At 60.9% G+C, this 57,199-nt stretch carries 52 protein-coding genes and 1 pseudogene (2 of these 53 running past the window's edge); 15 read left to right on the top strand and 38 right to left on the bottom strand.

What is annotated here, in order from left to right; genetic code table 11:
- The 3 genes in view from plsB to AC19YY_RS17815 are tightly spaced (at most 51 nt apart) and all read left to right on the top strand, a layout consistent with a single transcriptional unit that may run on beyond the window.
- Positions 1-1,628 carry the 3' portion of a glycerol-3-phosphate 1-O-acyltransferase PlsB gene (plsB, locus tag AC19YY_RS17825; RefSeq protein WP_169955723.1) on the top strand. Its footprint begins 877 nt before the window's first position, so only the last 1,628 of its 2,505 coding nucleotides appear in the window; its start codon lies beyond the left edge, outside the window; its stop codon occupies positions 1,626-1,628.
- Between the two features lie 51 nt (positions 1,629-1,679).
- Entirely contained in the window at positions 1,680-2,081 is a 402-nt protein-coding gene (locus AC19YY_RS17820) for a YbaY family lipoprotein (protein WP_169955722.1), read from the top strand.
- 25 nt (positions 2,082-2,106) lie between these two features.
- Positions 2,107-2,793, top strand: a complete 687-nt coding sequence (locus AC19YY_RS17815) for a DUF4197 domain-containing protein (RefSeq protein ID WP_169955721.1) — start codon at positions 2,107-2,109, stop codon at positions 2,791-2,793.
- 71 nt (positions 2,794-2,864) lie between these two features.
- Here the strand turns inward: AC19YY_RS17815 and AC19YY_RS17810 are convergent, their stop codons facing one another.
- The 3 genes from AC19YY_RS17810 to AC19YY_RS17800 all read right to left on the bottom strand — a co-directional run bounded on the left by AC19YY_RS17810 (position 2,865) and on the right by AC19YY_RS17800 (position 7,361).
- Positions 2,865-3,047, bottom strand: coding sequence for a hypothetical protein (locus AC19YY_RS17810; protein ID WP_169955720.1), 183 nt, complete (start codon positions 3,045-3,047; stop codon positions 2,865-2,867).
- A gap of 138 nt (positions 3,048-3,185) precedes the next feature.
- The gene (locus AC19YY_RS17805) at positions 3,186-6,251 is read right to left on the bottom strand and encodes an efflux RND transporter permease subunit (RefSeq protein ID WP_172314538.1); all 3,066 of its coding nucleotides are present in this window, start codon (positions 6,249-6,251) and stop codon (positions 3,186-3,188) included.
- 6 nt (positions 6,252-6,257) lie between these two features.
- On the bottom strand, positions 6,258-7,361 hold the full coding sequence (locus tag AC19YY_RS17800; RefSeq protein WP_170042934.1) for an efflux RND transporter periplasmic adaptor subunit: 1,104 nt from the start codon (positions 7,359-7,361) through the stop codon (positions 6,258-6,260).
- A gap of 92 nt (positions 7,362-7,453) precedes the next feature.
- Here AC19YY_RS17800 and AC19YY_RS17795 point away from each other — a divergent pair, with 92 nt between their 5' ends.
- Positions 7,454-8,089: a TetR/AcrR family transcriptional regulator gene (locus tag AC19YY_RS17795; protein ID WP_169955717.1), complete on the top strand. Its 636-nt coding sequence runs from the start codon at positions 7,454-7,456 to the stop codon at positions 8,087-8,089.
- Between the two features lie 94 nt (positions 8,090-8,183).
- Here AC19YY_RS17795 and AC19YY_RS17790 read toward each other — a convergent pair whose 3' ends face one another.
- Positions 8,184-8,966: a class I SAM-dependent methyltransferase gene (locus AC19YY_RS17790; protein ID WP_500604606.1), complete on the bottom strand. Its 783-nt coding sequence runs from the start codon at positions 8,964-8,966 to the stop codon at positions 8,184-8,186.
- Between the two features lie 95 nt (positions 8,967-9,061).
- On the opposite strand from AC19YY_RS17790, the gene AC19YY_RS17785 reads away from it, so the two are divergent.
- Positions 9,062-9,682, top strand: coding sequence for an energy transducer TonB (locus tag AC19YY_RS17785; protein ID WP_500604605.1), 621 nt, complete (start codon positions 9,062-9,064; stop codon positions 9,680-9,682).
- A gap of 3 nt (positions 9,683-9,685) precedes the next feature.
- Here AC19YY_RS17785 and AC19YY_RS17780 read toward each other — a convergent pair whose 3' ends face one another.
- The 7 genes from AC19YY_RS17780 to ppc form a co-directional block, all read right to left on the bottom strand.
- Positions 9,686-10,384 (bottom strand): extensin-like domain-containing protein, encoded by a 699-nt coding sequence (locus AC19YY_RS17780; protein WP_500604604.1) that lies wholly within the window; start codon positions 10,382-10,384, stop codon positions 9,686-9,688.
- Positions 10,385-10,387: 3 nt separating this feature from the next.
- Entirely contained in the window at positions 10,388-11,215 is an 828-nt protein-coding gene (locus tag AC19YY_RS17775) for an isocitrate lyase/PEP mutase family protein (protein ID WP_500604603.1), read from the bottom strand.
- 25 nt (positions 11,216-11,240) lie between these two features.
- Positions 11,241-12,101, bottom strand: a complete 861-nt coding sequence (locus AC19YY_RS17770; RefSeq protein ID WP_169955712.1) for a DUF72 domain-containing protein — start codon at positions 12,099-12,101, stop codon at positions 11,241-11,243.
- Positions 12,101-12,421, bottom strand: coding sequence for a hypothetical protein (locus AC19YY_RS17765; RefSeq protein ID WP_170042939.1), 321 nt, complete (start codon positions 12,419-12,421; stop codon positions 12,101-12,103). The genes AC19YY_RS17770 and AC19YY_RS17765 overlap by 1 nt, the downstream gene beginning before the upstream one ends.
- 279 nt (positions 12,422-12,700) lie before the next feature.
- On the bottom strand, positions 12,701-13,384 hold the full coding sequence (gene tsaB / locus AC19YY_RS17760) for a tRNA (adenosine(37)-N6)-threonylcarbamoyltransferase complex dimerization subunit type 1 TsaB (protein WP_169955710.1): 684 nt from the start codon (positions 13,382-13,384) through the stop codon (positions 12,701-12,703).
- A gap of 90 nt (positions 13,385-13,474) precedes the next feature.
- Complete coding sequence (gene adk, locus AC19YY_RS17755) at positions 13,475-14,122, bottom strand: adenylate kinase (protein ID WP_500604602.1); 648 nt, start codon at positions 14,120-14,122, stop codon at positions 13,475-13,477.
- Between the two features lie 293 nt (positions 14,123-14,415).
- Positions 14,416-17,061: a phosphoenolpyruvate carboxylase gene (gene ppc, locus AC19YY_RS17750; protein WP_170042941.1), complete on the bottom strand. Its 2,646-nt coding sequence runs from the start codon at positions 17,059-17,061 to the stop codon at positions 14,416-14,418.
- 184 nt (positions 17,062-17,245) lie between these two features.
- On the opposite strand from ppc, the gene AC19YY_RS17745 reads away from it, so the two are divergent.
- From AC19YY_RS17745 to AC19YY_RS17735, 3 genes are all read left to right on the top strand, one after another.
- On the top strand, positions 17,246-17,599 hold the full coding sequence (locus AC19YY_RS17745; protein WP_500604601.1) for a hypothetical protein: 354 nt from the start codon (positions 17,246-17,248) through the stop codon (positions 17,597-17,599).
- Between the two features lie 37 nt (positions 17,600-17,636).
- Positions 17,637-17,981, top strand: a complete 345-nt coding sequence (locus tag AC19YY_RS17740) for a hypothetical protein (RefSeq protein ID WP_500604600.1) — start codon at positions 17,637-17,639, stop codon at positions 17,979-17,981.
- Positions 17,982-18,083: 102 nt separating this feature from the next.
- Positions 18,084-18,824: a hypothetical protein gene (locus AC19YY_RS17735; RefSeq protein ID WP_500604599.1), complete on the top strand. Its 741-nt coding sequence runs from the start codon at positions 18,084-18,086 to the stop codon at positions 18,822-18,824.
- A gap of 98 nt (positions 18,825-18,922) precedes the next feature.
- Here the strand turns inward: AC19YY_RS17735 and AC19YY_RS17730 are convergent, their stop codons facing one another.
- Positions 18,923-20,677, bottom strand: a complete 1,755-nt coding sequence (locus AC19YY_RS17730) for a hypothetical protein (RefSeq protein ID WP_500604598.1) — start codon at positions 20,675-20,677, stop codon at positions 18,923-18,925.
- 191 nt (positions 20,678-20,868) lie between these two features.
- Here AC19YY_RS17730 and AC19YY_RS17725 point away from each other — a divergent pair.
- The 3 genes and pseudogenes from AC19YY_RS17725 to lptF form a co-directional block, all read left to right on the top strand.
- A pseudogene (locus AC19YY_RS17725) lies at positions 20,869-20,967 on the top strand (pilin assembly protein); the annotation flags it as partial.
- 293 nt (positions 20,968-21,260) lie between these two features.
- A complete protein-coding gene (locus AC19YY_RS17720; protein WP_029300159.1) occupies positions 21,261-21,686 on the top strand; it encodes a DUF4398 domain-containing protein in 426 nt (141 codons plus the stop codon).
- 54 nt (positions 21,687-21,740) lie between these two features.
- Entirely contained in the window at positions 21,741-22,523 is a 783-nt protein-coding gene (gene lptF, locus AC19YY_RS17715) for a lipotoxin F family OmpA-related lipoprotein LptF (RefSeq protein WP_169955707.1), read from the top strand.
- Positions 22,524-22,609: 86 nt separating this feature from the next.
- Here lptF and AC19YY_RS17710 read toward each other — a convergent pair whose 3' ends face one another.
- The 16 genes from AC19YY_RS17710 to AC19YY_RS17635 form a co-directional block, all read right to left on the bottom strand.
- Complete coding sequence (locus AC19YY_RS17710) at positions 22,610-22,921, bottom strand: hypothetical protein (RefSeq protein WP_170058319.1); 312 nt, start codon at positions 22,919-22,921, stop codon at positions 22,610-22,612.
- 99 nt (positions 22,922-23,020) lie between these two features.
- Entirely contained in the window at positions 23,021-23,347 is a 327-nt protein-coding gene (locus AC19YY_RS17705; RefSeq protein WP_032858203.1) for a PA3694 family proteiin, read from the bottom strand.
- Entirely contained in the window at positions 23,344-24,258 is a 915-nt protein-coding gene (locus tag AC19YY_RS17700) for an alpha/beta hydrolase (protein WP_500604597.1), read from the bottom strand. Before AC19YY_RS17700 ends, AC19YY_RS17705 begins: the two co-directional genes overlap by 4 nt.
- A 143-nt stretch (positions 24,259-24,401) precedes the next feature.
- Positions 24,402-25,679 (bottom strand): flavohemoglobin expression-modulating QEGLA motif protein, encoded by a 1,278-nt coding sequence (locus AC19YY_RS17695; protein WP_169955704.1) that lies wholly within the window; start codon positions 25,677-25,679, stop codon positions 24,402-24,404.
- A 21-nt stretch (positions 25,680-25,700) separates the two neighbouring features.
- Positions 25,701-26,249, bottom strand: coding sequence for a hypothetical protein (locus tag AC19YY_RS17690; protein ID WP_170042943.1), 549 nt, complete (start codon positions 26,247-26,249; stop codon positions 25,701-25,703).
- 43 nt (positions 26,250-26,292) lie between these two features.
- On the bottom strand, positions 26,293-27,009 hold the full coding sequence (locus AC19YY_RS17685; RefSeq protein ID WP_029300174.1) for a TetR/AcrR family transcriptional regulator: 717 nt from the start codon (positions 27,007-27,009) through the stop codon (positions 26,293-26,295).
- A gap of 108 nt (positions 27,010-27,117) precedes the next feature.
- Positions 27,118-28,617 (bottom strand): lysine--tRNA ligase, encoded by a 1,500-nt coding sequence (gene lysS, locus AC19YY_RS17680; RefSeq protein WP_170042944.1) that lies wholly within the window; start codon positions 28,615-28,617, stop codon positions 27,118-27,120.
- A 110-nt stretch (positions 28,618-28,727) separates the two neighbouring features.
- A protein-coding gene (gene prfB, locus AC19YY_RS17675; protein ID WP_104911704.1) for a peptide chain release factor 2 occupies positions 28,728-29,823 on the bottom strand; the annotation gives its coding sequence in 2 pieces (ribosomal slippage) (positions 28,728-29,750 and positions 29,752-29,823; 1,095 coding nt in all).
- A gap of 235 nt (positions 29,824-30,058) precedes the next feature.
- Complete coding sequence (locus AC19YY_RS17670) at positions 30,059-31,060, bottom strand: diguanylate cyclase (RefSeq protein WP_169865341.1); 1,002 nt, start codon at positions 31,058-31,060, stop codon at positions 30,059-30,061.
- 51 nt (positions 31,061-31,111) lie between these two features.
- Positions 31,112-32,122 (bottom strand): chemotaxis response regulator protein-glutamate methylesterase, encoded by a 1,011-nt coding sequence (locus tag AC19YY_RS17665; protein WP_169955701.1) that lies wholly within the window; start codon positions 32,120-32,122, stop codon positions 31,112-31,114.
- On the bottom strand, positions 32,119-34,416 hold the full coding sequence (locus AC19YY_RS17660; protein WP_170058317.1) for a hybrid sensor histidine kinase/response regulator: 2,298 nt from the start codon (positions 34,414-34,416) through the stop codon (positions 32,119-32,121). Before AC19YY_RS17660 ends, AC19YY_RS17665 begins: the two co-directional genes overlap by 4 nt.
- Entirely contained in the window at positions 34,413-35,111 is a 699-nt protein-coding gene (locus tag AC19YY_RS17655; protein WP_169955699.1) for a chemotaxis protein CheW, read from the bottom strand. The genes AC19YY_RS17660 and AC19YY_RS17655 overlap by 4 nt, the downstream gene beginning before the upstream one ends.
- A complete protein-coding gene (locus AC19YY_RS17650) occupies positions 35,108-36,373 on the bottom strand; it encodes a CheR family methyltransferase (protein WP_170058316.1) in 1,266 nt (421 codons plus the stop codon). Before AC19YY_RS17650 ends, AC19YY_RS17655 begins: the two co-directional genes overlap by 4 nt.
- Entirely contained in the window at positions 36,373-36,894 is a 522-nt protein-coding gene (locus AC19YY_RS17645) for a chemotaxis protein CheW (protein WP_169955697.1), read from the bottom strand. Before AC19YY_RS17645 ends, AC19YY_RS17650 begins: the two co-directional genes overlap by 1 nt.
- Positions 36,894-38,516: a methyl-accepting chemotaxis protein gene (locus AC19YY_RS17640; protein ID WP_500604596.1), complete on the bottom strand. Its 1,623-nt coding sequence runs from the start codon at positions 38,514-38,516 to the stop codon at positions 36,894-36,896. Before AC19YY_RS17640 ends, AC19YY_RS17645 begins: the two co-directional genes overlap by 1 nt.
- A 147-nt stretch (positions 38,517-38,663) precedes the next feature.
- Positions 38,664-39,374, bottom strand: a complete 711-nt coding sequence (locus AC19YY_RS17635) for a tellurite resistance TerB family protein (protein ID WP_169955695.1) — start codon at positions 39,372-39,374, stop codon at positions 38,664-38,666.
- 1,115 nt (positions 39,375-40,489) lie between these two features.
- On the opposite strand from AC19YY_RS17635, the gene AC19YY_RS17630 reads away from it, so the two are divergent.
- A complete protein-coding gene (locus tag AC19YY_RS17630; protein ID WP_169955694.1) occupies positions 40,490-42,115 on the top strand; it encodes a glucan biosynthesis protein D in 1,626 nt (541 codons plus the stop codon).
- A gap of 45 nt (positions 42,116-42,160) precedes the next feature.
- Here the strand turns inward: AC19YY_RS17630 and AC19YY_RS17625 are convergent, their stop codons facing one another.
- The 5 genes from AC19YY_RS17625 to AC19YY_RS17605 form a co-directional block, all read right to left on the bottom strand.
- Positions 42,161-42,346, bottom strand: coding sequence for a hypothetical protein (locus tag AC19YY_RS17625; protein ID WP_170058315.1), 186 nt, complete (start codon positions 42,344-42,346; stop codon positions 42,161-42,163).
- Positions 42,347-42,592: 246 nt separating this feature from the next.
- Positions 42,593-43,126, bottom strand: coding sequence for a GNAT family N-acetyltransferase (locus tag AC19YY_RS17620; RefSeq protein ID WP_500604595.1), 534 nt, complete (start codon positions 43,124-43,126; stop codon positions 42,593-42,595).
- 105 nt (positions 43,127-43,231) lie between these two features.
- Positions 43,232-44,338, bottom strand: coding sequence for an NADH:flavin oxidoreductase/NADH oxidase (locus AC19YY_RS17615; protein WP_169955691.1), 1,107 nt, complete (start codon positions 44,336-44,338; stop codon positions 43,232-43,234).
- 170 nt (positions 44,339-44,508) lie between these two features.
- Positions 44,509-46,218, bottom strand: coding sequence for a single-stranded-DNA-specific exonuclease RecJ (gene recJ / locus AC19YY_RS17610; protein ID WP_169955690.1), 1,710 nt, complete (start codon positions 46,216-46,218; stop codon positions 44,509-44,511).
- Between the two features lie 172 nt (positions 46,219-46,390).
- Positions 46,391-46,933, bottom strand: a complete 543-nt coding sequence (locus tag AC19YY_RS17605) for a YaeQ family protein (RefSeq protein WP_057438005.1) — start codon at positions 46,931-46,933, stop codon at positions 46,391-46,393.
- Between the two features lie 147 nt (positions 46,934-47,080).
- Here AC19YY_RS17605 and AC19YY_RS17600 point away from each other — a divergent pair, with 147 nt between their 5' ends.
- Together AC19YY_RS17600 and AC19YY_RS17595 are read left to right on the top strand one after the other, a co-directional pair.
- Positions 47,081-48,280: a CaiB/BaiF CoA transferase family protein gene (locus AC19YY_RS17600; protein ID WP_169955689.1), complete on the top strand. Its 1,200-nt coding sequence runs from the start codon at positions 47,081-47,083 to the stop codon at positions 48,278-48,280.
- Between the two features lie 25 nt (positions 48,281-48,305).
- Positions 48,306-49,190 (top strand): TIGR02285 family protein, encoded by an 885-nt coding sequence (locus tag AC19YY_RS17595; protein WP_432755122.1) that lies wholly within the window; start codon positions 48,306-48,308, stop codon positions 49,188-49,190.
- Positions 49,191-49,360: 170 nt separating this feature from the next.
- Here AC19YY_RS17595 and AC19YY_RS17590 read toward each other — a convergent pair whose 3' ends face one another.
- Positions 49,361-49,645: a DUF3509 domain-containing protein gene (locus tag AC19YY_RS17590; protein ID WP_169955687.1), complete on the bottom strand. Its 285-nt coding sequence runs from the start codon at positions 49,643-49,645 to the stop codon at positions 49,361-49,363.
- A 193-nt stretch (positions 49,646-49,838) separates the two neighbouring features.
- Between AC19YY_RS17590 and AC19YY_RS17585 the strand changes: the two genes are divergently transcribed.
- Entirely contained in the window at positions 49,839-50,501 is a 663-nt protein-coding gene (locus AC19YY_RS17585) for a response regulator (protein WP_169955686.1), read from the top strand.
- 27 nt (positions 50,502-50,528) lie between these two features.
- Here AC19YY_RS17585 and AC19YY_RS17580 read toward each other — a convergent pair whose 3' ends face one another.
- From AC19YY_RS17580 to AC19YY_RS17565, 4 genes are all read right to left on the bottom strand, one after another.
- A complete protein-coding gene (locus AC19YY_RS17580; protein ID WP_169955685.1) occupies positions 50,529-51,758 on the bottom strand; it encodes an EAL domain-containing response regulator in 1,230 nt (409 codons plus the stop codon).
- 72 nt (positions 51,759-51,830) lie between these two features.
- Positions 51,831-55,373 carry a transporter substrate-binding domain-containing protein gene (locus AC19YY_RS17575; RefSeq protein ID WP_172314945.1) on the bottom strand — a complete coding sequence of 1,181 codons (3,543 nt, stop codon included), beginning with the start codon at positions 55,371-55,373 and terminating at the stop codon, positions 51,831-51,833.
- A 291-nt stretch (positions 55,374-55,664) separates the two neighbouring features.
- Positions 55,665-57,074 carry a threonine synthase gene (gene thrC / locus AC19YY_RS17570; protein ID WP_170058311.1) on the bottom strand — a complete coding sequence of 470 codons (1,410 nt, stop codon included), beginning with the start codon at positions 57,072-57,074 and terminating at the stop codon, positions 55,665-55,667.
- 66 nt (positions 57,075-57,140) lie between these two features.
- Positions 57,141-57,199 carry the 3' end of a homoserine dehydrogenase gene (locus AC19YY_RS17565; protein ID WP_029296281.1) on the bottom strand. 1,246 nt of this gene lie beyond the right edge of the window, so 59 of the gene's 1,305 nt are visible here — the last part of the coding sequence; its start codon lies off the right edge, out of view; it ends in the stop codon at positions 57,141-57,143.

The following is a 57,199-nucleotide window of genomic DNA, read 5'->3' as shown; positions in this document are numbered from 1 at the left end:
AAGGTGTGCAAAAGGTCGCCCAGGGCTACGAAGTGATCTACGTGCCTTGCCACCGCAGCCACATCGACTACCTGCTGCTGTCCTACCTCCTATTCAAGAACGGCCTGACCCCGCCGCACATCGCCGCCGGGATCAACCTCAATATGCCGGTGATCGGCAGCCTGCTGCGCCGGGGCGGGGCGTTTTTCATGCGTCGCACGTTCAAGGGCAACCCGCTGTACACCTCGGTGTTCAACGAATACCTGCACACCCTGTTTACCAAAGGCTTCCCGGTGGAGTACTTCGTCGAGGGCGGGCGCTCACGGACCGGGCGCATGTTGCAGCCCAAGACCGGGATGCTGGCGATTACCCTGCGCAGTTTCCTGCGTTCCTCGCGCATGCCAATCGTGTTTGTGCCGGTGTATATCGGCTACGAGCGGGTGCTGGAAGGTCGCACCTACCTGGGCGAATTGCGCGGGGCGACGAAAAAGAAAGAGTCGATCTTCGATATCTTCAAGGTCATTGGCGCGCTCAAGCAGCGCTTTGGCCAGGTGGCGGTCAACTTCGGCGAGCCGATCAAGCTGGCGGAGTTCCTCGACCACGAGCAACCGGACTGGCGTACCCAGGAGCTGGCGCCCAACTACAAGCCCGCCTGGCTCAACGAGACCACCAACCGCCTCGGCGAGCGCGTGGCCCAGCACCTCAACGAGGCCGCCGCGATCAACCCGGTGAACCTGGTGGCGTTGGCGCTACTGTCCACCAGCCGCCTGGCCCTGGACGACCAGGCCATGGCGCGGGTGCTGGACCTGTACCTGGCGCTGCTGCGCCGGGTGCCCTACTCGCCCCATACCACGTTGCCCGAGGGTGACGGCCAGGCCTTGATCAAGCACGTCAAGGACATGCACCTGCTGTCCGAACAGAGTGATGCCCTGGGCAAAATCCTCTATCTGGACGAGCAAAACGCGGTCCTGATGACCTATTACCGCAACAACGTGCTGCATATCTTCGCCCTGCCGGCGTTGTTGGCCAGCTTCTTCCAGAGCAGTTCGCGCATGAGCCGCGAACAGATCCTGCGCTATACCCGCGCGCTGTATCCGTACCTGCAATCGGAGTTGTTTATCCGCTGGTCCCTGGACGAGCTCGACGCGGTGGTCGACCAGTGGCTCGAAGCCTTGGTAGAACAAGGCCTGCTGCGCTTTGAAAACAACATCTACCTGCGCCCGGCGCCCAGCTCGCGCAACTTTGTGCTGCTGACCCTGCTGTCCAAGAGCATTGCCCAGACCCTGCAACGCTTCTACATGGCCATTTCCCTGCTGCTTAACAGCGGCCAGAACAGCATCAGCGCCGAAGAGCTGGAAGACCTGTGCACGGTCATGGCCCAGCGCCTGTCGATCCTGCATGGCCTGAATGCCCCGGAGTTCTTCGACAAGAGCCTTTTCCGACATTTTATTCAGACGTTGCTCGAGCAAGATGTGCTGCGCCGCGATGAAGCCGGCAAGTTGAGTTACCACGACCTGCTCGGCGAATTGGCCGAAGGCGCCGCCAAACGGGTGTTGCCCGCAGAGATTCGCCTGTCGATCCGCCAGGTGGCGCTGCACCGCAACGACGAAGCGCCCGCGCCGGACGTCGAGCCGGACGAAACCCGCTAGATTTACCAGGGCGCCAGGGTGTTTCTGGCGCCGTCGACAAGGAGCTGTACCATGAAAAAGATCATTCTCCTGGGCCTGACCGCCCTGCTGGGAGCCTGTCACTCGATGAATCCTGCGCCCAAAGCCAGCCTTGATGGCGAAGTGTTCTACCTGCAGCGCATCGCCCTGCCACCGGCCGCCACCTTGAGCGTCAGCCTTCTGGACGTGTCCCTGGCCGATGCGCCCGCCGTGACCCTGGCCGAGCAGAAAGGCCCGGTCAACGGCCAGGTGCCGCTGCCTTTCCACCTGAGCTACGACCCGGCCCAGGTCAAGCCTGGCCACAGCTATTCGGTCAGCGCTCGCATCGAGCTGGATGGCAAGCTAATGTTTATTACCACCGAGCGTCATTCGGTGCAGTTGAACGGCCAGGATCCCCAGCCGCTTCGCCTGCGCGTTGATGCCGTTGCCCACTGATCCAGTCGATTAAAAGGAAGCGCCCATGCTCCGTAACTCTCTTCGCCTCAGCGCCCTGTGCGCCGGCCTGCTGCTCGGTGCCAACGCCATGGCTCTGTCCCTCGGTGACCTGTCCCAGGGCGACGCCACGGGTGGCCTGAAGGACGCCCTGACCCAAGGCGCACAGATTGCCGTCAAGCAACTGGGGGCTCCCGGTGGTTTCAGCAACAACCCCGAGGTCAAGATCGGTTTGCCGGGCAAGCTTGAAAAAGCCGCCGGCGCCCTGAAAATGCTCGGCATGGGCGATCAGATCACCCAGCTTGAAGCCAGCATGAACAAGGCTGCCGAATCCGCCGTGACCCAGGCCCAGCCGATTCTGGTGAACGCCGTGAAAAACATGAGCGTGAGCGACGCCAAGGGCATCCTCAGCGGCGGCCAGGATTCGGCGACCCAGTATCTGGACAAAAGCAGCCGCGAGCAGATCCGCGCCAAGTTCCTGCCGATCGTCAAGCAATCCACGGACAAGGTCGGCGTAGCCCAGCAGTACAACGCGCTGGCCAAAAAAGCGCCCATGGGCTTGCTGGGTGGCAAGAGTGACAGCGTCGAAAACTACGTGACTGAACAAGCGCTGGACGGCCTGTTCAAGATGATTGCCCAACAGGAAGAAAGCATCCGCCAGAACCCGGCAGCCGCCGCGACCAGCCTGGCGAAGAAAGTGTTCGGCGCGCTGTAGATCCATCGCCGGCAACAAATACAAACGCCCCGAAAAATCGGGGCGTTTGTGTTACTGCACCAGGGGCGTCATCAGCCGTAGGTGATTTTACCTTCGAACTTGACGTTACTCGCGCAAGGCCGCGGCAGCGTCGGCTGCCATGGCGTAGGCTTGCAGGGGGGCTTGCACTTGTTGCGCTTTTTGCCCATTTTGAACGCCATCATCGGCATCACGCCGATACCAATACCTATACCACCCATCGCAAACAAGCCCATAGGTCATTCCTCACGTCTAATTAAACCTCTTCCTGTAGCAACTTCGTTGTCAGAAAAAGGCACCTGCAACCCAGGTAACCCCTGAGTGGCAGGCACGCAAGAAACAGTTCCTGAACCGTGTAGCCGCTTTACGCAGGTTTATGCCGACTTAGGCTGGACCCGGAACCACGCCGCATACAACGCCGGCAAAAACAGCAAGGTCAGGGCCGTGGCCACGATCAAGCCGCCCATGATCGCCACCGCCATTGGCCCGAAGAACACGCTGCGCGACAGCGGGATCATCGCCAGCACTGCCGCCAGCGCCGTCAGCACAATCGGGCGGAAGCGCCGTACGGTGGCTTCGATAATCGCCTGCCACGGCTCCAGGCCCGCCTTGATGTCCTGCTCGATCTGATCCACCAGGATCACCGAGTTACGCATGATCATCCCCGACAACGCGATGGTCCCAAGCATGGCCACAAAGCCAAACGGCTGGCGGAACACCAGCAGGAACAGCGTCACGCCAATCAGCCCCAGGGGCGCGGTAAGAAACACCATGGCCGTGCGCGAGAAGCTGCGCAGTTGCAGCATCAGCAAGGTCAGCACCACCACGATGAACAGCGGCACGCCGGCCTTCACCGAGTTCTGGCCACGGGCGGAGTCTTCGACGGTACCTCCCACGTCCAACAGGTAACCGTCCGGCAGTTCGGCCCGCACCTGGGCCAGGGTCGGCAGGATCTGCTGGACCAGGGTCGCCGGTTGCTCCTTGCCGTAGATATCGGCGCGTACGGTCACCGTGGGCAGGCGGTTGCGATGCCAGATAATGCCTTCCTCGAAGCCATACTCCAGGGTGGCGATCTGCGACAGCGCCACGCTGGTGCCGTTGTCGGTCGGCACCGCCAGGCTCGGCAGCAGCGACAACTCGGTGCGCTCATGCACGGTGCCGCGCAGGAGGATTTCGATCAACTCGTTGTCCTCCCGGTACTGGCTGACGCTGGAACCGGTCAGGGAGCTCTGGAGAAATTTCGACAGGTTGGCCGTGCTCACCCCCAAGGCGCGGGCGCGGTCCTGGTCGACATTGAGGTAGACGATCTTGCTCGGTTCTTCCCAGTCCAGATGCACATTCACCACGTGGGGGTTTTCCCGCACCTTGGCCGCGACCTTGCGCGCCAGGGCCCGCACTTCTTCGATGTGCTCGCCAGTCACGCGAAACTGCACCGGGTAGCCAACCGGCGGGCCGTTCTCCAGGCGGGTGACCCGCGAACGCAGGTCGGGGAATTGCTCGTTGAGGGTTTCGATCAACCAGGTGCGCAGGGTTTCGCGCTCCTCGATGGTCTTGGCCAGCACCACGAACTGGGCAAAGCTGGCCGCCGGCAACTGCTGGTCCAACGGCAAGTAGAAGCGCGGTGAACCGGTGCCGACATAGGCCACGTAGTTTTCGATCCCCGCATGCGCCTTGAGCAAGCCTTCGAGACGCTTGACCTGATCGGCGGTGTTGCTCAGCGAGGCGCCTTCCGCCAGTTTCAGGTCGACCATCAGCTCCAGGCGCCCGGACGCCGGGAAGAACTGTTGCGGGACAAAGCGGAACAGCGCCACCGAGCCGATAAACAGCAGCACGGTCAGTACAATCACGGTTTTGCGCCGGCGCACGCACCATTCCACCCAGCGCCTTACGCGCTGATAGAACGGCGTGCCGTAAGGATCCGGGCCATCAGTGCCGTGCTTGGCCGCATGAATCTTCGCCAGGTCCGGCAGGAGTTTTTCCCCCAGGTATGGCACAAACACCACGGCGGCAACCCACGAGGCCAGCAGCGCGATGGTCACCACCTGGAAGATCGAGCGGGTGTACTCACCGGTACTCGATTGCGCGGTGGCAATCGGCAAGAAGCCGGCTGCGGTGATCAACGTACCGGTAAGCATCGGAAACGCCGTACTGGTCCAGGCGAAACTGGCGGCCTTGAGACGGTCGTAGCCCTGCTCCATTTTGATCGCCATCATTTCCACGGCGATGATCGCGTCGTCCACCAGCAGGCCCAAAGCCAATACCAAGGCACCCAGGGAGATCTTGTGCAGGCCGATCCCCAGGTAATACATGCAGGCAAAGGTCATGGCCAACACCAGCGGAATCGCGAGGGCCACCACCATGCCGGTACGCACGCCGAGGGAGAAGAAACTCACCAGCAATACAATCGCCAATGCTTCGGCCAGCACCTGGACGAATTCGCCCACGCTGGTCTTCACCGCAGCGGGCTGGTCCGACACCTTGCGCAGCTCCATGCCTGCCGGGAGGTTCTTCTGCAAGCGTGCGAATTCGCCCTCAAGGGCCTTGCCCAGTACCAGGATGTCCCCGCCATCGCGCATGGCCACGGCCAGGCCGATCGCATCGTCACCCATGTAGCGCATACGCGGCGCGGGCGGGTCGTTGAAGCCACGGTGGATCTCGGCCACGTCACCAATGCGGAAGGTGCGGCCGCCCACGCGGATCGGGAAATCGCGGATTTCCTCCACCGCCTTGAAGTTACCCGACACCCGCAGTTGCACGCGCTCGCTCGGGGTTTCAAAAAAGCCGGCGGTGGACACCGCGTTCTGCTCCTGCAACGCCTGTTGCACCGCCGCCAGGGGCAGGCCGAGGGTGGCGAGCTTGAGGTTGGACAGCTCGATCCAGATCTTCTCGTCCTGCAACCCCAGCAGCTCGACCTTGCCCACATCCGGCACCCGCTGCAGCTGGATCTGGATGCGGTCGGCGTAGTCCTTGAGCACGGCGTAGTCAAAACCCTCGCCGGTCAGGGCGTAGATATTGCCAAAGGTGGTGCCGAATTCATCGTTGAAGAACGGGCCCTGGATATCCGGGGGCAGGGTCTGGCGGATATCGCTGATCTTCTTGCGCACCTGGTACCACAGGTCGGGAATCTGCGCCGAGTGCATCGAGTCCCGCGCCATAAACGTGACCTGGGATTCGCCCGGGCGGGAGAACGAGACGATGCGCTCGTACTCGCCGGTTTCCATCAATTTCTTTTCAATACGCTCGGTGACCTGGCGCGAGACTTCCTGGGCCGTGGCGCCTGGCCAGTTAGTCTTGATCACCATGGCTTTGAAGGTGAACGGCGGGTCTTCACTTTGCCCCAGCTTGGTGTAGGACAACGTACCGACAACGGCCAGCAGCAGCATCAGGAACAGTACGATCTGGCGATTACGCAACGCCCATTCGGAAAGATTGAAACCCATCGGGGACTACTCCTTGTTGGCCGCCAGATTCACCACCCGGTTGGAGCGATCCACCGGGCGTACTTGCTGGCCCTCATGGAGCACATGCACACCGGCGGCAATCACCCAGTCGGAGGGGGTCAGGCCTTCGAGCACCGGCACGCTTTTTTCGCCGAAGGCGCCGATGCGCACCGCTGTGCGCTTGAGGGTGTTATCCGGCTTGACCAACCAGACGTAGGACGCACCGTTCTCTGCGCTGAGGGCAGACAGCGGCACCGACAACGGAACCACGCCGTCAGCCTGGATGAAAACCCGCGCACTCTGCCCCAGCTCGGCCGGGACTTTGCCGGCGTTGAAGGCGACGCGGGCGGCGAAGGTGCGTGACTTGGGATCGGCTGCCGGCGACAGCTCGCGAATACGCCCCTCGAAACGCTGGTCGGGCTGGCTCCACAGTTCCACGGAGACCGGCTGGCCGACCTTGAAGCGGCCGAAGCTTTGCTCCGGGAAGCTGATCAACACTTCACGCTCGCCATCGGTAGCCAGGGTGAACACGGTCTGCCCCGCAGACACCACTTGCCCGACTTCCACCGCACGCTTGGCCACCACCCCGTCCTGGGGCGCGCGCAACACGGCATAGCCAGCCTGGTTGTTGGCCACGTCGAATTCTGCCTTGATCTGCTGCAAGCGGGCGACGCCTGCGCGGTAGAGGTTTTCGGAATTATCGTACTGGGAGCGGCTGACCATCTGACGGTCCATCAGGGTCTTGTAGCGATCACGCTCGGCCCGCACCAGGCTCAGGTTGGCCTCGGCCGCCGTGACTTGGGCACGGGTAGCCTGCAGTTGCAGGCGCACATCCTGGGGATCGAGCTCCGCCAGCGGCTGGTTGGCCTTGACGCGCTCGCCCTCCTCCACCAGGCGGCGGCTGACTTTGCCGCCGATGCGAAAGGCCAGGTCCGGTTCATACCGGGCACGCACCTCGCCTGGATAACTGTCCATTGCCAACGCAGAGGGTTGTGGCTGCACCACCATGGCCGGGCGGACGGTGGTTTGGGCCGCTTCTTCATGGCCGCAGGCAGCCAGTAAAAGAGCAAGGCTGGCAGGCAACGCGAGGTGCAGGAAGATGCTGCGCATGCTGAAGGACCTTTCGCAAATGGTGCTTGGAATAATTATACTGGCCGGTATGTTATTAATACCAAACTCACCAGTCCAGTATTAAAGTGAAAATGTCCGACAATCCTGTAAACACCAATAGCCCTGGGCGCCCCAAGGACATGGCAAAACGCCAGGCAATCCTCGACGCGGCGAAAATCCTGTTTTTGAGCAATGGTTATGCGAGTACCAGCATGGATGCCGTCGCCCTTGAGGCTGGCGTGTCGAAACTGACGGTCTACAGCCACTTCACCGACAAAGAAACGCTATTCACCGCCGCCGTCGAGGCCAAGTGCGAAGCGCAACTGCCGGTCATGTATTTCGAGCTGCCCGACGGTGTGCCGGTGGAGAAGGTGCTGCTCAACATCGCCCGGGGCTTTCACCTGCTGATCAACAGTGAGGAGTCGGTGAACCTGCACCGCTTGATGATGACGTCGGGCAATCAGGATCCGAAGCTGTCGCAGATTTTCTTCGAAGCCGGCCCCATGCGGATGCTGCAGGGGATGGAGCGCTTGCTGGGCAAGATCAACCAGAGCGGTGCGCTGAGCATCGACAAGCCGTTTACCGCAGCCGAACACTTCTTTTGCCTGCTCAAGGGCACGGCGAACTTCTGCTTGCTGTATGGCTGCGGCGACCGCTTGAGCGAAGCGGCCGCCGAAGAGCATGTGCAGGAAGTGGTGGGGTTGTTTATGCGGGCGTATCGACCTTGAACAGTCGTTGATCGATCTGACGCCATCGCCGGCAAGCCGGCTCCTACAGGTGATTGCGTTTATTGTAGGAGCCGGCTTGCCGGCGACGGGGCCCTCAGGCCTTGAGCGCTTTTTTAGGGTAAATATCGTACCGGCTGGATTTGCCGTCCAGCGCGTGGCTCGGCTTGGGCCCGTCAATGCACGGCGCCTTGCGCGGGCGCTTGACCACCACCCGGTGGCTGGCCAGGGCCAAGGCCGCCGCGAGCAACGCCGGGGCATCCGGATCGTCACCCACCAGCGGGCGGAACAGGCGCATTTCCTTCTTCACCAGGGCGCTTTTCTCACGATGAGGAAACATCGGGTCCAGGTAGATCACCTGCGGCGGCTCACCTTCCCAGTTACGCATCAGCTCGATGGAGTTGCCCTTGAGCAGGGTCATCCGCCCAACGATGGGCGCCACTTCAAAATCATCGGCCCCACGCGCCAGACCATCTTCGAGCAAGGCACCAATCAACGGTTGCCGCTCGATCAGGCTCATCTCACAGCCCAGGCTGGCCAGCACGAACGCATCCTTGCCCAGGCCCGCCGTGGCATCCAGCACCCGGGGGCGCACACCTTGAGACACGCCTACGGCCTTGGCGATCATCTGCCCGCTGCCACCACCGTAAAGCCGGCGATGGGCCGCGCCGCCCTCGACAAAATCCACCCGCACCGGCCCAGGCGCATCGGCGCCCAGCTGTTGCAGTTGCAGGCCGTGCTCACCCACTTGCAGGGCAAAATCGGCATCCGCCAGCTGCAACGGCAGGCCGAGCTGCTCGGCCCAGTACTGGGCACGGGCCTGGAAACCTTCGGCCAAGGCCTCGACCCGAATGCGGCTGGCCGCGGGTTGTTCGCTCATCGTTTACTACGCTCAAAAATATTAAGGATCGGCAAAAAGCGGCCGATAAAAAAGGATCAGGCATTTTGCCAGACCCTGAGCGTCGACCGAGAGAAATGTCAGACATTCATTCCCTATTCACCGGTGTCCTGCCGACCCACAACCACTTCGGCCTGCGCAATACCCAAGCGCTGGCCGGCGTCAGTCATGTGTGGCAGGACTTCTTCGCCCGGGCGTTGGCCGAGCAACTTGGCCAGGAGCCAGGTGCGCAGCTGGCCGCAGATCCGGTGCCGGTGGATACCTCGATCGAACCCAGCGCCGGCAGCGACCTGCTGACCCAAATCGTTACCCAACGTCATTGCGACGTCCAGGGCACCGAGGTCGCCCCGCCTGAACCGCTGTTTCTGCCGATTGCCGAATTCGAGCTGGACCTGCTGCCACCCGCGGCCGTGCCGTTCCCGGATGATGAAATCGTCGCCCAGCAACGCCAGCAGAACTTCGAGAGCGGCTGGGTACGCCCGATCGTCCTGACCGCTGGCCAGCCACTGCCCGAGCCAGGCTCGGCGCCACAACCCAAGCCGCTGTTCCTGCCGATTGCCGAGTTCGAACTGGACCTGCTGCCAGCGGCGGCCGAACCGTATCCGAATGAAGAACTGGTGCAGCAGCAAAAGGCCCTGGACTTCGATTGCGGCTGGGCCCGCCCACTGATCCTCAACAACCTGCGCCTGGCGGCCTGACACTTAGCGGCACACCCACCAACGCCCCATGTCCAGATGGAAATGGTTGCGATGGGCAGCGTTGTAGTCCGGGCTCAAGACCACGTTGAAATCGTTGCACGCACGGTCGCGCACCTGACGCAAAAAGCGCGCGTTGGCGCCCTCTCCAGGCCAATCCTTCAGCACATTGATACTGCGCCCATCCGCCAGGCGAAACCCGGCGATATCCAGGGCATTGGCCGAGGCGTGCTGGCTGAGCCGCCCTTCGGCACGCCCATACATATTGCGGCAGGCAAAACTGCCCAGGTGATCGACCCGCGTCACCGCCTGGCCAAACACCGCCTGGGCAGCCGGCTGCAAGCTGTGGCGCTCGAACAGGGCAAACGCCACCGCCAAGGGGCAACTGGCGAGAAAGCTGCTACTCAAACCCACCTGCGCGCCCTGCACCCGCAGGGTATTGCGCAGTGGGCAAGCCGCATCAGCGGGACTGTCCGCCTGATGGCTGACCCGCAGCCCGGAGGTTTTCAGCACCTGGTCGCACAGTGCCGGATCATCCTGCAACCGTCCGAGTTTGAACCGCGTCAGCAGGTTGGGCACAGCGCGCACATCCAAGGGCGCCCAGGGGTTCCATTCGGCGGGCAACGGCACCCAGCCGCGCCAGATGCCTACGAGTAGGCCGCCCGCGAGTAGCAGCAACACCCCCAACACTTTGAAAAAACCCACGACTCAACCTTTGAACAACTGATTTGCCTGGCTGAACGGCATCGAGCGCTCGGTAAAGGTGAAGGTTCCCAGTTCCTGAACCTCCCGCGCGGCCCTGAAGAACTCCCCGTAGGCCGCCAGGGCCATGGCCGAGCCAACGCTGATGCGCTTGACGCCCATCTCGCTCAGTTGCGCCACCGAGAGCTTGAGACCACCGGACATCAGCACATTCACCGGTTTTGGCGCCACCGCCCGCACCACCGCCAATACTTCCTCAGCACTGCGCAGGCCCGGTGCATACAACACGTCGGCGCCCGCTTCGGCGTAGGCCTGCAAACGGCGAATAGTGTCGGGAAAATCCAGGCGACCATGCAGGAAGTTTTCCGCACGGGCCGTCAGCATGAAGGGGAATGGCAAGCTGCGCGCCGCAGCGACGGCAGCCTCGATGCGCTCAACAGACAGATCAAAGGGGTAGATCGGGTCAACCGCAATCCCCGTAGCGTCTTCGATAGAACCGCCGACGATGCCGGTAGCGGCGGCCCGCAACAGGCTCTGGGCACAACCTTGAGGCGTATCGCTGAAGCCGTTTTCCAGGTCCGCAGCCACCGGCAGCGCGGTGGCCTGAACGATCATCCCGGCGTTGCCCAAAGTGTCCTCCAGCGACAGCGCACCTTCGGCATCCGGACGCCCCAGACTGAAGGCAAAACCCGCGCTGGTAGTGGCCAGGGCTTCAAAGCCGAGGCTGGCGAGCATCTTGGCAGAACCGGCGTCCCACGGGTTGGGCATCACGAATGCACGGTCACGCTCGTGCAGGGCTCGAAAGGATTCGGCGCGAAGGGTTTGGGCATCCATGACTGACTCCAGGCATAAAAGAACCCTAGAGTAACCCCAGTTGCTCCACAGCGGGCTCCCGATGCAACTGCGCCAACGCCGGCAACCCAGGCAATCGCACCATCAATTGCTGATGAAAACGCATGGCCAATTGGGCCGCCAGGCGGTTGTCCGAGGTGTGCAGGAACACATAGGGCGTGCGGCCCTCCTCGATCCAGCCAGCGACCTTTTCAACCCACGGCACCAGGAACGGATCGTTGGCTTCCAGGTCCGGGTGGCCGATAAAACGCACCTGGGGAAACTGGGTCAACGCCGCAGGCCGGGGCGGTACCTTGGGCTTTTTCGATTGGGCGTGGAGTACCGCCGCCGAGGTGGACGTGCAACTGAACAGCGCCCGAGGATCCAGGCAGATCCGCTCGACACCACGGTCACGCAGCAGGCGGTTGAGGCTGCGCTCGGCATCGCCTTTGGCGAAGAACTCACGGTGACGCACCTCCACCGCCAATGGCCGCTCCAGGCCGTCGATAAACCCTGCCAGTTCCCCCAGCCGTTGCGGGGTGAAGCTGGCCGGTAGTTGCAGCCACAGTGGCGAAACCCGCTCGCCCAGCGGGCTCATCAAACCGAGGAAGCTTTCGGCGGCGGGCAACTGTTCGCGCAGGTCAGCGCTGTGGCTGATATCACCGGGAAACTTGGCGGTAAAGCGAAAGTGCGCGGGCATGATCTCGGCCCAGCGCTGCACAGTCGCGACGGAGGGCCGCGCATAGAACGTGGTGTTGCCTTCGCAGGCATTGAACACCTGGCAATACAGCCCGAGAAAATCCGTGGTGCGGGCGTCTTGCGGATACAGGTACTCGCGCCAGGCGTTTTCACTCCAGGACGGGCAACCGAGGAAATAAGGCAGCAACATCAGATGTGGATATCGAGACCCAGCACTTCCATATCCCATTCGACAAAGCCTGCTGTGGTCAGGTAGCTGGCCAGGGCCGTGGCGACGTTCTTGCTCATGGAGCGCGGGAAGACCATGTCTTGCTGGCGGGCCGGAACGCCGCCGATACGCGCACCGCTGGCACCTTGGGCACGGGCGGAAACCGCTGCGCTCTGGGAGGTTTCGGGCTGGATTTCAATAAAATCGGGGGATTCTTCGACGGACTCGTCTACCTTCACGCTCGCCTTGCGTGGCTTGCGCTTGAGGGGGTAGGACTGGGAGGAAAAGCCGTCTATACGCATGCATGCAGATCCGTGATCAATGATGGCAATTTAGCGGCACTTTCCTTGGCGCGCAAATGCTCTGGTGATAACTAGAACACATAAACGGGCAAAGGTTTAAAACCGCGGGCAAATTCTGACGATTGGCGCCAATTGCCTGCGATCAACGGTGGAAGCTGTCGAGCCCCAGCGAGGCTGCGATGGCGGCGACACTGCCACTATTCATGGCACCTGACACACCGCTATCGCAGCCTCGCTGGGGCTCGACAGCTCCCACATTAGAGGCTAACCGCAATAAGCCTAGAGCCCGCGTTCGGCCTTGGTCTGCGCCACTTTATCGCGCAGGTACACCGGGGCGGCCTGGTCGGCGGGAATCGCCTCGCCGCGTTCCCAGGCAAAACGCGCCAGGGCCAGCAGGTCTTCGGCATGGGGCAGCATCGTGGCATCCTGGCCCATCGTGGGCACGGCGATCCGCTGGCCATACCCCCAACCGGTACCGGCACCAAACCAGTCGCCACTGGCATCGGCCGGCAACGCGGCGGCCTCGGGCGGCTGCACGGCTTCAACGCCGACCAGGCGCATTTCGCCTGCGGTCTCGCGGTAGCAACCCCAGTAGACCTCATCCATCCGCGCATCGATGGCTGCCGCGACCTGGGCCGCGCCGTGCTCACGCAGCGCGCGCTGGGCCAGCACGGCCAGGTTGGACACCGGCAATACTGGCCGTTCCAGGGCAAACGCCAGGCCCTGCACCACCCCGATGGCGATGCGCACGCCGGTGAACGCGCCCGGGCCACGACCAAAGGCGATGGCGTCCACCGCCGACAAGGTGGTGCCGGCATCGAGCAATAACTGCTTGATCATCGGCAGCAGCTTTTGCGCATGCAGGCGCGGGATCACCTCATAGTGGCTCGTGACCTTGCCGTTATGCAGCAGGGCAACGGAGCAAGCTTCAGTCGCGGTGTCCAGGGCCAGCAGGGTGCTCATCGGTGTGGGTGTCCAAATCGAAAAAAAGTGCGCCAGTATAAACAACAACGGCCCGCAAGCGGGCCGTTGAACATCACGCCGATCGTCAGATCAGTTCAGCGCTTCCAGCACCTTGGCGGTGATGGTTTCCACCGAGCCAACGCCCGGGATGTGGCTGTATTTCGGTTTGCCCTGGGCAGCCGACAGCTTCTGGTAGAAGTCCACCAGCGGCTTGGTCTGGGAGTGGTAGACCGACAGGCGATGACGCACGGTTTCTTCGGTATCGTCCTTGCGCTGCACCAGGTCGTCACCGGTTACATCATCCTTGCCAGCCACTTTTGGCGGGTTGTAGACGATGTGGTAGACGCGGCCCGAGGCTTCGTGAACACGGCGACCGGCGATACGCTGGACGATCTCTTCGTCTTCAACGGCGATTTCGACCACGGCATCCAACTCGACGCCGGCCTTCACCAGGGCTTCGGCCTGGGGAATGGTGCGTGGGAAACCGTCGAACAGGAAACCGTTCTTGCAGTCTTCCTGGCTGATGCGTTCCTTGACCAGGTTGATGATCAGGTCGTCGGAGACCAGGCCACCGCTGTCCATCACGCTCTTGGCGATCAGGCCCAGCTCGGTACCGGCCTTGACGGCGGCGCGCAGCATGTCGCCAGTGGAGATTTGTGGAATGCCGAACTTTTCAGTGATGAACTTTGCCTGAGTACCTTTACCGGCCCCGGGAGCTCCCAGCAGAATGACGCGCATCGATGTGCTCCTCAATTTTTTATAGAGATGACGCTCGGATTCGCCGCGTGGGGCCAATCTCGTAGAATATGCTCGTAAAAATACGAATCCAGGCCGCCCAAACGGCCAAAGGCTGATCAAGATACACAGCGAGCCCTAACCACACAAGCCGCCAAAAGTCGGAAGAACCCGCACCACACAAGCCTTTTGGTCGCGGTATCCCTTGGTGCAACCCAAACCCAAAACCGCCGGCAGAGCCCTTTCGGGTCAACCGGCGGTTTTGCGTGCAAGCCCTTGAGAACACGCGACAAATGTCAGCCGGTATTACGCAGCCCGGCGGCAATACCGGCCACGGACACCAGCAGCGCCTGTTCCAGAGGGCTGTCCTGTGTCGCTTCCTGCTGGCGGGACCGCGCCAACAACTCGGCCTGCAGCAGGTGCAATGGGTCAAGGTAGGTGTTGCGCAGGCGGATGAACTCCAGGGTGTCGGGACTGTGGGCCAGCAGTTGCGACTGCCCGGTCAGGCCAAGCACCACGGCACACGCCTGCGACAATAGGTCGCGTAAATGCGCACCCAATGGCAGCAGGTCCGGCTGCACCAGACGCTCGTCATACAGGCGGGCGATATCGGCGTCGGCCTTGGCCAGGACCATTTCCAGCATGTCGATGCGCGTACGGAAGAACGGCCATTGCTCACGCATCTGCCCCAGCAACTCGCCTTCGCCCCGCTCCAGGGCCTTGCTCAATGCCGCTTCCCAGCCCAGCCAGGCCGGCAACATCAGGCGCGTCTGGGTCCAGCCGAAAATCCACGGGATCGCACGCAGGCTTTCGATGCCCCCAGCACGGCGTTTGGCCGGGCGACTGCCCAGGGGCAAGCGGCCCAGTTCCTGCTCGGGCGTGGACTGGCGGAAGTACTCGACGAACTGCGGATTTTCCCGCACTACCGCGCGATAGGCGCTGACGCCATCGGCGGCCAATTCGTCCATCAAATGCCGCCAGGCCGGCTCCGGGGGCGGCGGTGGCAATAAGGTCGCCTCCAGCACTGCGGCCAGATACAGATTGAGGTTCTGCTCGGCGATATCCGGCAAGCCGAACTTGAAGCGAATCATCTCGCCCTGCTCGGTGGTGCGAAAACGCCCGGCTACCGAGCCCGGTGGCTGCGACAGGATCGCCGCGTGGGCCGGGCCACCGCCACGGCCAACGGTGCCGCCACGACCATGGAACAACAACAGTTCCACCTGCTGCTCGCGGCAGATATCCACCAGCCGTTCCTGGGCCCGGTACTGCGCCCAGGCCGCAGCGGTAGTGCCGGCGTCCTTGGCCGAGTCCGAATAGCCGATCATCACTTCCTGCGGGCCTTGCAGGCGCGCGCGATAGCCCGGTAGCAGCAACAGGCGCTCGATCACCGGGCCGGCGTTGTCCAGGTCGGCCAGGGTCTCGAACAGCGGCACCACACGCATCGGCCGCTGCACCCCGGACTCCTTGAGCAGCAGCTGCACCGCCAGCACATCGGATGCCGCACCCGCCATGGAGATGACGTAGGAACCGAGGGATGCAGCTGGCGCGGCGGCAATTTCCTTACAGGTATTGAGCACTTCGGCGGTGTCGGCCGACGGCTTGAAATAGCCTGGCAACAATGGGCGACGGTTGACCAACTCCTTCATCAGGAAGGTGATGCGCGCGTCTTCGTCCCAATCCTCATAGCGGCCCAGGCCCAGGTAGTCGGTGATCTCGGTCATCGCCGCCGAGTGACGGCTGGAGTCCTGGCGCACATCCAGGCGCACCAGGAACAGGCCGAACGTTACCGCACGGCGTAGGCAATCGAGCAGCGGGCCGTCGGCAATCACGCCCATGCCGCAGGCGTGCAGGGACTGGTAGCACAGCTCCAACGGCTCCAGCAGGTCGCGATTGTTTTGCAGCACATCAGCCGGCGCCGGGAGGCTGGCGGTCAACGCCGCGTGCGCCCAATTGCGGGTGGCGCGCAGGCGTTCGCGCAGTTGCTTGAGCAAGGCCCGATAAGGTTCGACGCTATCGCCGACCTTGGCCTGCAACTCGGGGCTGGCCTGCTGCATCGACAGCTCGGATGCCAGGTGATCGATATCACGCAGATACAGGTCTGCAGCCATCCAGCGCGCCAGCAGCAATACTTCGCGGGTCACGGGCGCCGTCACGTTGGGGTTGCCATCACGGTCACCGCCCATCCATGAGGCAAAGCGGATCGGTGCCGCCTCCAGGGGCAGGCGCAGGCCGGTCGCGGCGTGCAAGGCGTGATCGGCCTTGCGCAGGTAGTTGGGGATGGCGTGCCACAGCGAATGCTCGATCACCGCAAAGCCCCACTTGGCCTCGTCCACCGGGGTGGGCCGGGTGCGGCGGATTTCTTCGGTGTGCCAGGCTTCGGCGATCAGCCGTTGCAAGCGCTGGCGAATCTGCTCGCGCTCGGCGCTGGTCAAGTCACGGTGATCCTGCAACGCCAGTTGGGCGGCGATGGCGTCATATTTCTGGATCAGGGTGCGGCGCGCAACTTCGGTGGGGTGGGCGGTGAGCACCAGTTCGATCTCCAGGCGCGCCAACTGCCGGGCCAGGGATTCGCTGCTATGGCCCTCACTCTGCAGGCGCGCCAGCAGCTCGGGCAGTACCCGCGACTCGAACGGGGCGGGCTGGGATTCATCGCGCCGGTGAATCAGTTGGTACTGCTCGGCGATATTGGCCAGGTTGAGGAACTGGTTGAACGCACGTGCCACCGGCAACAGCTCGTCTTCCTGCAACTGGTTGAGGCTGGCGCTGAGCTCTTCGCCAGCTGCCGCCTCGGTTGCCCCGCCCCGGCGATCGGCCTTGGCGCCCTTGCGGATCTGCTCGATCTTGGCGAGGAACTCATCACCGTACTGTTCTCGAATCGTGTTGCCCAACAGTTCACCCAGCAGGTGAACATCTTCACGCAAACGTGCATCGATATCGCTCATCAGCCAATCTCCAGCCAGGAATTCGGGACGCTTTGATCTTTAAGAGTGCCGATCAAGCCTTGCTCTTACAAGGAACTTTAAACCTTGGCGGTTGCAGCTAGTCTCAAGGATACGTCGTCGCGTTATCCACGCCGCGACCGGTCACTCATCACCGCCCGCTACCCTGGGCATCACTGAGGTTGCCATGAAAATCCGAGAACTGGCCCAGCAATGGGAAGAAACCGCCAAGGGTCGCCTGACCAAGACCGAATATGCCATCCACCTGGATGTCGAGGCCGCCGCACGGCTGGCGGCCATCCGCGAGATGTACCCCAAGCGCAGCACCGAGGAATTGCTCGGCGAGTTGATCGGCGCCGCCCTGGAAGAGCTGGAAGCCAGCTTTCCCTATATCCGGGGCCAGCATGTGGTTGCCACTGATGAAGAGGGTGACCCGTTGTGTGAGGAAAGCGAGCACGCAATAGAGAAAATCGTGAAACGGGGCCAAATCCACGAACTTCGTATCTTCCAGCCATACGTAGCTACCGCAGCTTTCAGTTGAGCAATTTCGCCATTCCCTCTTTATATAGAAGGTCGTCATGAAAACGTTTGAGCAGATGTTAAGCACTTGGGAAGCTAAGGCTCACGAAGACAACGAGCAGGTCGAGTACACCCTCTCCATCCACCAGCGTGATCTTGTGAAAATCAAAGCATTGGCTGAGGCTTACGAGCTGTCAGAAGCTGTCGTCACCGAAGGCCTACTATCGGCGGCTATACAGGAAGCGGAACGGGCAATCCCTTACGTCAAGGGAACCCAAGTGATCCGCGTCGAGGAAGGTGAAGAGGTATATGCAGACGCTGGGAGAACACCTGCATATGTAGACGCTGAGAACAGACTCGCCTTGGCGATATTCAATAAAAAATCAGAAGACAGTAAAATCTGAAATAGAATTTTCCATCTTAAGATTTTTATCCCGCCAACCTCATCTGCCATATGACTGACAAGGGACCTACTTGGAAGTTAACCTCATAGCAAAGGACAAAAAATGGACATTGAAAACCTTTTATCACCGATATCTTACGAAGAAAGGATCGTGGTCTTTTTTGACGTACTGGGTTGGAAAAGCCACGTTCGCAATGCGGGAGATGATCCACAAAAAATTGGACATTTAGCGTTAATTCCAAAAATACTAAAAAGCGAACAGATTATAGAAGCAGCGGAAGCAAGTAGCTCAGCCGGTATAAGAATCACATCTTTTTCGGATTGCTGCGTACTGAGCATTCCATATTGTGAAGAATCATTACCCAATATCATTTACGGGTTATCAAATACATTTGTGGGCTGTGCTTTGACGGGCTTTCTCTTGCGAGCAGGCGTAACAATTGGCAAACTGCACCACGAGAACGATATAGTTTTTGGCCCAGCAATGAACAGGGCATATGAATTAGAATCCAAAGGTATTTACCCACGGATCATTATCGATCCGAACATACCTTCCCTTATGAATTTAGACCTACATCCAAACATGCTTTCGACAGATGAAATCGGGAGTTTCGTCAACCCCTACGAATGGTCATTTATAAAATCAGTCAACTGCCAAAACCCTCTGCCAGCTGAACGATTCTTGGGCGTAGAAACCAATACAGCAAAAACCCTTTTCACATGCTTACATGAGGCACTATTAAAAATATTAGACTCCGCAAGTGAAGATAAACATCGAGAGAGAGCGAACTGGCCTTACAGCAAGGTAAGGCAGCAATTCAAACAAATACTTTCACTGCAGTAATTCGGAACACTCAGACGCCGAGACGGCGTCTGCTTTTTCTGACCTCAGATCAACCAATGCCTTATTAACCGATAAAAACAGACCTAAATAATCATACTTTAACGATCTTTGTCGGACTCACGGCTTGCCAGTTCTTTATACACATTATCATAATTGCGAAATTTATTCATTCGAACTCGATTCAAAGGTGTCAACTCCGATAACTTCAACAAAGCAGTATAGGTCTTCATAAAAATGATTCTAAAATCATCCATAATATCTTTTTCTGGCGAACTAACTTCACCACACTTCAATAAAGCTCTAGCATGTCGCGTCAAATCTTTGCTATTTAAACTACTAAAATACTCATAAAAATCGTCATCCTTTTTTTGAGCTATACCTCTTCTAAGATCACCATCTGGAAAGCCTGAACCCTTTACCACTGCAAGAACGAGTTCACTCAAGTCGCCCGTGACAGCGAGACTGTCAAAATATTGATTGAGTTTTAAAGAAAGGTAGGCGTTACGCGGCCACTGAAAAATATCATCCTTTTCTCGCACACCTTTTGCCGAGAAGAACTCGGAAAAATACTTATCAACGACCGTATTAATGAAACGCTCCTTTCCCAAGTCACAGTATATTGACGCAACAGAATCAAGATCATTCACAGTGAAGTGCTGCAGAGCTTCGGAAATAGCAAACTCAAAGGCAGTGTATACTTCCGACTCGTTATCAGAAAATGATGCATGAAATAGCTCCCAAGCCTTTCCAAGAAGAGCAATATCGTCGTCATGCTTTATCTTTTTCTCTGCCCCTTCTACTAGTTCCCTCAATGTTTCGTCGTCAGCATATCCCTTGCAGACAAGGTCAATTATCAAAGCATCGAACTCATCACACTTCCCAAAGCCGTACTCGTCCAAATATGTGCTTTTCTCACGAATGATATTTTTCCTCTCCAACTCTTCCGCCGACGCACCTGCATTATCCGGCATGTACGAGAGCAAACTTCCTTGGTAGCTTAGGATAAAATCAATATCTACTTTACACTTACCTCCACCATAGACCGCCATCACTGCGAGGGGAAGTGTGTTATGAGCCTGATCAACTACTTTAGAGTGAGCCTCTTTCAATACCTCATCAAGAACCGAAGCAAATAATTCAATCTTTTTCAGAAGGCGAATATTGTTAATTTTCAGCTTCACAATATTTTCAACAACAGATTCACGCATCTTTCCTGCCGAACCGAATATAAGCTTAACTGACTCTTGCTCCGAAGGAGAATATTTCACCTCATAATCAAAAACTTTCTCACTGTAAGAAAAAAACTCATCATCCGGCTTTAGAGAGCTATCATTGAGAATTAGAATGACAGAGCAATCTTTTTTTTCAACCAAGTTTGAAATCAAACCCAAAACATCACGAGCTGATAGGGAATTTCCACGTCGTTCAAAATCATCAATACATATCAACGTATTTGAAATCATCGAATACTGAATTGAATCAACTATACCGCCAACACTACCAACGAATGGAATTTTAGCTTCTTTACCTTGACGTAAAACCTTCTTTAACCAGCTAGCACTATCACTGAAATCCAACCGCTGCAAATTATCTAAAACCGAGTTTTCAGATCCAACCTTAGAGCTTGGAACTGTATTCTCGAAAATTGAGCGTTTCAGATCTGTTAATGAGTTTATTCCAAACAACGAAACGTAAGAATAGTGAGTACGAAGGAACGTAGATCCTTTCTCTTTTAAGATCGTGTCCCAAAGATGAGTTTTCCCGGTCCCCCAGTCACCTTTCAATACGACGGCCGACCCGCTCCCCTTCACAGCAAAGTCATGAAGTGCTTTCTTAACCTGAGCTACGGACATCCCAATCTCCAATAAAAAACCCCACATCAAGAGAGCATCATAGTGCCACTACGACGATGAGGTATTAAAAAAAGAGAACTCTAACGGATGGGCTCAAACCGAAAATGTACGTAAGGTACTTCAGCCTGCCATCTCGATAGAAAAAACACATCAAATAGGCGTGAACAATAATTCACTTTTATCAAAATCGACCAATATCTGAAGATGTCGGCCCCACACCGCGCTTCCTGTCGTTGTCACGGCGCTACCTGCACGATATGTCAGCCACGCCTGACGATCAGAAACACTGATAAACATCCGCTGAAAAAAACCATTCCCCAGCGTACCGGGCCTTTCATAGGCCCGGCATACCGCTATGGATGGCAAAAGTTCCGATTTTTAAACACTGACCACTCAGTCAGATTTGTTCAGATGTTTTTTCGGGCAAATCGCCATCTTTGGCTGAACTATTCAAAAAAGCCTCGGGTCACAGCCAGTAAGCCATCACTTGGAACAGGCGTTTGAAAAGGCACACTGAGCTTCACCGCCAAAACGCAGACGCTGAACACCGTAGATGGATTTGATGTTTTTCTGGAGTTATCCAATGGAGTTGAAGACGATGAAGACCAGCACTGCCAAATCCTCGTTTAACCACCTGCGCGGGCTCAAATTGGCCGCGTTGGCAATCGGCACCAGCTTCGTCCTCGCGGGCTGCGCCGGCAACCCGCCGACCGAGCAGTACGCGGTGACCCAATCGGCCGTGAACAGCGCTGTAAGCGCTGGCGGTACCGAATACGCTGCCGTGGAAATGAAAGCTGCCCAGGACAAGCTCAAGCAAGCCGAGCTGGCCATGCACGACAAGAAGTACGACGAAGCCCGTCGTCTGGCCGAACAGGCTGAGTGGGACGCTCGTGTTGCAGAGCGCAAGGCCCAGGCTGCCAAGGCCGACCTGGCGCTGAAGGATTCCCAGAAGGCTGTTCAGGAGCTGCGTAACGAAGGCATGCGTCCTGCTGTGATCCAGCAGAAGTAAGCAGCGCCCTTGTTTGCATCGCACCCGAAATCGAATTGAAAGGACGACACCACTATGCGTAAACAATTGATGATCCCTGCCCTGCTGGCGATGAGCGTTGCATTGGCGGCTTGCTCCACCCCGCCTAACGCGAACCTGGAAAACGCACGGACCAACTTCTCGGCCCTGCAAGCCAACCCACAAGCGACCAAAATCGCCGCCCTGGAAACCAAGGACGCCAGCGAATGGCTGGACAAGGCCGACAAGGCGTACCGCGACAAGGAAGACGAGAAGAAGGTCGACCAACTGGCCTACCTGACCAACCAGCGCGTTGAAGTGGCCAAGGACACCATCGCCCTGCGCGAATCCGAAGCCAAGCTGAAAAACGCCGGCGACGAACGTGCCCGCGCCCTGCTCGAAGCCCGCGACGCGCAGATCAAGCAGCTGCAAAACAGCTTGAACGCCAAGCAGACTGAACGCGGGACCCTGGTGACCTTTGGTGATGTGCTGTTCGCCACCAACAAGGCCGACCTGAAATCCAGCGGCCTGGTGAACATCAACAAACTGGCGCAATTCCTCCAGGAAAACCCAGATCGTAAAGTCATTATCGAAGGCTACACCGACAGCACCGGCAGCGATGCCTACAACCAGACCTTGTCCGAGCGACGTGCTACTTCGGTGCAGGTTGCACTGATCAAGATGGGCGTTAACCCAAGCCGCATCGTGACTGCTGGCTACGGCAAGGCATACCCGGTTGCCGATAACGCCAGCGTTTCGGGCCGCGCCATGAACCGTCGCGTTGAAGTGACCATCTCCAACGACAACCAGCCGGTCAAGCCACGTTCTTCGGTTCAGTAACCGACTGACGTACACCGCTAAAAAAGCCCTGCCTGGATTCCAGGCAGGGCTTTTTTTGTAGAAGAACTGCGGCAGATGGCTTTGGATCAGCCGAAGTTGACTGAGTTGGTGTTCTCTTGGGGCATCTGCATGCCTTGCTGGCCGTCGCGATCCATCTGCTTGCGCAGAGGATCTTGCTCATCCTCGCCACCACCACTTGCGCCACTGCCCTGGGAGCCGCCTGCACCGCCCGCGCCGCCCAACAGTTGCGCCAGGAGTTTCTTCAGCGCTTCCGGGTCTGCACCACCCTGCTGCTGGCCCCCTTCGACGCCCTTGCCGACCATATTGCCGGAATCGCCCATGCCGGCGCCGCCGAAGTTACCGAACCCGCTACCACCACCTACTCCACCAATACTCATAGCGATACTCCACATAATTAAGGGGGTTGCTCGTCAGCGCTGCTGACAACCCAATCAGTGGCTTCACACAAAATATGGTTCCAAAAACTACCAGCGTGCTTACTCCTGCAATTGCGGGGTTTCCTGGCCCATGCAACGCACCGCCTGCTTCTTGTTATTCACCAGTACACCGGTCAACCCTTTCTGCTCGGTATCAAACAGCACCAGCACACCGTCGACGCACTGCGCCACCTGGGGAGCCGGGGTCAGGGAGACTTTATAGTCCTCGCCGGGCACCGTCTTGAGCATGGTGAAATCACTGAGCAGCAACGCGTCCTCGGGCTTGGCGAAGTGCAGGTAGCCGTAGTACCACAGGCAGCCAACGGTGCCGATGATGGTGCCGATACCGGTGAGGATCAGGGGGATCATGTTGCGTTCTTCGCTCATTGCGGGCTCTCTGATGATTCAACTTTAGGAGTGGCGGCCGCCGGGTAATTGGGGATTTCCCCCAGGCGGCGCAGGCCATTGAAATGCTGCGGGTCGTCAAGATAACGCAGCATCACGGTTTGCCAGGTCTTGTCGGCAAAAGTCTGCACATGCCCACCGCGGGTCAATTGCAGCACCCTTGGCGGCGGCGCAGCTTGATACAGACGGATGCCGTTGGAAAGCGGCACGATCGGATCATCCAGACTGTGGAACAGCAGTTTCGGCACGCCGGTCAGCTGCGGCATGCCGTGGATCGCGCTGTCGGCGTCCGGCACCAGCCACGACAACGGCACCTGAAACGGCCATGTTAGCCAGGAAGTGCTCAGGGCGAATTGCCCTACATCACGATAACTGGCGGGCACGCCATCCAACACCAGCGCCTTGAGCCGGGGCTGGCGCTCGGGATGTGCCGCCAGGTAATGCACCGCCAATGCCCCGCCCAGGCTCTGGCCGAGCACCACCAGCGGCTGGCCCTGGGTCTCGGGGGCCTGGTCAATCCACTGAAAAGCCGCATCCAGGTCCTGGTAGATGGCCGGCAGCGAAGGTTTGCCTTCGGACACGCCATAGCCGCGATAGTCCAGCATCAGCACTTGATAACCCTGGGCCGGCAGCCACCAACTGCCCCCCAGGTGCCCGGACAGGTTGCCCCCGTTGCCGTGCAAATGCAGCACCGTGCCCTTGAGCGGCACACCGGCCTTGGCCGGCAGCCACCAGGCGCGCAGCTTGAGGCCATCGGCGGTGGTCAGGGTGACGTCACGGTATTCCAGGCGCGCCTGTTGCGGGGTAAATGGCAGGCCGGGCTCGGGGTAGAACAGCAGCGAGCTGCAGCCGTTGAGGGTCAGGAGCAGGCATAGAATGCCGAGCAGTCTCATCCGTTGAAACCTCGTAAATGGGTGGGGACACAACCCTGATAATCAATGAAGACAAACTGTGGGAGCTGGCTGTCAGTTACTCCACCGGTGGCTGACAGACCGCGATCGCAGGCAAGCCAGCTCCTACAGTTGATGGGATTTGGTCAGAGGATATTGGAGTAGTCCGCCTCGATCCGGTCCAGGCTCAGGTGATTGAGGAAGTTGGAGAAGCACATCCACGCCGACAACGCGTTCATATCGCGAAACTGCTCCGGCAAGTACTTGGGCGGCACCACCAGGCCTTCGTCCACCAGTTGGCGCAAGGTGCGCATGTCTTCCAGGGTGGTCTTGCCGCAGAACAACAGCGGCACCTGCTCCAGCTTGCCCTTGCGCACGGCCAGCTGGATGTAGTTGTAGACCATGATAAAGCCCTTGAGGTAGGACAGATCCTTGGTAAACGGCAGGCCCGTCGGCGTCGAGCCGCGAAACACCCGGCTGGCGTTGCCGTAGCTCTCGGCCATTTCAAAGCCCTGCTCGCGGAAGAACTCGAACACCTGCAGGAAATCGGCGCCCTCTTCCACCATATGGATCGCGCGGGTGCGGTTGGTCAGTTTGCGCAGGCGGCTGGGGTAGGAGGCGAAGGTGATGATCTCCATCAGGATCGCCAGGCCCTCCTGGGTCACGGTCGACGACGGTGGGCCCTTGGACAGGAAGGTGCAGATCGGCTGGTTCTGGCCGTTGAGGGTGGTGCCCACATGGACCAGCCCTTCGTGGACTTCCAGGGCCCGCACATCGCGCTCGTTGAACATCGCATCGGTGCGGATCTTGATGTAGTCGGCACCCGCCGCCGCGTCGGCGACGATGCCATCGGACTCAAATACGCGGATGGTTTCCTCGGCCTCGCCAAACACCTTGTTCAGGCGGCTTTGCAGCAGGCTGACGGCGTCCTTGGCAGTCAGGGTCTTGGCTTCGTCCTTGAGATCGCCACGGCCGTCGATATTGTTCAGGTAATCGGAGAGCATCAGGCCCAGGTCGGCCAGGGTCGGGTCGCCGGCATGGAATGCATCGGAGGCCGCGCCGTAGAGTTCCTGGGAAATCAGGCCGAAATCCTCGGTGCCACGGGCTTCGAGCATGCGCACCACCATGCGGTATTCCTTGCACATACGCCGCATGATCTGCCCGACCGGGTTGAACTGGCCCAATTGGCGAGTGATATCACGCTCAATGTTCTGGAACTCCAGCTTCACCTTGCTGGAATCGAACGACAGTGGCCGGTTCAGGTAATAGTCGCGGTCCACGGCCGGCATGTGCTTGCCCTTGCCCTGGAGGAAGCCCTTGCGAATGTTGTCGTCCCACTTCACGGCGTCGAGGACGCGAATCGGTGTTTGCGCCAGCACAATGCGATCGGACAAGGTGCGTATCGTCTGCTGGTAATCGTCCACCCGGTGCTTCCTCTTTAAACGTTATTTGCCCACATGTTTATAGCGTACGGCTTCGACAAACACATCGGCGTTGGCCGGATCATCCAGGTAAGCCAAGACTTGGCTCATGGGGCTGTCGATCAATGTCCCGTCCCCTTCGACGGTCTCGACACTGCTGCCACTCAGGGTTTTGTGCGTGATGGCCTGGTTGATCGCCTCGGGATCGAGGTTGTAGACCACCAGTTCGCGGGCCTCATTCAATTCAAACCCGGCGAGGATAAAGTGCCCGCCCAGCTTGTTTGGCAGCGGCGCCGACAGGTACCAGCGGTTGCCGTGGCGGGACACACTGAACAAATACTCGTCGCGCTTGATCGGCTGGGTCTGCGAGGTGCTCACTGCCTTGTAGCGATGCTGGCCCACCCGGCTGATCTGCAGGTCGAGCGGTTCGCCCCAGGCGTTCCTGCTGGCCCACTTGCCCAGCAGCGCGTCAGGTGCGGCCTCGCTGGCCGGCAGGGGCTCCTTGAAGGTCACCAGGCAGCCGCTCAGGAGCAGCGACACCATCGCGGTCACTAACACACGCCAGGTTTTCATCCATCACTCCACAGCTGTTTTGGGCAGCCTGGCCTCCACATGACTAGACCGAGGCCAGTACCAGGTGCATGTAACGCTTGAGAATCTCGAGCATTTCTTCGCCAGTCAGGGCCTCGGGCTCGAACAGCAGGCCCTGATATTCCATCCGACTGATAATCGCCGTCAACACTTTGGCATCCTGTTGCGGCTCGCGGGAGCCCAGCACCTGGAAAAACTGGCAAGTGCCCTGCAACAAAATCTGCTGGTGAGAACGTACCAGTTCGCCCAGGCGCGGGTTCAACAAGGCTTCCTGGCGAAAGGCCTGTTCGGCCATCAGGTACTCACGCCGGTTGAGCAGTTGGCGCAGGACGTAATCGGCAGTCAGCCGCGCAATATCATCGGCCAGTTGCGAGCGCGACTCGGCACTGCCATCACCGTAGGCCACCATCTCGCGCAGCAAACCTTCGTTACGCACCCACAACTTGCCCATGAACGCCGCACTGCGCTCCACATACTGGGCAAAGGTGTCGGTGAGCAGGTCGTCGATATCCTTGAAATAGTAGGTGGTGGCCGACAGCGGCACACCGGCCTCCGCCGCCACCGCCCGATGGCGCACCGCCCGCACGCCATCGCGCACGACAATGCGCATGGCCGCGTCGAGAATATCCTGGCGACGCTGTTCGCTGCCCTGGCGACTGGCCTTGCGGCCCTGGTACTGAACACTTTCAGCCACGGCGGCAGCGATGCCAGCGGCGCCTTCTTGAGCCATTACGCGCTTCACGAAAGATCGTCCTCTCACTCAACAAAAGTCTGGCGCCGTACGCTTGACGTTAGTACAGGCCACACAAAAAAGCCGCCTTATAAAAGGCGGCTTCGGGATTCGCTAAGGTTACGCTTGCGGCCGCATGTGCGGGAACAAGATGACATCGCGGATCGACGGTGAGTTGGTCAACAACATCACTAGGCGGTCGATACCGATACCTTCACCGGCCGTTGGCGGCATGCCGTACTCCAGCGCCCGCACAAAGTCGGCGTCGTAGTGCATGGCTTCGTCGTCACCGGCGTCCTTGTCGGCCACCTGGGCCATGAAACGCTCGGCCTGGTCTTCCGCGTCGTTAAGCTCGGAGTAGGCGTTGGCGATTTCGCGACCACCGATAAACAGCTCGAAACGGTCGGTGACGTTCGGGTTGTCGTCGTTGCGACGGGCCAGCGGCGACACTTCGAACGGGTACTGGGTAATGAAGTGCGGCTGTTCCAGCTTGTGCTCCACCAGTTCTTCGAAAATCATCACCTGCAGCTTGCCCAGGCCTTCGAAGCCCAGGACCTTGGCCCCGGCTTTCTTGGCAATGGCGCGAGCCTTGTCGATGTCGTTCAGGTCGTCAGCGGTCAGCTCGGGGTTGTACTTGAGGATCGAATCGAACACCGACAGGCGCACGAACGGCTCGCCGAAGTGGAACACCTTGTCGCCGTACGGCACGTCGGTAGTCCCGAGAACCAGTTGCGCCAGCTCGCGGAACAGTTCTTCGGTCAGGTCCATGTTGTCTTCGTAGTCGGCGTAGGCCTGGTAGAACTCCAACATGGTGAATTCTGGGTTGTGACGGGTCGAGACACCTTCGTTACGGAAGTTGCGGTTGATCTCGAACACCTTTTCAAAACCACCGACCACCAGGCGCTTGAGGTACAGCTCTGGCGCGATACGCAGGAACATTTCCATGTCCAGGGCATTGTGGTGGGTTTCGAACGGCTTGGCTGCCGCGCCGCCCGGAATGGTCTGCAGCATCGGCGTCTCGACTTCGAGGAAGTCACGGGCCATCAGGAAGCTGCGGATGTGGGCGATCACTTGCGAGCGCACGCGGAACGTCTGGCGCACTTCTTCGTTGACGATCAGGTCGACGTAGCGCTGGCGATAGCGCTGCTCGGTGTCGGTCAGGCCGTGGTGCTTGTCTGGCAGCGGGCGCAGCGACTTGGTCAGCAGGCGCACGTTGGTCATTTCGACGTACAGGTCGCCCTTGCCGGAACGGGCCAGGGTGCCTTCGGCGGCAATGATGTCGCCCATGTCCCAGGTTTTCACCGAGGCCAGGGTTTCTTCCGAGAGGGTCTTGCGGTTGACGTAGACCTGGATGCGCCCGGTCATGTCCTGGATCACCATGAACGAGCCACGGTTGAGCATGATGCGACCTGCCACCTTGACCGGGATCGCAGCTTCTGCCAGCTCTTCCTTGGTCTTGTCCGCGTATTGCTTCTGCAAGGCATCGCAGTAGTTTTCGCGGCGGAAGTCGTTGGGGAAGGCGTTACCCTTGGCACGCTCGGCAGCAAGCTTTTCCTTGCGCAGGGCGATCAAGGAGTTTTCTTCCTGTTGCAGGGCCTGATCGAGTTGTTGGTCGCTCATGTCTTTAAATATTCCATCTGGTTCGTTGTCCCCAGCCTGCGGCTGGGGATCGCGGGCAAGCCCGCTCCCACAGGGATCGAGGAGTGTCAGCCAATCCCGCGTTGCATGTATTACAGGCCTGATTTCAGGCTGGCTTCCAGGTATTCGTCGATATCGCCGTCGAGTACCTTGTCGCAGTCGCTGCGTTCGATGTTAGTGCGCAGATCCTTGATCCGCGACGCATCAAGCACATACGAACGGATCTGGTGGCCCCAGCCGATATCCGACTTGGTGTCTTCCAGTGCCTGGGAAGCGGCGTTGCGCTTCTGCATTTCCTGCTCGTACAACTTGGCCCGCAGCATTTTCATGGCGGTGTCCTTGTTCGCGTGCTGGGAACGTTCGTTCTGGCAACTGACCACGGTGTTGGTCGGTACGTGGGTGATACGTACGGCCGAGTCGGTGGTGTTTACGTGCTGGCCACCGGCACCGGAGGAGCGGTAGGTGTCGATGCGCAGGTCGGCCGGGTTGATCTCGATTTCCACCTTGTCGTCGATCTCGGGGGAGACGAAAACCGCAGAGAACGAAGTGTGGCGACGGTTGCCGGAGTCGAACGGGCTCTTGCGCACCAGGCGGTGTACGCCGATCTCGGTACGCAACCAGCCAAAGGCGTATTCACCCTTGATATGCACGGTCGCGCCCTTGATACCGGCAACTTCACCGGCGGACAGTTCCATGATGGTTGCTTCGAAACCGCGTTTGTCAGCCCAGCGCAGGTACATGCGCAGCAGGATGTTGGCCCAGTCCTGGGCTTCGGTGCCGCCGGAACCGGCCTGGATATCCAGGTAGGCGTTGTTCGGGTCCATCTCGTGGCTGAACATGCGGCGGAATTCGAGTTTGGCGAGGTTGTCCTCGAGACGGGCCAGCTCGGCGACGACATCGCCCACTGCGCCTTCGTCGTTTTCTTCGACGGCCATGTCCAGCAGGTCGCGGCAGTCGCCCAGACCGGTGTTCAATTCGTCGAGGGTGTCGACGATCTGCGCCAGCGCAGCGCGCTCGCGGCCCAGTTCCTGGGCGTATTCAGGTTTGTTCCAGACAGCCGGATCTTCAAGCTCGCGATTGACTTCGGTCAGACGCTCATGCTTTTGATCGTAGTCAAAGATACCCCCGAATAGTTTCGGAGCGCTCGGACAGGTCCTTGATGGTGTTCAGGATCGGGTTGATTTCCATGGCGGGCAGCACTCGTTGGCGAACTTTTGAAAGCCGGCGAGTATAACGGCAAAAGGCTGGAAACGGCAGTCCGCTTGGCCGAAAAGGCTGGGTTTGTGTGATATCTACAGCCCGATAAAGATCAAATGTAGGAGCTGGCTTGCCTGCGATACAGACGACTAGGTGTATCAAGTAGACCGAGGAGACGCCATCGCAGGCAAGCCAGCTCCTACATTGGGTTGGCGGTGTTCGCAGGCTATTCGATCCCCACCTGGTTGCGCCCATTGTGCTTGGCCAGGTACAACCCCTTGTCCGCTGCCGAGATCAATTGCCGGCAATCGGTCCCCAGCAGTGGCGTCATGGTCGCAAGACCAATGCTGATGGTCAGGCTCGCCCCTTCAGAGGGTGCGATGTGCGGGATTTTCAGCGCGGCAACGGCCTGCCGCAGTTTCTCGGCCACCAGCCGCGCACCACCCGGCGAGGTGTTGGGCAGCACCAGGGCAAACTCTTCGCCCCCGTAGCGCGCCGGCAGGTCCGAAGGACGGCTGCTGGCGTCGCGAATGCTCGCCGCCACCTTGCGCAATGCTTCGTCCCCTTCCAGGTGGCCAAAGCTGTCGTTGTAGGTCTTGAAGAAGTCCACGTCGATCATCAGCAACGACAACTGGGTCTGGTCACGCATGGCGCGTCGCCATTCCAGCTCCAGGTATTCGTCGAAGTGCCGGCGGTTGGACAACCCGGTCAAGCCGTCGGAATTCATCAGGCGTTGCAGCACCAGGTTGGTGTCCAGCAGTTGTTGCTGGCTGACCCGCAGCGCACGGTAGGCCGCGTCCCGCTGCAGCAGGGTCATGTAGGAGCGCGAGTGGTAGCGGATCCGCGCCACCAGCTCGATGTTGTCCGGGAGTTTCACCAGGTAGTCATTGGCCCCGGCGGCAAACGCGGCGCTCTTGATCAGCGGGTCTTCCTTGGTCGAAAGCACAATGATCGGGATGTTCTGGGTCGCCGGATGGTTACGGTATTCACGCACCAGGGTCAGGCCGTCCAGCCCGGGCATGACCAGGTCCTGGAGAATCACCGTCGGCTTGATGCGGATCGCCTGGGAGATGGCCTGGTGGGGGTCGGCACAGAAGTGGAAGTCGATATTGTCCTCATGGGCCAGACCGCGCCGCACGGCTTCGCCGATCATCGCCTGGTCGTCCACCAGCAACACCATGGCGGCGTTTTCGTCGGTCTTGAAGTCGTCGAGCTGTAAATCATTCATTTGCGGTCACCTGAATTACTACGTGCAGGCCAGGACAGCGAGTTATATCGGTCATTTTGCGAATACCTCCAGCAATCGTGGCGCAATTCTGTCCAATGGGCGAATCTCAACAGCGGCATCAATCGCCGCTGCCGCTTTGGGCATGCCGTAAACCGCACAGCTCTGCTGATCCTGAGCGATGGTCAGATAGCCCTGCTGACGCATCAATTTGAGTCCCTGGGCTCCGTCGCGTCCCATGCCGGTCAGCAAGACGCCGACGGCATCGCCGTTCCAATGGCTGGCGACGCTCTCGAAAAACACGTCGATGGACGGCCGATAAATCTCGTTCACGGGCTCCGCCGTGTAGGCCAGCGTGCCGTTTTTCAGCAGCCGGATATGATGATTGGTGCCGGCCAGCAACACCACGCCGCTTTGCGGCGGCTCCCCTTCACGCGCCAGGCGCACCGGCAGGCCCGAGGCGCTGCTCAGCCACTCGGCCATGCCGGCGGCGAACACCTGGTCCACATGCTGCACCAGCACAATGGCTGCGGCAAAGTCCCGAGGCAAGCCCTTGAGCAGGGTTTCCAGCGCCGCCGGGCCACCGGCCGAAGAGCCGATCGCCACCAGGCTCTGGCGCTTGCCCGTCCCTCGCGGATGCACAGGTTCGGCGCGCACCCGGCTGCCGCGCTGGCCGATCAGCCAGCCGATATTGAGGATCTTGCGCAACAGGGGCGCGGCCGCCTCCTTGGCATCGCCAACCCCCAGGGCCGGGGTGTCCACCACGTCCAGGGCGCCATGGCCCATGGCTTCGAACACGCGGCTGACATTCTGCTGGCGATCCACGGTGACGATAACGATAGCGCATGGCGTCTCGGCCATGATCTGCCGGGTCGCCTCGACGCCATCCATCACCGGCATGATCAAGTCCATCAGGATCAGGTCCGGCGTCAGCTCGGCGCAGCGCTGCACCGCTTCCAGGCCATTGGTGGCCACCCACACCACTTCGTGGGCCGGCTCGAAGCTCAAGGCCCGGCGCAAGGCCTCGACCGCCAGGGGCATGTCATTGACGATGGCGATCTTCATGCCCGGGCGCCTCCAATCAGTTCTACCACTGCATCGAGCAGGGCATCGTCATGGAAACTGGCCTTGGCCAGGTAATAGTCGGCGCCGGCATCCAGGCCGCGACGCCGGTCTTCTTCGCGATCCTTGTAGGACACCACCATCACCGGCAGCGACTGCAGGCGAGTGTCTCGGCGCAAAAGTGTGACCAATTCAATACCGTCCATGCGAGGCATATCAATGTCAGTGATCAGCAGGTCGAAGTCTTCGGAACGCAGAGCATTCCAGCCATCCATGCCATCGACGGCGACCGCCACGTCATATCCACGATTAAGTAATAGCTTGCGCTGCAGTTCGCGCACGGTCAGTGAGTCATCCACCACCAGAATGCGCTTGCGTGCAGCCTCCACGGTTTGCTGCGCGCGGCGGGCAATGCGCTCCAGGCGACCGGTATTGAGCAGCTTGTCCACCGAGCGCAGCATGTCCTCGACATCGACGATCAGCACCACCGAGCCGTCGTCCAGCAGCGCGCCGGCAGAAATATCCTGCACCTTGCCCAGGCGATCATCCAGCGGCAACACCACCAGGGTGCGTTCGCCGATAAAGCGCTCCACGGCAATCCCGTACACCGCATCGCGCTCGCGGATCACCACGACCTTGAGGGTGTCCTGGTTGGCCTGCCCGGGCGGGCGCTGCAATAGCTGGCTGGCCGCGACCAGGCCGACATGCCGGCCTTCGTGCCAGAAATGCTGGCGGCCTTCCAACTGTACGATTTCGTCAGGTTCCAGGTCGCACATGCGTTCGATGTGGGCCAGGGGAAAGGCGTAGGCTTCTTCGCCAACTTCCACCACCAGGCTGCGCACCACCGACAAGGTCAGCGGCACTTCCAGATGGAAGCGGCTGCCCTGCCCCGCCGTCTGTTCCAGCACCACCGCACCACGCAGTTGGCGGACCATGTGCTGCACCGCATCCAGGCCGACGCCGCGCCCGGAGACTTCGGTCACCTTGTCGCGCAGGCTGAAGCCCGGCAGGAACAGGAAGGTCAGCAATTCCTCTTCGCTCAGGCGCAAGGCGGTTTCCAGCGGCGACAGATTGCGCTCGACAATACTGCCGCGCAGGCGCTCCAGATCGACGCCGTTGCCGTCATCGCTCAACTCCAGCACCAGCAGGCCAGCCTGGTGCGAAGCGCGCAGGCGGATCAGGCCCTCGGCCGGCTTGCCCGCCAGCAGGCGCTGCTCGGGCATTTCGATGCCGTGATCGACGGCATTGCGCAACAAATGGGTCAGCGGCGCCTCGAGTTTTTCCAGCACATCGCGGTCGACCTGGGTCTTCTCGCCTTCGATTTCCAGGCGTACCTGCTTGCCCAGGCTGCGGCCCAGGTCACGCACCATGCGCGCCTGCCCCGCCAGCACATCGGCAAACGGGCGCATGCGGCACGCCAGCGCCGTGTCATATAGCACCTGGGCACGTTGCCCGGCCTGCCAGCCGAACTCATCGAGCTCGGCGGTCTTTTCCGCCAGCAGCAACTGCGCTTCGCTCAACAGGCGGCGGGCATCGGCCAGGGCTTCCTGGGCTTCGAGGTTCAGGTCGACCGTCTTGAGCTGGCCGTCGAGGTTGTCCAGGGCCCGGGCGCCGTTGCTCTGGATGCGCTTGAGGCGTTGTAGGCTGGACAGGTACGGCTTGAGCCGCTGGGTTTCCACTAGGGATTTGCTGGACAGGTCCAACAGGCTGTTCAAGCGCTCGGCCGTGACCCGCAACACGCGCTCGCCGCCTTCGGTCATGCGTTTGTTCTGGCGCGGCGTATCACTGCTGACGGGCGGCGCGGCCTCCGGTTCCGGGGGCAATAGCAGTGACTCTTCAAGGGGCGGCAACGGCTGTGCAGGCGGCGCAGTCACAGGCGGCGGTGCAACCACTTTGGCCGCGGGTTGCGACGGATCCAGCAAGCGCTCCATCAGCGCCACATACGCCTGGATATCGGCCGGGCCCACGCTGTTGCCCGGTGTGGCGATGCGCATCAGCAGGTCGGTGCCCTGCAACAACGCGTCGATATGTTCGGGTTGCAGGTACAACCGGCTTTCCTGGGCGCTGACCAGGCAGTCTTCCATCACGTGGGCCACGCTGACGCCAGCGTCGACCCCGACAATCCGCGCCGCGCCCTTGAGCGAATGCGCCGCGCGCATGCAGGCTTCGAGCTGGTCGGCCTGGGTCGGGTTGCGCTCCAGGGCCAGCAAGCCGGCACTCAGGACCTGGGTCTGGGCATCGGCTTCCAGGCTGAACAGTTCCAGCAGCGAGGCGTCGCGCATCTGGTCGGGGGTCATGACAGGCTCCGGGTCACGGCAGACAGCAATTGCGCCTCGTCCAGCCAGCGCAGGCTGCGGCCCTTGAACTGCAACACACCCTGGGTGTAGCGCGCACTGGCCTGGGTGCCGGACGCAGACGCCGCTTTGAGGGTGCGCTCATCGATGGCATGAATGCCATCCACTTCATCCACCGGCACCACCACCGGGCCGTCCTGCGCGGCGATGATCAACATGCGCGGCATGATCCGCCCGCCGCTGGGGCCGCCGCCCGTGCTGTCGAGCCCGAGCAGTTCCACCAGGGACAGGCAGGCCACCAGCGCGCCGCGCACATTGGCGACCCCGAGCAGCGCCCGCGAGCGCTGGTGGGGCAAGGAATGGATCGGCTGCAGCGGCGCCACTTCCACCAGGCAACGGGTGGCGATGCCCATCCACTCCTCGCCCAGGCGGAACATCAGCAACGACCGGGTGGCCACCTCATCGTCCGCCTGCGCGGCGGCGGCATGCCGATGGTCTTCCTGCTGCAGGGCATAACGATCAAGCAGGCGGGTGGCGGCAGCGGAATACACTGCACAGTTGCGGCAGTGGATGTGCTCGGCCAGCAACGGGCAGGATTTATCGCCGTGGATCCCGATGCGGTTCCAGCAATCGTCGATGGCCTGGGTATCGGCCACCGTCAGGTCCAGGTCGGTGTCCGGGAGTGCGGAGCTACTCATCGTTTAGGCTCACTGTCGGCGGCTCGCTCGCTACGGGCAGCACGGGCTTGCAAGCGCCGCGCCCCCGCCGTATCGCCCTGGGATTCCAGCAGCGCGGCCAGGTGCATCAAGGCCTGCGGATGCTGGGGCTCCAGGTACAAGGCTTTTCGATAATACCCCTGGGCTTCCAGGGCGCTACCCGCTACATCGCTGAGCAGGCCCAGCCAATAGAACACCTGGGCCGCCGGTGGATGGTTTTGCAGGTAGCGCTCGCAGGCCGCACGGGCCTCAAGGCTTTTGCCTTCATTGGCCAGGGTTGCGATCTGCCCGAGCAGCTGCGCCGCATCCGAGTGCACGGGTGCCGGCTTGGTCGGCAGCACCGGCGCGGCGAATGCCCTGAATGGCCGGGGTTTACTCGCAATCGGCGCGGCGCTGCGCTGGGGCACCGGAGGCGGTGTCGGGGTGAAGACCGGTTCGGGTGTGGTTTGGGCATGACGACTGAAGGCAAACGACTGCGGCACCCCAATCGAACGCATGCCCAGGCGCCCCAGCAGGCTACCTTCGGCCGGGCCGATAAACAGCACACCGTCGACATGGGTCAGGCCCTTGAGCACTTCAAACACCTGCTTCTGGGTCGGCTGGTCGAAATAGATCAACAGGTTGCGGCAAAACACAAAGTCATAGGTCGGCTCGTTGGCCAGCAACTGCGGATCCAGCAGGTTGCCCACTTGCAGGCGCACCTGTTCACGCACCCGATCAGCGACGCGGTAGCCGTCATCTTCGGCGCTGAAATGCCGCTCACGAAACTCGATGTCCTGGCCACGAAAGGAATTCTTGCCATACACCCCACGCCGCGCCCGTTCCACCGACAGCGGGCTGACGTCCATGCCCTGCACCTTGAACTGGTGGGGCGAAAGGCCCGCATCGAGCAGGGCCATGGCGATGGAATAGGGCTCCTCGCCAGTGGAGCACGGCAGGCTGAGGATACGCAGGGCGCGCATGTGCTTGATCTCGCCCAGTCGCGTGACGGCCAGCCGCGCCAGGGTGGCGAAGGATTCGGGGTAACGGAAAAACCAGGTCTCGGGGACGATGACCGCTTCGATCAACGCCTGTTGTTCTTCGCTGCTGGTTTGCAGGCGCTGCCAGTATTGATCGGCGCTCAGCCCCTGCAATGCCTGGCTGCGCTGGCGCACGGCGCGCTCGATAATCGCTTCGCCCACCGAGGCGACATCCAGGCCGATACGCTCCTTGAGGAAGTCGAAAAAGCGTTGGTCACTGCTCATCACGCCTCCCCAACAGTCAGGTCGGGGGCAAACAGCAGGGCGCGGACCTCGGCGGTGAGCAGGTCGGCGACGCCAATCCACTGTGTCAGGCCCCGTTCGTCTTCGCGCACCGGGCCCAGGTACGGCGCCTGGCGATTGTCCAGGCCGTAGGGTTGGAAATCCGCCGGATCGCAGCGCAGGGTGTCAGTCGCCTGTTCGAGGATCAGCCCCAGCCAGCGCGGCTCCAGCCACGCCTCTGGGCGATAGTTGACCAACACCAGCCGCGTGCTGGTACGGGCTTGGGCCGGTGTACCAAAGGTCAGGGCACTGAGGTCGATCACTGGCACCATGTTGGCGCGATGGGCGAAAATCCCGGCGACCCACACCGGCGCATGGGCGATGGGCTTGAGCGGCAGGCGCGGCAACACCTCGGCCACTTCCGTGGCCTTGAGGGCGTAGCGCTCGCTGCCGATATGAAACACCAGGAACAAGGCTTTTCTGGCTGCCGTCACCGCGCCGCGTTTAGCCGCTGGATCACTCATCAGACTTTAAAACGCGACACGCCGCTGCGCAGACCCACCGCAACCTGGCTCAATTCATCAATGGCAAAGCTGGCCTGGCGCAGGGACTCCACGGTCTGGCTGCTGGCATCGCCCAACTGCACCAAGGCATGGTTGATCTGCTCGGCACCGGTGGCCTGGGCCTGCATGCCCTCGTTGACCATCAGCACGCGCGGCGCCAGGGCCTGCACCTGATGGATGATCTGCGACAGTTGCTCGCCCACTTGCTGCACTTCGAACATGCCGCGCCGGACCTCTTCGGAGAACTTGTCCATGCCCATCACACCGGCCGATACCGCCGATTGGATCTCGCGCACCATCTGCTCGATATCGTAGGTGGCCACGGCAGTCTGGTCGGCCAGGCGCCGCACTTCAGTAGCGACCACGGCAAAGCCGCGCCCGTATTCACCGGCCTTCTCGGCCTCGATGGCGGCGTTGAGGGACAGCAGGTTGGTCTGGTCGGCCACCTTGACGATGGTCACCACCACTTGGTTGATGTTGCCGGCCTTCTCGTTGAGGATCGCCAGCTTGGCGTTGACCAGGTCCGCGGCGCCCATCACCGAGTGCATGGTTTCTTCCATGCGGGCCAGGCCCTGCTGGCCGGAACCGGCGGCCACCGAGGCCTGGTCCGCGGCGGTGGACACTTCGGTCATGGTGCGCACCAGGTCCTTGGACGTGGCGGCAATTTCCCGCGAGGTAGCACCGATTTCGGTGGTGGTGGCCGCCGTTTCGGTGGCTGTGGCCTGTTGCTGCTTGGAGGTGGCGGCAATCTCGGTCACCGAGGTGGTGACCTGCACCGACGAACGCTGGGCCTGGGAGACCAGGGCGGTCAGCTCGGTCATCATGTCGTTGAAGCCAGTCTCGACGGCGCCGAACTCGTCCTTGCGCTCCAGGTTCAGGCGCTTGCTCAAATCACCGGTGCGCATGGTTTCGAGGATGTCGACGATGCGTTTCATCGGCGCCATGATCGCGCGCATCAGCACCAGCCCGCACAGGCCGGCGGCAAGGATCGCGAGGAGCAGCGACACGCCCATACTGATTTTCGCGGCAGCTACGGCGTCATCGATGGCCGCAGTGGCTTTATCGGCCACCTGCTTGTTCTCGTTGATGATGTCATTGAGCTTCATGCGCCCTGCGGTCCAGGCCGGGGTCAGTTGCTCGTCGAACATTTTGACCGCCTCGGCTTCCTTGTTGGCCTGGTGCAGTTCCAGGACCTGGGCCAGCACCTGGTTGTACTTCTGGTGCAGGGCTTCGAAGGTGTCGAACTCGGTACGATCCTGGTCGATATTGATCGTATTGGCGTAACTGGCCATATGCTGCTCCAGCCGCGCCTCGAATGCCTTGTAATCCTGCTTATCGGCGTCGGAAATGCCCTGGTGCTCACGCAGCCCGATCAGTTCCTGGGTCTGCAGGTAGCTGTCGACCCAGGCGCTGCGGATCATCGAGCTGAAAAACACCCCCGGTACGGCGTCGTCGCGTACCGAGTTTTCGCTCGTTTCGATCTTCAGCAACCGTGAGTACGAGACCACAACCATCAGCAGCATGATGGCGATAATGACCGCAAAGCTCGCCAATATGCGTTGGCGCAAGGTCCAGTTCTTCACAGTATTTCCTCGAGGGCCGATCAAATGCCGGGGAGTATAGCTGAGGCCGTGCCATCATTTATCAATGGGTTGTGGGCCAAGTCTCAAGGAATACAAAAACACCCCGCAACCTGGATGGCGGCGGGGTGTTTTTCTCTACCGGGCGGGTCAGAGCGTGGCTTGGCGCACCTGTTTTTCCAGCTCGGTCTTCAGGCCCGGCTCCAGCTTGAGCTGGCGGGCCAGTTCGTCGAGGTAGGACTTCTCCATGAAGTTTTCCTCGTCCACCAGCATGACGCTGGCGATGTACATTTCGGCGGCCATTTCCGGGGTGCTGGCGGCGCGCGCTACATCGCTGGGGTCCAGGGGTTTGTTGAGCTCGGCATGCAGCCAGTGTTGCAGCTCCTGGTCGTTGTCCAGCTTGACGAACTCGCCTTCGATCAAGGCGCGCTCGCGCTCATCGACATGGCCATCGGCCTTGGCGGCGGCTACCAACGCCTTGAGAATGGCCTGGCTATGCAGTTCGACCTGGGCCGGTGGCAGGCGGTCGAGGGTCTGCGGCTCGCCTTTGGGCGCACCGGCCTGTTGTGCCTGCCAGTTGCCGTAGGCCTTGTAGGCGATCACGCCGAGTGCTGCAAGGCCGCCATAAGTGAGGGCTTTACCGCCAAAGTTGCGGGCTTTTTTGTTGCCCAGCAGCAGGCCCATGGCCCCGGCCGCCAACGCCCCACCACCTGCGCCGCCCAGCAGGCTGCCGAGCCCGCCACCGCCGAGCAGGCCGCCCAGGGCGCCTTTGTCATCACCTTTACGTTGACCGCCAGCCTTGTTTTGCAACATGTCCTGGCCGGACTTGAGCAACTGATCAAGCAATCCACGGGTATTCATTCATAGCCTCCAGAGACTTGGGTTCATAGGTTTAATAGGCCGTCAGCGTAAAACTAAGTGCCAATATTCCTGGATATAGAGTGCTTCCAGATGTAACTCAACTGCGATGGTTTTGGGTCGGTGTGTATATCCATTGCTGCGGTCTGGGCCGCTATTGGTTCCGCTCTTACAGCGGGTCACTTTTGGAAAAGAGCCCGGAGTGCCGGCCCAGCCAAAAGTAACCAAAAGGGCTCTTGCCCCACCACTCGGCACCTCGCCCAGGCTCGGTGTGCCCGTCATCCGACATTGATTTGGGGGGCCGCCGCGATGGGCCATCCATGGCCCAGCGCGGCTAAACCGGCGTCCTGCCGGTTTACCCCCCAAATCAATATCGGATGACGGCCAGCGTGGTTTAACGGGGCGCCTAAGATCAAAAGCAAAGCGAGGCGGCCTGACAGCCGACCTGATCGTCGAGGCGTGCGCGGACTCTGTAGGAGCTGGCTTGCCTGCGATGGCGGTGTATCAGCCAATACATTTATCGACTGATACACCGCCATCGCGGGCAAGCCCGCTCCTACAGGGGAATGCAGCTTCGCGCTCTATCTCTGCTGTTGCTGTTGCTCTGCTTTTGATCTGGCTTTTGATCTTAAGCGCCCCGTTAAACCACGATGGCCGCAGGCAGGTATTGCGCAGTGGGCACCCCGGCATGGATGCCGGGGTAGACGCGACACGGCCATGGATGGCCGATCGCGGCGGGCCCACGGAGCAATGCCTGACTGCGGGCATGCCGAGCCTAGGCGAGGCACCGAGTGGTGGGGCAAAAGCGCTTTGGTTACTTTCGCGCTCTTCGAAAGTGACCCGCCGTAAGGGCGGAACCAATAGCGGCCCTGAACGCAGCAATGGATATACACACCGACCCAAAGCCATCCCCAGCAACCTCCCCTGCTGACACGTCTTGTTTCATATGCAACGCCATCATCCCGCTATCAATCAATTTTCCTTCCCTACCGAACCCCTTAAGCTATCTGGCATCTGTTTAATGTCCGTTGCGTTTGGCCGAAGGCATGTCCGAACCGTTATTTCTGATCCAGCACGCGCCAGGAACGGCACGGGATTGCTCACCACAGGTTGTATTTATGCACCGCAGGAATTTGCTCAAAGCGTCTATGGCCATCGCGGCCTACACCGGGCTGTCGGCCAGTGGCCTGCTGGCCGCCCAGGCCTGGGCCGGGAATCGTGCAGCCGATGGCGACGCCAAGGCGTTCGACTTCGACTGGCTCAAGCTGCAAGCCAAGCAACTGGCCGGCAAACAGTATCAGGACACCCGCCAGGTGCTGCCGCCGACCCTGGCGACCATGACCCCGCAGAATTTCAATGCCATTGGCTACGACGGCAATCATTCGCTGTGGAAAGATCTCAAAGGCCAGTTGGACGTGCAGTTTTTCCACGTCGGCATGGGTTTCAAGACCCCGGTGCGCATGCACAGTGTCGACCCCAAGACCCGCCAGGCGCGGGAGGTGCATTTCCGTCCGTCGCTGTTCAACTATGAAAAAACCACGGTCGATACCAAGCAGCTCAAGGGCGACCTGGGTTTTTCCGGCTTCAAGCTGTTCAAGGCCCCGGAACTGGACCGCCACGACGTGGTGTCTTTCCTCGGCGCCAGCTATTTCCGCGCGGTGGATAACACAGGCCAGTACGGCCTTTCGGCACGCGGCCTGGCCATCGACACCTACGCCGACAAACGCGAAGAATTCCCCGATTTCACCCAGTTCTGGTTCGAGACGCCGGACAAGGACAGCACCCGTTTCGTGGTCTACGCCCTGCTCGACTCGCCGAGCGCCACCGGTGCCTATCGCTTCGATATCGACTGCCAGGCCACCCAGGTGGTGATGGCCATCGACGCCCATATCAACGCACGCACCGCGATCCAGCAGATGGGCATCGCGCCGATGACCAGCATGTTCAGTTGCGGCACCCATGAGCGGCGCATGTGCGACACCATCCACCCGCAGATCCACGACTCCGATCGCCTGGCGATGTGGCGCGGCAACGGCGAGTGGATCTGCCGCCCGCTGAACAACCCGGCCACCCTGCAATTCAATGCCTTCGCCGATAAAGACCCGAAAGGTTTCGGCCTGGTGCAGACCGACCATGAGTTCGCCAGTTACCAGGACACCGTCGACTGGTACAGCAAGCGCCCAAGCCTGTGGGTGGAACCGACCACCGCGTGGGGCGAAGGCTCCGTCGACCTGTTGGAGATTCCTACCACCGGCGAGACCATGGACAACATCGTCGCCTTCTGGACCCCGAAAAAACCGGTGGCCGCCGGCGACTCCCTGAACTTTGGCTACAAGCTCTATTGGAGCGCCCTGCCCCCGGTCAGCACGCCGCTGGCGCAAGTCAACGCGACCCGTTCCGGCATGGGCGGCTTCACCGAAGGCTGGGCACCGGGTGAGCATTACCCACCGGTCTGGGCTCGTCGTTTTGCCGTGGACTTCAAGGGCGGCGGCCTCGACCGCCTGCCCGCTGGCACCGGGATCGAGCCGGTGGTCACCTGCTCCCATGGCGAAGTAAAAGACTTCAGCGTGCTGGTGCTGGATGACATCAAGGGCTACCGCATCCTCTTCGACTGGTACCCGACCAGCGACAGCGTGGAGCCGGTGGAGATGCGCCTGTTCATTCGCACCAATGACCGTACCTTGAGTGAAACCTGGTTGTACCAGTACTTCCCACCCGCACCGGACAAGCGCAAGTACAGCTGATGCCAGGCGTTCCCACGCTCATGGCGTGGGAACGCCCCTGCCGGTTCAAAAGCGCGAAATACTCTTCATCGCGCCAATCAGATAACGCATCGCAACCTGATCGTTTTCCGTCAAGGCCCGGTACTGCTCCAGCAGTTGCGTCTCGTCCGAGCTCAGCCGGCGGCCATGCAATGACAGCTTGCGCCTGAAAAAAAGCGTCAGAACCCCTGCTACACCAATGCACTTGGTCATGGAATGTTTCTCCGTGTAGTAAACAACAACTCCTGATGCCCATAACCCTGCCCGCGAAGTGCAATGCCTCAGCGAGCAAACAGACTGACTTCCTGGGCCAGAAGCCGCCTTACTTCAAGCGTAGAAACTATCCTGGCGCGTGTGAGATTTTTTTAGAGTATTCACTTAAATAATTGCCTTGAGGCAAAAGACCTTCAGAAAATCCTCACGCACCGACCGCCGTGTACGCGCCTGATGCCGGACAGATCAGGGCAGCAGGCGATACAAGTGGATGTCATTGGGTTCCCGGTGGTACAGCTCGCTGTCGGGCTGCTTGAGCAAACGACAGCCGTGATGCAGATAAAAATCCACGGTGTTACGCGACTCGGTGGCCGAGATATACAGCGCCTGCGCACCCAGCGTTACCCCGTGCGCGCAGGCCAGCGCCAGCAGCCGCCCGCCCAGCCCATGCCCTCGGCCACTGTGGCTGACATGCAGGAACTTGAGCTGATGCATACGCAGGCCCTGGTTATGGATCACCCGGTTATCCACCACCGCTGCCGCCAGCAGCGTCGGGCCAGCAAACACCCCATGCAACCACCCGCCGCGCAGCCAGCAGGCATGCAGCTCCAGGGCATCCTGCTCGGCTTCGCCTTCGGGCCAGCCGCGCATGTCGTGGTGAGCGGCGTAGAGCACCAACTCGCCGTGTTCCAGGCGATAGCACTCATCAATCAGCTCAGTACGGTCAATCAACGCCAGCAGGGGAATGTCGCTTTCATTCAAATCACGTTCCACCAGCATCTTGGCCTCCAGCGTCCAGGACGCTCAGGATCGCTACTCCCCCGGCGACAGGCAAGAAAAAACCCACCGTGATCAGCGGTGGGTCTGGGTGATGAATGTAAAAAATCAGTCGCGCAAGTCAGACTCATGGATCGGCTGGTCGCGGTGGGTAGCCCGCTGGTATTGCGCCGGCCAGATCGCCTTACGCCCGCCCAGGTCGTCATCGGCGTGCAATGGCCAGTACGGGTCACGCAGCAGTTCGCGGGCAAGGAAGATGATGTCGGCCTGGCAGGTGCGCAGAATATGCTCGGCCTGGGCCGGCTCGGTAATCATGCCAACCGTGCCCGTGGCCATGCCGGACTCCTTGCGCACACGCTCGGCAAAGCGCGTTTGATAACCCGGCCCGATGGGGATTTCGGCATTGGCGGCGGTGCCACCGGAGGACACGTCGATCAGGTCCACACCCAGGTCTTTGAGGCGGCGTGCCAGTTCCACGGTTTCGTCGGGGTTCCAGCCGTCCTCCACCCAGTCGGTGGCCGAGACGCGTACAAACAGCGGCAGCTCTTGCGGCCACACATCGCGCACTGCCTGGGTGACTTGCAACACCAGGCGGATACGGTTTTCAAAGGATCCGCCGTATTGATCCTGGCGCTGATTGCTCAAGGGCGAGAGAAATTGATGCAACAGATAACCATGGGCGGCATGGATTTCCACCACTTGGAAGCCGGCGGTCAGGGCACGCTTGGCGGCGGCCACGAAGTCGGCGATCACTTGCTGGATTTGCCCTTCGTCCAACTGCCGGGGCGCGGTGTGCTGCGGGTCGAAGGCGATGGGCGACGGACCTACCGGCACCCAACCACCGTCTGCGGGCTTGACGCTGCCGTGCTTGCCGATCCATGGCCGATGGGTACTGGCCTTGCGCCCGGCGTGGGCCAGTTGGATCCCCGCCACCGCGCCCTGGGCGCGGATAAAGCGGGTGATACGCTGCAGCGGCTCAATCTGGGCATCGTTCCACAGGCCCAGGTCCTGGGCGGTGATGCGGCCATCGGCAGTGACGGCGGTGGCTTCGCTGAAAATCAGCCCGGCGCCGCCAACGGCACGGCTGCCCAAGTGCACCAGGTGCCAGTCATTGGCCAGGCCATCGACGGCGGAGTACTGGCACATCGGCGACACGGCAATGCGGTTGAGCAGGGTCAACTGGCGCAGGGTATAGGGTTCAAGCAACAGACTCATGGGGCACCTCTTCTCGTATCCGGTGGGCATTGGCTCCAGGGTTCTGTCTGACCGGTGCGGGTGACGAAAAGATGAAAGGCCCGTCCCCTTCGGGCTAAAAAACAGACAAGGTCACAAGACCAATCACACAGTGCTTAGAGACTAGTCGACAACCGGGGATTGCACAGGGTTCAGCGTGGTTCGATGTGGGCAATCATCAGCTGCACGGTTTCCTGGCCACGGAATTCATTGACGTCCAGCTTGTAGGCCAGCTCCACCCAGCGAATGGTCGGGTTCGGCCACACTTCGCGGTCGATGCCAAAGGCAATGCCATCGAGCTTTACCGCGCCACACTCACTCTTGAGCACCACCTTGAGGTGACGCTCGCCCACCACCCGTTGCTCCACCAGTTGAAACACCCCGTGAAACAGCGGCTCGGGAAAATGCTGGCCCCAGGGCCCGGCGTTGCGCAGGGCGCGGGCCAGCTCCAGGTGGAACTCTTCCACCGCCAAGGTGCCATCGGACAGCAAGCGCCCGGTGAGGTCTTCTTCACGCAGTTGTCGGCGCACTTCGGCGTCGAAGGCTTCGGCGAACAACGGGAAGTTGGCTTCAGGCAAGGTCAGGCCCGCCGCCATGGCGTGGCCGCCGTATTTGGCGATCAGGTTCGGGTGCTGGCTGGCCACCACCGCCAGGGCATCACGGATATGAAAGCCCGGCACCGAGCGCCCGGAGCCCTTGAGCAGGCCATCACCGGCGTCGGCAAAGGCGATGGTGGGGCGGAAATAGCGCTCTTTCATACGCGACGCGAGGATCCCGATCACACCCTGGTGCCACTCCGGGTCGAACAGGCACAGGCCAAACGGCATCGAGTCCAGCGGCAAGTCCTTGAGCTGGGCCAGGGCTTCGCGCTGCATGCCCTGCTCGATGGCCTTACGGTCCTGGTTCATGCCATCCAGTTGCGCGGCCATTTCCCGGGCCTGGGCGAAGTCGCTGGTGAGCAGGCATTCGATGCCCAGGCTCATGTCATCCAGGCGCCCGGCCGCATTGAGCCGTGGACCGAGGATAAAGCCCAGGTCGGTGGAGGTGATGCGTGTGTGGTCGCGCTTGGCCACTTCCAGGATCGCCTTGATGCCTGGCCGCGCACGCCCGGCGCGAATCCGCTCCAGGCCCTGGTAGACCAGGATGCGGTTGTTGGCATCCAGCGGCACCACGTCGGCCACGCTGCCCAGGGCTACCAGGTCGAGCAACTCGCCGATATTGGGCTGCGGCTGCTTGTCGTACCAGCCCAGGCTGCGCAGGCGCGCACGCAAGGCCATCAGCACATAGAAGATCACCCCGACGCCCGCCAGGGCCTTGCTGGGGAACCCGCAACCGGGCTGGTTCGGGTTGACGATGGCATCGGCCGCCGGCAGTTCATCACCGGGCAAGTGGTGGTCGGTGACCAGCACCTTGAGCCCTGCCGCCTTCGCCGCCGCCACGCCTTCGACACTGGAGATGCCGTTGTCCACGGTGATCAGCAACTGTGGCTCGCGCTGCAAGGCCACGGCGACGATTTCCGGGGTCAGGCCGTAGCCGTATTCGAAGCGGTTGGGCACCAGGTAATCCACATGCGCCGCCCCGAGCAAGCGCAGGCCCAGGGTGCCCACGGTGCTGGCGGTGGCGCCATCGGCGTCGAAGTCACCGACGATCAGGATGCGCTGGCGCTGCTCCAGGGCCGTCACCAGCAAGTCCACGGCGGCATCGATCCCTTTGAGCTGCTGATAGGGAATCAGCCGCGCCAGGCTTTTATCCAGTTCATCCTGCGAAGTCACGCCACGGGCGGCGTAGAGACGGGTCAGCAACGGAGGCAATTCACCGAGGAACGGCAGGACGGCGGGCAATGGGCGGGGATCGATGCGCATGGGGTGATGGGGGCTTCTGTGCAATACAACGGTTAAAAAACACTACCAGGAACGACGAACATCAAATGTGGGAGCGGGCTTGCCCGCGATAGCGGTGGATCAGTTAAAGATAAGCCGACTGACACATCGCAATCGCGGGCAAGCCCGCTCCCACACAAGCCAGCCTACAGGGTCAGCCGCGTTCGCCAACCAGCCACTGCAGCTGCACTTCGTGCTGGCCGCGGTCGTCGGTGACGAAGATCGTGCCTTCGCTGATCATCACATCCCACTTGATCACCCGTGGCATGTCCTTGGCCAGAGTTTCCAGGATTTCCTGGGGCACCGCAGCGATATGCACGTTTTTCAGGTTGTTGGCCACCGGCACCACTTTGCCTTCCCACACCCGCAGGCTGCCGTAGGCCAGCAGGCTGGTCCGTTCGGTGCGGCGTGAGCACCAGGTCAGGCGGTCGGCATCGGGCTGGCCGACTTCGATCCAGTGCAAAACCCGATCATCCAGGCTTTTTTCCCACAAGGCTGGTTCGTCCACATCTGACAGTCCGCGACCAAACGACAACTGCTCGTTGTACCAAAGGGCGTAGGCCAGCAAACGCACGGTCATGCGTTCTTCGGTTTCCGAGGGGTGACGGGCGATGGTTTGCTTGACGCTCTCGTACACCGAACGATCGAGGTCGGTCAGGTTGAGTTCAAACTTGTAGGTCGTGGACGGCTGGGCCATGAACGGACTTCTAGAGACAGGGAAAGGCGGCCAGTCTAACCGATGGCGGGCTCATTCAACGAATCCTGCGCTGCATCATCCTTATCCCTGCACCGCTCGCCTATGTTAAAAGGCAATACAAACCTTCCTGCGCTAGTAAGGATCCTCATGTCGTTTACCGCCAAACCGCTTGCCGGCCTGAAAGTCATCGAACTGGGCACCCTGATTGCCGGCCCGTTCGCCTCGCGCATCTGCGCCGAGTTCGGCGCCCAGGTGATCAAGGTCGAATCCCCCGACGGCGGCGACCCGCTGCGCAAATGGCGCAAGCTGTATGAAGGCACATCGCTGTGGTGGTTTGTCCAGGCGCGCAATAAACAGTCCCTGACCCTGAACCTCAAGCACCCCGATGGCCTGGCGATCCTCAAGCAATTGCTGGCAGACGCCGACATCCTGATCGAAAATTTTCGCCCTGGCGTCCTGGAAAAACTTGGCCTGGACTGGGACACCCTGCACGCCCTCAACCCCAAGCTGGTGATGGTGCGGCTCTCGGGCTTTGGCCAGACCGGGCCGATGAAGGATCAACCGGGCTTCGGCGCGGTCGGTGAATCCATGGGGGGCCTGCGCTACATCACCGGTTTCGAGGACCGCCCGCCGGTGCGCACGGGGATCTCCATCGGCGACTCCATCGCGGCGCTGTGGGCAGTGATCGGCGCACTGATGGCCCTGCGCCATCGCGAGGTCAACGGTGGTCTCGGCCAGGTAGTGGATGTGGCGCTGTATGAAGCGATCTTCGCGATGATGGAAAGCATGATCCCCGAGTTCGATGTGTTCGGGTTTATCCGCGAGCGTACCGGCAACATCATGCCGGGCATCACCCCGTCGTCGATCCATACCACCGCCGATGGCAAGCATGTGCAGATTGGCGCCAATGGCGATGCAATCTTCAAGCGCTTCATGCTGACCATTGGCCGGGAGGACCTGGCCAATGACCCGCAACTGGCCAGCAACGATGGCCGCGATACCCGGCGCGACGAGTTGTACGGCGTGATCGACCGCTGGGTCAACAGCTTGCCACTGGAACAGGTGGTGGAGCAGTTGAACCTGGCCCAAGTGCCTGCCAGCCGGATCTATAGCGCCGAAGATATGCTGGGCGACCCGCAATTCCTGGCCCGGGAAATGTTCCTCAAGGCCCAGTTGCCCGACGGCAAGGATTTCAAGATGCCCGGCATCGTACCCAAGCTTTCCGACACCCCAGGCAGTTGCGAGTGGGTCGGGCCGCAGTTGGGCGAGCACAATGCCGTGATCCTGCAAACTCTGGGCTACGACAGCAGCGCCGTGGCCCGCTTGCGCAAGGATGGCGCGATCTGATGCCGCTCGGAGCATGCGCAAGATAATGGCCGGCCGTTTCATCATGGCGCTGCGGCGCCTATGGCTCATCGCCCCGCTGCTTGGGATGTGGCCGCTATCCGGCCAGGCACAGGACACCTTGACCTGGCTGGTGCGCGACCTGCCGCCGATGACCATTTTCGATGGTCCGCAAAAGGGCCAGGGCAGCGTCGATAAACTGCTACCGTTGTTGATCGAGCGCCTGCCGCAGTATCGCCACCAGATCCTGCACGTTAACCGCGCCCGTGGCATGCAAATGCTCAATGCGCCCTCCTTCACCTGCGATCCATCGCTGGTATGGACACCCGCGCGAGCCAGGAACATTGTCTTTTCCACACCGGCGTTTGCCGTGTTGAGCAATGGCATCGCGATTCGCCGTAACCGACAGGACGCCCTGGCAAGCTATGTGGTTGAGGGCCAGTTCGACCTGGCAAGGTTTCTTGATGCGCGACAGACACGTCTTGGGATCGTCGCCGAGCGTAGCTACGGCCCCGGGATTGACGAACAGTTGATCCACGCCGACCCACTCGAACTGGCCCCACACTACGGCAACGATGCCCTGGGCAGTTTGCTGCAGATGCAGCGCCTGGGGCGGCTGGAAGCCGTGTTGGGCTACTGGACGGAAATCCGCTATCAGGCAGCGCAACAGGATATTGACCCACAAGACCTGATGTTCTATCCGATCAAGGGCACGACGCGCTATCAACGGATCCATATCGGCTGCTCGAACACCCCGCAGGGGCGCCAGGCCATTAGCCATATCAACCGCGAATTGCAGAATATTCCCCAGGCGGCGCTACTTGAGTCCTACGCCAACAGGCTGGACCCGCTGATGCGCGAGCAATACCTCAAAGACAACCCGAGGTTTTTCAGCGAAACACCGCCGCCCTGATAAATTTTTGGCAAAAAGAAACCCCGAGCAGTGGGGAGACAACTCGGGGTTAAACGTGGCCTACAAAGACCAGTACAACAAGCTACAAGCACCGGAGCACAATGCTTGATCCTGCTGTTACAAGGTCTGACTCGCCTTCCTGTAGGAAGGTTCCAAAGATAAAAATTTCTTCATGCCTGGGCGGGAGCGCGCGCCTGGGCGGCGTTGCGCAAGGCCGCGATCACCGAAGGTTCCAGGCGCCCTTCGGCGATTTTCAGGTCGCGATGGAGGCAGTCCACCACGTCCACCAGGGCTCGCTTGTCGGTCAGTTGTGCGCGATCCACTTCGCGTTCGACCATGATCGCGCCCGTCGGGCTCTTCACCGTCACCAGGCATTCGCCGTGTACACCCGAGGCAGTCAGCGTGACCTGATAAGGGCTCAGCGCTTCGCCGAGCAATAGGCTGATACTTTCCATCTCGATCACCACTCAATCATGAGAAAAATAAATAACCACTGTAGGAGCACGCTCGCTCCTACAGGTAAGTGACCTACGCCAAAAGCACAAAGTTCGCCCTTGAGCTGAGCTTATCGAGCATGCATGGCAAATATGACAGAGAGAAAACAGCCGCCGACAGGCTAGAATCCCCTGATTATTGCCGGAGTCCACCGTGAGAGACGCGTCTGAACTGCCCCTGCGCATTGTCATAGCCGACGATCATCCGATTTTCCTGATCGGTTTGCGCGCAGTGCTGGAGCGCGACGCCCAGGTGCGCATCGTCGGTGAGGCCAACTCGCCCCAGGCCCTGGCCGCCCTGCTGCAAGACCGCCCCTGCGATGTACTGGTCACCGACTTCATGATGCCCGCCGAACCCCAGGCCGACGGCCTGCGCCTGATCGAACACCTGCGCCGGCATTACCCCGACCTGCCCATAGTGGTGGTGACCATGCTCAACAATGCGGGGCTGTTTCACTCGATCCTGGAACTGGGGGTCATGGGCCTGTTGAGCAAGGCCAGCCTGGCCGACGAGTTGCCCGAAGCTATCGACCAGGTGCGCCAGCAGCGGCCCTATGTGGCGCGTACCATTGAGCAGGCGCTGGCCCTGGCCGGCGCCGTGGGGGCTGATCGCCTGCATTCGCAGGACCAGCTATCCCCCCGGGAACTGGAAGTGATCCGCCTACTGGCGGGGGGTAAGACGGTGGGCGAGATTGCCGCGCACCTCAATCGCAGCAAGCAGACGGTCAGCACACAGAAGGTCAGTGCCATGCGCAAACTGGGGCTGATCAGTGATGCTGCGCTGTTTATCTACGTGCAGGAACATGGGCTGGCCTAGATTGTGTAGGCACCGGCAAGCCAACGCCTACAGGGCTATCGCGGCGGACTGGGCGAGCCAGTGTTGCAACATCTGGGCACTCATCGGATGGGCAATCAGGCAACCCTGCAGCCAGGCCGGCCCCAGCGCGCGCACGGCGTCGCGGTCGCCGGGGGTTTCGATTCCGGTCACGACCACGCCGACGCCCAGGTGCTGGGCCATGCTCATGGCCCCGGCAACCACCGCGCATTTGCGCTCGTCACCCGCCATCCCACTGGCAAATACCGGGGGAATCTTCAGCTCGGTGAACGGCAACTCCAGCAAACGCTGCAAGCTGGTTCCGCCGATGCCGAAATCACCAATCGACAACTTGCAGCCGATCATCCGCAGGCGCAGCAAACCGGTGACATGGGCGCTGTCGGTCTTCAGGCGCGAGGTTTCCACTAGCTCCAGGGTCAGGTTGCGCGCGGGTACGGCAAAGCGTTGCAGCAGGCCTTGCAGCGTAAGCGCGAAATGCTCCTGCTCCAGCAGCCGCCCGGGAATGTTGACCGATACCGGCAGTTCCCGACCTGTGTCCCGGGTCACCTGGGCGCAAAGACGCAACACCTGATCCAGCACGTACCAGGTAAAGGCCTGTTCTAGCCCCGCCAACTCCAGCAGCGGCAGAAACTCGCTGGGCATCAACTGGCCATGCTCCGGGTCTTGCCAGCGGGCCAATGCCTCCACGCCTTGCAGATCGCCGGCCTGGTTGACAATGGGCTGGTAGCAGACACTGGCGTAACGCTCGATGGCCGCCTCGCCGACCTCGGCGCAGAGTTTCTCGGTCGCGAATTCACTAACCCCCAGCATCTGGTGCACGCGCTCCCAGGACAATGCGTGCGGGCTAGGCCGCAAGCGTTGCCGGCAGGCATCGAGCATTTGCCCGATGGCCGTGGCAGAAGCCGGTTTGGGCATGCACCCCAATACGTTGAGCCCCGCCTGGCGCGCCATGCTCGCCACGCCTTCGAGCACATCGGGATCGGCATCGCTCAACAGGACCAGCACCTGGGCCTGGCTCTGCTCGGCCATTTCACGAATCAGCCCCAGTGAGTCGCCATGCTCCAGGTACAGATCGCAGATGGCGATATCCACCGGCCCCTTGCTCGCCAGCGACTGGCGGGCGACCTCGACGCTTTCGGCCGTCAGCACGTTGAACACGCCGTTGGCGTTGAGCATCTGGTGCAGGGCCATCAGCTGGAACGGGTGATCTTCGAGAATCAGGACTTTGAGTGAGCGCATGGAAAACTCTGAGGCTGCGTGCAAGATGCTGCACATTAGCCAAAACTGCGACAAGACCCCATAGGACGCGTCCTATTCTTGCCTGTTCAGATATGGCCGGATTTGCTCCTGCAACACCCGTATGGCCACGCAAACATTTTGCCAGCGCTGCGCCAACTCATCCTCACGGTACTCGCGCGCACTGCTTTCCAGGGCAATACAGGCCTTGGCCAATGGCAGCGCATCCACCAGGCAACAAATACCCTTGAGGCGGTGCAGGCTGGCCCGCAACTGCGCCAAGTCGTGTTCGGCCATGGCGTGGCCCAACAGGTGGTGCTCGTGCTCAAGGTTATTGGCCAACTCCTGCAACATGCTTTGCAGGATCGGACCGTCGGCCTGGGTCATCTTGCGCAGGGCCTGCAGGTCGAAGGCAGGCACCGCCGTGACCCGGGCCAGCACCTGGTTCCACTGCTCCAGGGTCACCGGCTTGACCAGCAGCGCATCCATGCCCGCCCGCTGGCCGCGCTGGCCCTCGTCTTCCTGGGCATCGGCGGTGCAACCGACCAACGCACAGCGCGGGCGCTGCTCCTGGGCCTCTATCTGGCGAATGGCCTCGGCCAGGGCAAAACCGGACATGCCCGGCATATGACAATCGGTCACCAGCACATCGAACGCCTCGCTGCGCCAGCGCTGCAACGCCGCCTCGGCACTGTGCACGGCCACCACCTGGTGCCCGAGGAACTGCAACTGCTGGGCCAGCACCAGGCGGTTGGCCGACAGGTCGTCGACAATCAACACCGACAATGCCCGATCTGCCGGCAGCAAAGACGCTGCGGCCACCGGCGCGGGCAGGTCGTCACTGCCGACCCGGTCCAGGCGCAGGTCGATACACACGGTGGTGCCTTCGCCCAGGACGCTGTGCAGGGTGATTTGCCCGCCCATCAAGTCCACCAGTTGTTGGCAGATGCTCAAGCCCAAGCCGGTACCGCCATGTTCGGCTGCCGTCAGCGGGCTGCCCTGGATAAACGGCTTGAACACCCGCGCCTGCTGGTCGACGCCGATACCGGGGCCCGTGTCCTCGACGCACAGGTGCAAGTATTCATGCCCCTCGCCATCCAACTGGCAGGCGACACGCACGCGCACTTCTCCGTGCTGCGTGAACTTGAGCGCATTGCCCAAAAGGTTATGCATGACCTGGCGCAGGCGCAGCGGGTCGAACCAGTAAAAGCCTTGCGCCTGGGGATCGAAAGCCAGGGTCAGGTGTAGGCCCTTTTTCTGCGCCGTGGCTTCAAACAGCCGCTGGATGCCCTCGAAGAACCCTTTCAGGTCGGTGGTCTGTGGCGCCAGTTGCAGGTGGCCGGCTTCGATCTTCGCCAGGTCCAGGCTATCGCCCATCAAGGCAATCAACTCCCGCGCCGAACGATGGGCCACCTGCAGCGCCTCGGAGACGGGTGCGCCCGAGGCCAGGGCGCGTTCCTGCTCCAGTTCCAGCAGGCCGATAATCGCCGTCATCGGCGTGCGGATCTCATGGCTGAGGTTCGACACAAAGGCACTCTTGGCGAAGTTCGCTTCATCGGCGGCGCGCCGCGCATCCATCAACTGGGTTTCCAGGACCTTGCGCTCGTTGATGTCGACCCAACCGCCGAGCAGCCCCTGCAACTGGCCCTGGGCATCATAAAACGGCACGGTCCATTGATAGACATGGGCGATGCCGCCATTGAACTCCAGCTGGCGGTCGATAAACAGCGACTGCTGCGTGGCCAGTTGCTCCATGTGCCCGGTATGCAGGCGCAAGGCCGTGGCGGCGGGCAGCACTGCGCTCTGCGGCAGGGTCAGGCCGCGAATCTGGTCAAGCCGGGTGGCCAACTGTTGTTCATAGCTTTTGTTGCAGGTGACCAGGCGGCCAGCGAGGTCGCGCACAAATACCGGGTTGGGGATACCGTCGAGCAAGGCCCGCTTGAAGGCCAACTGGTCATTGAGCCGCCGCTCGGCCTCGACGCGCTGGCGGATCTGGCGCTTGAGCCGGCTGTTCCAGACCAGCGACACCAGCACAAACAGCAGCGCCGTGGCGACCGTCCAGTAGGCCCACGATGGCACACGCTGCCAAGCCGGCACCGGCACCGCCACCGCGCCCATCCAGCGCAGGCGCAGGGCACTCAACTCGGCCACCGGCAAGGCTTCCAGGGCCTTGTTCAAAATACTCAGCAGCTCGGGGTGGTCCTTGCGCACCGCCAGGCTGTCACTGGACCACTTGCCATCGACGCTGCGACCGGCACGCAATTCATCGGCCGGGTAGCTCTGCACTTCCACTTCACTCTGGATGGTCGCGGCGGCGTCTCCCCGGGCCACCAGGGCGCGGGCCTCGGTGTAGTTGGGCACCAGGCGCAGGCGGATCGTCGGGTATTCGCGGCGGATATAAGCCTCCAACACATGCCGCGCGGGCAGCGCCAAGACCCTGCCCGAGAGCTGGCGCAGGTTGATCACCGGCGGTGCATCGGCCCGCTCGACGAACACCCAGCCGGCGCCGCCAAACCCATGGCTGAAATCCAGAAAGCGCCGGCGCTCGGTGTTTTCCACCAGGGTGGTACTCATGTCCGCCGCGTGGTTTTCCAAGAGCTCAAGGGTTTGTGCGGTGGAAAACACTTCCTCGAGGACGAACTGCAAACCGGTCATGCGCGACAGGCGATTAAGCAGATCCACGTTCAGCCCGACCCAGCGGCCGTCCTTGTCCTTGAATACATACGGCGAATATTGCTGGGCCGCCACCAGCACCTGGGGATGGCGCAGCATCCAGGCCTGCTCGGCGGCGGTCAGGGGGATGCGCTCACCGTCAACGTCCACCCCCAGGCCGGTGGTCCAGCGGGCGAGGATTTCGCGGCGGACCGAGTCATCGATGCTGTGCAGCGCGCGGTCCAGCATGCGGCCCAACAAGGGGTCGGCCTGGCGCGTGGCGAAGGCAAAGCCAATCGGCGCCAGACGGCTCTGCTCCTTGATCTGCATACCCAGGTAAGGCCGCAGGGACTTGTAGGCGCGCACGATCACTTCATTGCCGATAAACGCATCCACATCGCCCTGGGCCAAGGCCTCCAGGCCGCTGTAGAGGTTGGGCGCGAGCATGATATGGCTTTGCGGGTACGCCGCATGCACGTTCTTGACGTTGGCGTAACCATCAAGCAACACAACTTTCTTGCCCTTGAGGTCGTCTTGCATGGCCTCGTCAGTGCGCACCACCACCACTGAACGGTCCGGCATATAGTCCGGGGTAAAGGCCAGGCCAGGCACATCCCGCTCGTAGCCGTTGGCACTGGTGAGGATATCGATAGCCCCGCTGCGCAACGCTTCCACGGCCTGGGCCCGCTCGGCAAAACCCATCACTTGCATCGGCACGCCAAGCCGCGCGCCCACCAGGCTCAGGTAGTCGGCGCTGATGCCCTGGTAGCGATTGTGATCACGGGTGATATCGATGGGTTGGTAATCATCGATGGAGATCCCCACTTTCAAGCTGGGATGCTGCGCCAGCCATTGCTGCTCGGCGGGTGCCAGGGGCATGGGCGCCAGGGTGATAAACGCCGGCACCAGGTTGAACGGCAGGCTGACGGCGGCCAGGCTTGCAGGCAGATGACCGAGCAAGAGCATGCTCAGGAGGCACTGGCGCCATCGGGTCGTGAACCGCACCGTGGGGGTTTCCTTGTTGGTTATTGCGCACACAGCATAGCCTTACACCAAGCGACACCCCCTGTGGGAGCGGGCTTGCTCGCGATTGCGGCGGGTCAGCCAGCACATACTGCGCCTGGCACACGGCTATCGCGAGCAAGCCCGCTCCCACATTGGTGCTTCGGTGAGCGATGTACCCCAAATAAAAACGACGTTTCCCATCACGGGGTAAACGCCGTTTTTTCAAGCAAACAACATTGAGTCAGCCAAGACTCAGAGCGGCTTACCACGATTGCCATGCTGGCTGACGAACGCCTGAATAGCCGTCAGATCATTAGGCAATACCGTGCAACGCTCTTCCCGCTCAAACAGGTCAGCCAGGTGCGGCGGCAGTTCCAGAGCCTTGCCGACACCGGCCTTCTGCACCGCCTCAGGGAATTTCACCGGGTGGGCCGTGCCGAGGATCACCATCGGGATATCCAGGCTGCGCCGGCATTCGCGCGCGGCCTTGACGCCAATGGCGGTGTGCGGGTCCAGCAGCTCGCCGGTCTGGGCATAGACTTCAGCGATGGTCTCGCAGGTCTGGGCATCGTCCACGGCCAGGGAGTCGAACAGCTTGCGGGTCTCGGTCCAGCGCTCCTGATCGACGCTGAAACCGCCACCCTGCTTGAAGCTGTCCATCAGGCCGGCCAGGGCCGCGCCGTTACGACCGTGCATGTCGAACAGCAGGCGTTCGAAGTTCGACGAGACCATGATGTCCATCGACGGCGACAAGGTCGCGTGCAGGGTTTCCTTGACGTACTGGTTGCCGCTCATGAAGCGGTGCAGGATGTCGTTGCGGTTGGTGGCGACGATCAACTGGTTGATCGGCAGGCCCATGTTGCGCGCCAGGTAGCCGGCGAAGATATCGCCGAAGTTGCCGGTCGGCACCGAGAACGACACCGAACGCGCCGGCCCGCCCAACTGCAGCGAGGCGTGGAAGTAGTAGACGATCTGGGCCATGATCCGCGCCCAGTTGATCGAGTTCACCGCAACCAGGCGCGTGCCTTTAAGGAAGCTCTGGTCAGCAAAGCTGGCCTTGACCATTTCCTGGCAGTCGTCGAAGTTGCCTTCGACCGCGATGTTGTGGATGTTCTCGCCAAAGATGGTGGTCATCTGCCGGCGCTGCACGTCCGATACACGGTTGTGCGGGTGCAGGATGAAGATGTCGACGTTTTCGCAGTGCTTGCAGCCTTCGATGGCCGCCGAGCCGGTATCACCGGAGGTGGCACCGATGATCACCACGCGCTCGCCGCGTTTCTCCAGCACGTAGTCCAGCAGGCGGCCGAGCAATTGCAGGGCAAAATCCTTGAACGCCAGGGTCGGGCCGTGGAACAGCTCCAGCACCCATTCGTTGCCGTTCAACTGGCGCAGCGGGGCGATGGCGTTGTGGGAAAACACGCCGTAGGTTTCTTCGAGGATCTTCTTGAAGTCAGCATCGGGGATGCTGCCGGTGACGAACGGGCGCATGACCCGGAACGCCAACTCGTGGTATGGCAGGCCGGCCCAGGAGGCGATTTCTTCCTGGGTGAAGCGTGGCAGGTTTTCCGGCACGTACAGGCCGCCGTCAGTGGCGAGGCCTGCGAGCAGGACGTCTTCGAAATTCAGGGCCGGTGCCTGGCCGCGGGTGCTGATGTAACGCATGACTGGCTCCTCTACAACATTCTTGAACAGAGGCCGCCGAACCTGCGGGGCCTCTGCAACCTATCGTTAGTTCAGGTGTTCGACACGGATCCGTACCACCGGCCCGACCACGCCTTGCAGAGCTT

The organism is Pseudomonas sp. MF09156, from assembly GCF_059862305.1.
This window is presented reverse-complemented; position numbering and strand designations above follow the sequence as displayed.

Coding starts and splice junctions, on each gene's coding strand:
- AC19YY_RS17665 (WP_169955701.1), bottom strand. CDS start 32,122: ATGAAGATCGCCATCGTCAATGACATGCCCCTGGCGGTCGAGGCCTTG.
- AC19YY_RS17635 (WP_169955695.1), bottom strand. CDS start 39,374: ATGAATACCCGTGGATTGCTTGATCAGTTGCTCAAGTCCGGCCAGGAC.
- AC19YY_RS17710 (WP_170058319.1), bottom strand. CDS start 22,921: ATGAGTATTGGTGGAGTAGGTGGTGGTAGCGGGTTCGGTAACTTCGGC.
- AC19YY_RS17745 (WP_500604601.1), top strand. CDS start 17,246: ATGAAAATCCGAGAACTGGCCCAGCAATGGGAAGAAACCGCCAAGGGT.
- AC19YY_RS17805 (WP_172314538.1), bottom strand. CDS start 6,251: ATGGGTTTCAATCTTTCCGAATGGGCGTTGCGTAATCGCCAGATCGTA.
- AC19YY_RS17800 (WP_170042934.1), bottom strand. CDS start 7,361: ATGCGCAGCATCTTCCTGCACCTCGCGTTGCCTGCCAGCCTTGCTCTT.
- AC19YY_RS17600 (WP_169955689.1), top strand. CDS start 47,081: ATGTCGTTTACCGCCAAACCGCTTGCCGGCCTGAAAGTCATCGAACTG.
- recJ (WP_169955690.1), bottom strand. CDS start 46,218: ATGCGCATCGATCCCCGCCCATTGCCCGCCGTCCTGCCGTTCCTCGGT.
- AC19YY_RS17770 (WP_169955712.1), bottom strand. CDS start 12,101: ATGTTGCTGCCTTATTTCCTCGGTTGCCCGTCCTGGAGTGAAAACGCC.
- AC19YY_RS17655 (WP_169955699.1), bottom strand. CDS start 35,111: ATGAGTAGCTCCGCACTCCCGGACACCGACCTGGACCTGACGGTGGCC.
- AC19YY_RS17605 (WP_057438005.1), bottom strand. CDS start 46,933: ATGGCCCAGCCGTCCACGACCTACAAGTTTGAACTCAACCTGACCGAC.
- AC19YY_RS17690 (WP_170042943.1), bottom strand. CDS start 26,249: ATGAAAACCTGGCGTGTGTTAGTGACCGCGATGGTGTCGCTGCTCCTG.
- AC19YY_RS17705 (WP_032858203.1), bottom strand. CDS start 23,347: ATGAGCGAAGAACGCAACATGATCCCCCTGATCCTCACCGGTATCGGC.
- adk (WP_500604602.1), bottom strand. CDS start 14,122: ATGCGCGTCATTCTGCTGGGAGCTCCCGGGGCCGGTAAAGGTACTCAG.
- AC19YY_RS17740 (WP_500604600.1), top strand. CDS start 17,637: ATGAAAACGTTTGAGCAGATGTTAAGCACTTGGGAAGCTAAGGCTCAC.
- lysS (WP_170042944.1), bottom strand. CDS start 28,617: ATGAGCGACCAACAACTCGATCAGGCCCTGCAACAGGAAGAAAACTCC.
- AC19YY_RS17660 (WP_170058317.1), bottom strand. CDS start 34,416: ATGACCCCCGACCAGATGCGCGACGCCTCGCTGCTGGAACTGTTCAGC.
- AC19YY_RS17595 (WP_432755122.1), top strand. CDS start 48,306: ATGGCCGGCCGTTTCATCATGGCGCTGCGGCGCCTATGGCTCATCGCC.
- AC19YY_RS17785 (WP_500604605.1), top strand. CDS start 9,062: ATGTCAGACATTCATTCCCTATTCACCGGTGTCCTGCCGACCCACAAC.
- AC19YY_RS17650 (WP_170058316.1), bottom strand. CDS start 36,373: ATGAGCAGTGACCAACGCTTTTTCGACTTCCTCAAGGAGCGTATCGGC.
- AC19YY_RS17625 (WP_170058315.1), bottom strand. CDS start 42,346: ATGACCAAGTGCATTGGTGTAGCAGGGGTTCTGACGCTTTTTTTCAGG.
- tsaB (WP_169955710.1), bottom strand. CDS start 13,384: ATGAGCACCCTGCTGGCCCTGGACACCGCGACTGAAGCTTGCTCCGTT.
- AC19YY_RS17775 (WP_500604603.1), bottom strand. CDS start 11,215: ATGGATGCCCAAACCCTTCGCGCCGAATCCTTTCGAGCCCTGCACGAG.
- AC19YY_RS17815 (WP_169955721.1), top strand. CDS start 2,107: ATGCTCCGTAACTCTCTTCGCCTCAGCGCCCTGTGCGCCGGCCTGCTG.
- AC19YY_RS17590 (WP_169955687.1), bottom strand. CDS start 49,645: ATGGAAAGTATCAGCCTATTGCTCGGCGAAGCGCTGAGCCCTTATCAG.
- AC19YY_RS17795 (WP_169955717.1), top strand. CDS start 7,454: ATGTCCGACAATCCTGTAAACACCAATAGCCCTGGGCGCCCCAAGGAC.
- AC19YY_RS17810 (WP_169955720.1), bottom strand. CDS start 3,047: ATGGGCTTGTTTGCGATGGGTGGTATAGGTATTGGTATCGGCGTGATG.
- AC19YY_RS17645 (WP_169955697.1), bottom strand. CDS start 36,894: ATGAGTGATCCAGCGGCTAAACGCGGCGCGGTGACGGCAGCCAGAAAA.
- AC19YY_RS17630 (WP_169955694.1), top strand. CDS start 40,490: ATGCACCGCAGGAATTTGCTCAAAGCGTCTATGGCCATCGCGGCCTAC.
- AC19YY_RS17720 (WP_029300159.1), top strand. CDS start 21,261: ATGGAGTTGAAGACGATGAAGACCAGCACTGCCAAATCCTCGTTTAAC.
- AC19YY_RS17575 (WP_172314945.1), bottom strand. CDS start 55,373: ATGCTCTTGCTCGGTCATCTGCCTGCAAGCCTGGCCGCCGTCAGCCTG.
- ppc (WP_170042941.1), bottom strand. CDS start 17,061: ATGAGCGATATCGATGCACGTTTGCGTGAAGATGTTCACCTGCTGGGT.
- AC19YY_RS17620 (WP_500604595.1), bottom strand. CDS start 43,126: ATGCTGGTGGAACGTGATTTGAATGAAAGCGACATTCCCCTGCTGGCG.
- AC19YY_RS17765 (WP_170042939.1), bottom strand. CDS start 12,421: ATGCGTATAGACGGCTTTTCCTCCCAGTCCTACCCCCTCAAGCGCAAG.
- thrC (WP_170058311.1), bottom strand. CDS start 57,074: ATGCGTTACATCAGCACCCGCGGCCAGGCACCGGCCCTGAATTTCGAA.
- AC19YY_RS17790 (WP_500604606.1), bottom strand. CDS start 8,966: ATGAGCGAACAACCCGCGGCCAGCCGCATTCGGGTCGAGGCCTTGGCC.
- AC19YY_RS17580 (WP_169955685.1), bottom strand. CDS start 51,758: ATGCGCTCACTCAAAGTCCTGATTCTCGAAGATCACCCGTTCCAGCTG.
- AC19YY_RS17730 (WP_500604598.1), bottom strand. CDS start 20,677: ATGTCCGTAGCTCAGGTTAAGAAAGCACTTCATGACTTTGCTGTGAAG.
- AC19YY_RS17615 (WP_169955691.1), bottom strand. CDS start 44,338: ATGAGTCTGTTGCTTGAACCCTATACCCTGCGCCAGTTGACCCTGCTC.
- lptF (WP_169955707.1), top strand. CDS start 21,741: ATGCGTAAACAATTGATGATCCCTGCCCTGCTGGCGATGAGCGTTGCA.
- AC19YY_RS17670 (WP_169865341.1), bottom strand. CDS start 31,060: ATGAATGATTTACAGCTCGACGACTTCAAGACCGACGAAAACGCCGCC.
- AC19YY_RS17700 (WP_500604597.1), bottom strand. CDS start 24,258: ATGAGACTGCTCGGCATTCTATGCCTGCTCCTGACCCTCAACGGCTGC.
- AC19YY_RS17820 (WP_169955722.1), top strand. CDS start 1,680: ATGAAAAAGATCATTCTCCTGGGCCTGACCGCCCTGCTGGGAGCCTGT.
- AC19YY_RS17735 (WP_500604599.1), top strand. CDS start 18,084: ATGGACATTGAAAACCTTTTATCACCGATATCTTACGAAGAAAGGATC.